Source organism: Comamonas sp. 14P8.1.4, from assembly GCF_057799285.1.
Map to the genome: position 1 here is coordinate 170206 of NZ_JBYOKN010000004.1, position 55151 is coordinate 225356.

Sequence of the window (55151 nt, forward strand, 5' to 3'; positions counted from 1 at the left end):
TTGCCCTATCGCAGTGTGCTGGTGGCCAGCACCAATGACCCGTATTGCCCCATTCGCCTGGCTGGTGCCTATGCACGGGCCTGGGGCAGTGAGTTTGTGCGCCTGCCCAATGCGGGCCACATCAATGCGGAGTCGGGCCACGGGCCCTGGCCTTTGGGTTGGGCGTTGCTGCAATCGCTGGTGCAAGACATGGCCTGGGGGGCTGGAAAACACGTGGAGGCTGCTTGAATTGAAAGGAAATTGGCTTCTAGTCCTTGCGCATCAAGCGCTGATTGCTCATGTTTTCTTTATTCCAAAAATGGATAAATTTAAAAAAATCTATTCTTTTGAGTTTTAAGAAGCCTGCTTCACAATGCGAAACATCTCATCCAAACACGCATTTGCGTAAGGCGACACACCATGACATCTTTGAAGCTCAAGACTTTGTTGGCAACGATTGCGCTGGCAGCCGGTGGCGTGGCCAGCGCGCAAGACCAGTTGCTCAACGTTTCGTATGACGTGGCCCGCGAGTTCTACAAGGACTACAACCAGGCATTCGTGGCCCACTACAAGAAAACCACGGGCAAAGACATCAAGATTGACCAGGCACACGGTGGCTCCAGCGCCCAGGCGCGTGCCGTCAATGACGGTCTGCCTGCGGATGTGGTGACTTTCAACACCACCACCGACATCGAATTCCTGGCCAACAACGGTGTGGTGGCCAAAGACTGGGCCAAGCAGTTCCCCAACGATGCATCGCCCACCACTTCCACTATGCTGTTCCTGGTGCGCCACGGCAATCCCAAGAACATCAAGGACTGGAAGGACTTGACCCGCCCCGACGTGAAGGTTGTGGTGGTCAACCCCAAGACCGGTGGCAATGGCCGCTACGCCTACTTGGCTGCATGGGGTTCCGTGCGTGAAGCCGGTGGCACCGATGCACAGGCCCAGGATTTTGTGAAGCAGCTGTACAAGAATGTGCCTGTGCTGGGCAAGGGTGGCCGTGATGCCACCGCCATCTTCTTGCAGCGCAACATGGGTGACGTGCTGATCACGTTCGAGTCGGAAGTGATCTCGGTGGACCGCGAATTTGGCAAGGGCAAGGTTGAGGCCGTGTACCCCTCCAGCTCCATCGTGGCGGAGAACCCTGTTGCCGTGGTGCAGCGCACCGCGCAGAAGAAGGGCTCTGGCGCACTGGCCAAGGCGTACCTGGATTATCTGTACACCGATGAAGCGCAAGAAATTGCCGCCAACCATGCGCTGCGCCCCCGCTCGGAAGCAGTGCTGAAAAAGCACGCCGATGTCTTCAAGCCACTGAAGCAATTCACCGTGGGCAAGTACTTCGGCTCGCTGGGTGAAGCCCAGAAGGTGCACTTCAACGACGGTGGCAAGTTCGACGAGATCTACACCCCCGGCAAGTAATTAGCCACGGTTGACGCACTCACTTACCTAACCACTTTCTCAGGCTGTCAGGGACATCATGGCTTCTGCATCCCCCGTCAGCCCAAGTCTGAGCCCTACTGCCCCGGTTCGCCGTGGGCGTGGCGCTCAGCGCGTTCTGCCCGGCTTCGGGCTGACCTTGGGCTACACACTGTTTTATCTCAGCATCATTGTGCTGATCCCCCTGTCTGCGCTGATCTTCAAAACGTTTGAGCTGACTTGGGAGCAGTTCTGGGACGCCGTCAGCGCACCGCGCGTGGTGGCTTCGTACAAGCTGACCTTTGGTGCCTCGTTCATTGCCGCACTGGTGAATCTGGTGTTTGGCCTGCTGATTGCCTGGGTGTTGGTGCGCTACAAGTTTCCCGGCAAAAAGATTCTGGATGCACTGGTGGATCTGCCGTTTGCACTGCCCACAGCCGTGGCCGGTATTTCACTGACCGCCTTGCTGGCAGGCAATGGCTGGGTGGGGCAGTACCTGGAGCCGCTGGGCATTCAGCTGGCCTTCAACCCGAACGGGATTGTGGTGGCGCTGATTTTTATCGGTCTGCCCTTTGTGGTGCGCACCGTTCAGCCGGTGCTGGAAGACTCGGAAAAAGAACTGGAAGAGGCGGCCACCAGCCTGGGGGCTTCGCGCTGGCAGATTTTCTACAAGGTGATTCTGCCCAGCATCACACCCGCCTTGATGACGGGTTTTGCCATGGCGTTTGCACGGGCGGTGGGCGAGTACGGCTCAGTCATCTTTATCGCCGGCAACATGCCCATGGTCTCTGAGATCACGCCGCTGATCATCATCAGCAAGCTCGAGCAGTATGACTACGCAGGCGCCACGGCCGTGGCGGTCGTGATGCTGCTGATTTCCTTTGTGCTGCTGCTGGTCATCAATGTGCTGCAGGCCTGGCAGCGTCGCCATTCGGGAGCTGCGGCATGAATCTGAATTTCACCGAACAGCATTACTTCCTGTTCAAAGTGCTGGGTGTCATCTTGGCCATCGTGTTGATGGCTTACAAGCTGACCGCCCCGAAAAAAGGTAGCAAGCCCGAGAAGCTGACCACCACCGAGCCGCGTGCCGTGCGCTGGGTGCTGATTGGCCTTGCTGTGTCGTTTATCGCGCTGTTTTTGCTGTTGCCGCTGGCGGCGGTGTTCACTGAAGCGCTGCGCAAAGGCTGGGATGCCTATGTGGCGGGCTTGCAAGAGCCCGATGCCTGGTCGGCCATCAAGCTGACGCTGCTGACGGCCTTGATTGCGGTGCCGCTGAACCTGGTGTTTGGCGTGGCTGCGGCCTGGTGCATTGCCAAGTACGAGTTCAAGGGCAAGGCCTTTTTGACCACCCTGATTGATCTGCCATTTTCCATCTCACCGGTGGTAGCGGGCTTGATGTACGTGCTGGTCTTTGGTGCCAATGGCTGGTTCGGCAGCTGGCTGTCTGCGCATGACATCAAGATCATTTTTGCCGTGCCCGGGATTGTGCTGGCTACTGTCTTTGTCACCTTCCCATTCATTGCCCGCGAGCTGATTCCGCTGATGCAGGCACAGGGCAATGACGAAGAGCAGGCCGCCATCGTGCTGGGCGCCAGCGGTTGGCAGACTTTCTGGTATGTGACGCTGCCCAACATCAAGTGGGGCCTGCTGTATGGCGTGATTCTGTGTAACGCACGTGCCATGGGTGAGTTTGGGGCTGTGTCTGTGGTGTCCGGCCACATCCGCGGCCAGACCAACACCATTCCGCTGCATGTTGAAATTCTCTACAACGAATACCAATCCGTTGCGGCGTTTGCGGCGGCCTCGCTGCTGGCGTTGCTGGCCCTGGTGACGCTGGTCATCAAGACCTATGCCGAATGGAAGCATGAACAACAAGTGCAGGCGGCGGCGAATATGCCACCTGAGCGTCACACCCCCCTCGAGCAATCTTGAGCGCGCGACGCATTTGAAAGAGACAGACCATGAGCATTGAAATTCGCAATGTCAGCAAGCAGTTTGGCGACTTCCAGGCCCTGCGTGACGTGAGTTTAGACATCAAGTCCGGAGAGTTGATTGCCCTGCTGGGCCCCTCGGGCTGCGGCAAGACCACGCTGCTGCGCATCATCGCTGGCCTGGAAACGGCCGACGTGGGCAGCATTCACTTCAGCGGTGAAGACACCACCGATGTGCACGTGCGTGAGCGCAACGTGGGCTTTGTGTTCCAGCACTACGCGCTGTTCCGCCATATGACCGTGTTTGAGAACGTGGCGTTTGGCCTGCGTGTGAAGCCGCGCAAGGAGCGCCCCAGCGAAGCGCAGATTAAAGAGAAGGTGATGAGCCTGCTCAAGCTGGTGCAACTGGACTGGGTGGCAGATCGCTTCCCGTCGCAGCTGTCTGGTGGCCAGCGCCAGCGCATTGCCTTGGCACGTGCCTTGGCGGTGGAGCCCAAGGTGCTGCTGCTGGACGAGCCTTTTGGCGCATTGGATGCCAAGGTGCGCAAGGAGCTGCGCCGCTGGCTGCGCCGTCTGCACGACGAGCTGCATGTGACCTCCATATTTGTGACGCACGATCAGGAAGAAGCGCTGGAAGTGGCGGACCGCGTGGTCGTGATCAACAAGGGCAAGATCGAGCAGGAAGGAACACCCCAAGAAGTGTGGGAAAACCCTGCCAGCCCCTTTGTTTATGGTTTCTTGGGCGATGTGAATTTGTTCAAGGGCCGGGCCAAGGATGGCCAGGTCTTTCTGGAAGAAGGCATGCAGCTGGAGAGCGACGAAGCCCAAGGTGCGGTGGACAAGAGCGCCTTTGCCTATGTACGCCCGCATGAGCTGGATGTGGCTCGCTATTCGCCCGGTCAAAATACCGATGGCAATGGCCGCACCACAGGTCTGGTGGTGCAGCTCAGCCGCGCGATTGTGGTGGGACCCATCGCGCGACTGGAACTTATTGCCGCAGATGACACCCAAGCAGCAGACAATGCGGCATCCGAGCACTTGATCGAGGCACAGATTCCCGCCGAGCAGTTCCGAGCGATGGGCCTGCGCGAAGGTGAGACTTTGGTGGTGACACCCCGCCGTGCCAAGGTATTCTTGGACGAAGCTGCAGGCATCTAACTGACGCTGTTTCTTGCATGGTGCAGGGGCGGCAGATGTCGCCCCTTATTTTTTGTGAGAAAAGCATGCAGGTTTTGAACTGGATCACCACCGCCCCGCGCCGTACCTTGGCGCTGATTGCGCTCGCTTGTGTGGCTTTGCTGGCCTTTGGCATGTATTTGCAGCATGTGCAGGGTCTGGAGCCATGCCCCATGTGCATTGTGCAGCGCTATGCTTTGATATTGGTAGCTGTATGCACAGGCTTGGCAAGCACTAGAGGCCAAAAAGGTTGGTGGAAATCTTTCGCGGTGCTGGGGCTGCTTGCCTGCGGCTTCGGGGCTTTTGTGGCGGCGCGTCAAAGCTGGCTGCAGTGGTATCCGCCTGAGTTCGCCAGCTGCGGCCGCGATTTCTACGGCATGATCGAAAACTACCCAGTCAGCCGCGCCATTCCCATGATCTTCCGTGGCTCGGGCGATTGCACGGCCATTGACTGGACGTTCCTGGGTGGCTCGATTGCCAACTGGTCGTTCCTGTGCTTTGTCGGCTTTGCCATCGTGCTGCTGGTGCTGCTGTGCAAAGGCCGCTCGCGCAGCTAAAGCCAACCGTCTGCAATCACCACTCCACAAGCCCCGCCATGCACTGCATGCCGGGGCGTTGGCTTTGATCGACAATCACAGCCTTTGCGAATTCTTGGTTTCGGCATGCCCCAGTACATCCTCTTTCACAAGCCCTACGGCGTTTTGTCCCAATTCACGCCCGAGGATGGTGCGCGCTCCCTGGCCGAATTCGACCTGCCCAAGGGCGTGTACCCAGCAGGGCGGCTGGACAAAGACTCCGAAGGCTTGCTGCTGCTGACCGATGATGGTCCGTTGATTGAGCAGCTGCTCAACCCCCGCAACCAAAAGCCCAAAACCTATTGGGTGCTGGTGGAGCGTGTGCCCGATGAAGCCAGCTTGCAGCGATTGCGCGAGGGGCTGCGCATTGAGGATTACACCACCCAGCCTTGTCAGGCGCAGGTACTTGATCCACAGCCTGAAGTTGCACCCCGTGACCCACCTGTGCGCGTGCGCAAGAGCGTGCAGGACGTGTGGGTGGCGATTACCTTGGTGGAGGGGAAAAACCGGCAGGTGCGCAAGATGACCGCCGCCATTGGCCACCCGACGCTGCGCTTGATTCGGCAAAGCATTGCCAATCTGGAACTGGGCGATCTGCCGCGGGGCCAGTGGCGTGCCATTGCGCGGGAAGACATCCAGTGGGGCAGTGGCGCTGCATTGCCTGCCACGGTGGTGGACGGTTCCGTGGCTGTGCGCTATGGCCGCAGCAGCGCAGGGCCAAGCCGTGCAGGGCGTAGCACCGTGGTGGGCGTGCGCCGCCCTGGTGCGTGGTTCAATAAAAAATCCTGACATGGTGCGCAGCAAATAGCGCATTCGCAGCGTGCGGTGGGCCTTGCAGGTGGCACGTGTGCCCGTGGATACCGCGCGCAAGGTGCCAGCCCAGGGCACGTGATATGAGCGACGTTAAGCCTCTGGACGGCGTGCAGGTGGGCGATGAAGCCGCTGTCAGCCAGACCATCACCGAAGCGGGCGGTGTGCGCTCCATCGCAGCGAGCGGTAATTTCGGTCCCGCCCATGTGGACGCACCGCTGTGTGCAGACGACACAGTTGGGTCGTCGCTTGGCACCATCCGCTGCTGTGACGTTACATGCATGCAGTGATTGGGTGGTGGTCAACCGCAGTGATGGCCAGACGCACGCTCTGCCAGCGTGCTGGCTGCAGATGCCTTACGAAATGCCTCTATTGGTGTGCGAAGCGGTGCTTGGGTGGCATGCCCCTAAAAAATAAAGCTCCCTGTAGGGAGCTTTATTTTTTGAAGCACCTAGCGCTTATGCAGCAAGGGCTAGAAGCTAAAAACACCTTCAAACATCAGGCGGATTGAATGCTGTCTGTGCTGAAAGTTGGGCCGGTTGTGCCGGGCATCCAGCCTGGGTAGGTTTCCATCACTTCCGCAAACAGCGCGGAATCAATCCAGCGCTGCAGCCAGTCTTGCAGGTGGGGCCAGGGTTGCTCGGCCCATTGCGCTTCATCGATGCGGGCGAACTGGCGCACAAAGGGGCGCAGCGCCATGTCGGCCAGGCTGGGGTTCAGGCCAAAAAGATAGCCGGTGTCGGCCAGTTGCTCATCCAGGGAGACCAGCCAGGTGATGGCATCGGTCTGCGCCTGGTTGACTTCTTCTGCGGTATAGCGCTCAGGGTATTTGCAGCGATCCAGCGCCTGTTTGAAACGGCTGTCGTTGCCGCGGATCAGTCCCAGCATGTCTTCCAGCGAGCCCTGTGTGGGCGCCAGCCAGCCATCAGGGTCGTTGCCTTGCAAGGCATGCAGCATGATGTCCAGGCTTTGTTCAATTACCTCGCCGTGGGGCAGCACCAGCACAGGCACAGTGCCTTTGGAGGATGCATCCAGCAATGCCTGGGGCTTGTTGCGCAAGTTGATTTCACGCAGCTCGCACGCCAACCCGGCATGGGCCAAAGCCAAACGTGCGCGCATGGCGTAAGGGCAGCGACGGAAAGAATACAAAACGGGCAAGGCTGGAGCGGTCATTCAATCAGAAGGCGGGTGAAAGGGGACGCATGGGCGCAGGATGCGCATCACGTGAAGTGGGGCACTGTACTCGCTTGTTTGAAGATGTGTTGTGATGGGGGTGAAGCCGTATGGCACACGCGCTGTGGGGCGTTGGTTGGCAGCGACACCTCTGCTGCCAACCCGTACCTGCAGGCGTGGGCAGAGGTTGGCAGAGATGTGGGTGGCGTTAGGCTGGGCCTGTGGCGCTCAATGCGGCGCGGCAGACCTGACCTGGGCTGCTTGCGGCGCAGTGACCGGGCTGGCCTGATTGCCCCAGGCAGAGCGTACAAAACTGGCAAGCGCGGCCACTTCCTCGTCGTTCAGGCGATCGGCATAGCCTTGCATGACCAGCTGCATGGGGCGACGGTCTGTGGTTATGGATGAAGAACCATTGAGGATGACCGAGAGCAGTGGTTGCGGCGCTTTGGCGAGCACCATGGCATTGCCTTGCAGTTCCGGGAAGATCTCCGCAGCCCCTTTGCCGCTGACGAAGTGACACGCCGCACAGTTGTCCAGGTACAGCCGGGCACCCAGCGGCATATCGAGCGAGGCTTTGGTGAGCATCTGCACCGTGGCCTGGCCTGCATCGTTGGCCGCTGCTGCGGGTGTGGCGCGTGGGCCTGGGGGAGCTATCGGTGCTGGTGCATCTGGTGAGGCCTGTCCGTTGATGCTCTTGAGAAATGCGGTCATGGCATGTATGTCCTGATCATTCAGGTACTGCAAAGAATGCTTGACGACCAGTGACATCTCCCCATTGGCCACAGCGTGGGCGTTGCGCCCCGTGGCCAGGTAAGCGGCCAGCTCGGCGCTAGACCACTGCGCAAGGCGAGAGCCTGCGCCACGCAGTGCAGCAACGTTCCAGCCATCCAGTGTTCCACCTGTTAGAAATGCGCTGTCATCAAGGCGTGTGCCGTCTTGGGCCATGAAGTTGGTGCGCGGGCTGTGGCAGGCTGCGCAATGCCCAGCACCTTCCACGAGGTATTGCCCACGGCGAATGACTTCATTGCTGCTTGTGGGCTGAGCGTCTGTGCTGCCCTTGAGAGCTAACCAGTTCCAAGCGCGGATGCCAAAGCGCAGATTGAACGGAAACCCCAGCTGTGTTGTTTGTACGGCATGGTTGACAGGCTTTACCTCGCGCATCAGGTAGTCATACAAAGCGCGCAGGTCACTTTCGCTCATGAAACGATAGTTTTCATACGGCATGGCAGGGTAGAGGTGCGTGCCATTGGCTGCGACACCATCCACCATGGCGGCACGAAATTGATCCAATGTCCAGTTGCCAATGCCCGTATTTTTGTCTGGCGTGATGTTGGAGGCCCAGATGGTGCCCATGGGGCTGTCGATGCCGCGTCCTCCTGCCAAAGGCGCACCGCCATCGCTGGTGTGGCAAGCCATGCAATCGCCCGCACGCATGACATATTCGCCGCGGCCTGGTTCCGGTTTCCAGTCGGCAGGCAGAGATTCGTTGGGTGGCGTCAGTTGCGGCGGGACATACCTCAACGCCAGCGCGGCGAGGATGCCGAGGATGACCAACACGCCGAGGATGCGCAGTGCAATTTTCATGGTCAGCTCCTCAAACCAGTGGGCCTGGGTTGCGCAGATATTTCGTACGGATGGCGTGCACCGTCCAATAGGCGAGGCCACCTACCAGGCCGGTAGGGTTGTATTGGGTGTTCTGTACAAAGTTGCCAGCACCCATGACAAAAACATTGTGCTTGTCCCAAGCCTGGCAGTAACGGTTGACGACACCTTCTTGCGGGTTGCTGGACATGATGTGGCCGCCGGTGTTGTGGGTAGTCTGGTAGGGGCGGACATCGTATTGCGCACCCGCACCTCTGAAGCCCAGCTGCATGAGATCGGGCTGCATGGCTTTGCCGACTTCTTCGGCTTTGAGCTTCATGTACTGGTTCATCTTCAGGTCGTTGTCCTGCCAGTTGAAGGTCATGCGCATCAGTGGGCGCCCGTGTGGGTCTTTGTAGGTAGGGTCCAGATCCAGGTGGTTGGCGCGGTAGGACATGTGCGAGCCGTGGGTGCCGATGGACATGGAGTGCCCATACCATTCGCCAATCGCTTGCTTCCAGCCAGCTCCCCAACTGGGTGTCCCGGAGGGCAGGCTCATGGAGCGGATGGGTTGGCCGTTGAAAGTGCCCGCGCGCCAGTAGGCGCCACCAATGAATCCCAGTGCCCCGAAGTCATTCTGGTTGATGCCAAAGTCATCGATGCAAATGCCGTTGGAGCCGTGCCCTATGAAGGGGTTGAAGCTATCGTTTTTGTAAAACATGGTCACGCCACCGTTCATCTGGTAGGCGTAGTTTTTGCCGGTGACGCCTGTATTGGTTGCTGGGTCGTAGGGTGCACCAATGCCAGAAACGAGCAGGAGATGCACGTTGTTCAACTGGTAGGCCGACAGGATGACCAAGTCGGCGGGCTGAAAGACTTCCTCTTTTTTGGCCGCATCGAAGTAGGTGACCCCTGTGGCGGTTTTGCCATCTGCTGAACTTTCAATGCGCAGGACTTCGGCGTGGGTGCGGTAGCTGAAGTTGGGTTTGCGCTTGAGGGCGTCAAGAATGGCTGTCTGTGGTGAGGCTTTGGAGTATTGGTAGCAGCCATAGCGCTCGCAAAATCCACAGAAGTTGCAGGGCGCCATTTGCATGCCATATGGGTTGACATAGGCTGTGGATGCAATCCCGGCGGGAGCAGGGAAAGGGTGGTAGCCCAGTGCTTTGGCAGTGGTTTCGAATTTGGAGGCGTCGTAGGTGGTGGGCAGTGGCGGCATAGGGTAGTCGCTTGAGCGCCAGCCCTCAAATGGATTGCCGCCCGCCTGGATTTGGCCTTTGAGGTTGCCAGCTTTGCCAGAGATGCCTGCGACCTCATCAAAACGCGTGAAATAGGGCTCCAGCTCGTCATAGGTGACCGGGTAGTCCATGAGGTTCATGCCAGCCGGAATGATGGACTCTCCCCATTTTTCTTTGACGTAGCTGCGCAGCTGCATCTCCTGGGGCTGCGGGCGCCACAGCAGACCATTCCAGTGGGTGCCTGCACCCCCAACACCGTTGGCAGGCAAGAAGGAGCCCATGGAGCGGTAGGGCAACGCGGTCTCCCCATCGTGGCGGCGGATGGTGACAGTCTGCTGGCTGGGGTGCTGCATGTTTTTGAGGCGCACACCGTAAGTCAGCTCATCAATCTGGTTGGGATACTTGAACTCAGGCACGGTGTTTTGGTCGCGGCCGCGCTCCAGAGCCACGATCTCAAGCCCTTCGGCTGCCAGTTCAATGCCAGCAATGGCACCAGTCCAGCCCAGGCCCACAATGACCACATCTTTCTTTTTTTCAGTGCGTGCCATGGCTTATGCCCTTTCGCCTTTGATAGATACGGGCCCCAATGGGTATTTCACATTGTGCTGACCCACCCATTCGGCATAGCTGGCCCGCGCGCCGGGAAAGCCGATGTAGCTCCAGGACTGCATGCGATAGTTCCCGCCGTGTACCGGGTCTGCGAAGTAGCCTTCTTTGGTGTTGGCAAGCAGGGTGCTGAAAAAGACGCTGAGTTCGGGCTTCAAAGCCGCCTCGCCTTTTTGTAAAGCAGTCAATGCCTCATCCTGCTGTGCCGGAGACAAGTTTTGAAAATTCTTGTCCCAGCGTGTTTTGCACCAAGCATCAATGGCTGGAATGGCCTCGCGGTACAGCTGGGCAGGATTGAGCGGTGTTTGCCAGCCACGTTCAGGTGCAGCAGCAGGGTCATGGGGGCCGGTCATATACCAATCACTGGCGCTGCCGTATTCGCCACTGAGCTGCCGGTCAATAAAAATTGGGACATGGGTTTCTAGCGCGCCCGGGCCTGCACCTTTGGAAGGGATCAACCGTGCAGTGGCAGCGAGTACAAAGGCCCACTCTTGCGGATTGAGGTAGGTGGGTTTGTATTGCTCAAGGGTAATGGGCGCATCTTTGGCACGCGCCTGAAACGTCACCGCAATACCTGTCAGTGCCATGCCGGCACCGGAAGCCAGCAAGAACTCTCTGCGGCTTGGTGGGGAAAAATCGGACATCGTGGGCTCTCCTGTTGTGCAGAGCATGCGCCCCTTGGATGGGAGCCCATGTCTTGTTTTTACCGAGTATCTGGAGTTCTTTTGTTTGGAAGGATGCGGCGGTATATGGTGGTCTGCGTAGGAGAAAAACGGTAGATGGGTGGCGCCAGAAGCGAGAGCTCCTACACGGACCTTTCGCGCTGGTTGCAGCAAGGCTTCGGCGCGGGAATGGCTATTTTTCAAAAAAAGGCCAATTTGTTGATGGCAACTCGAAAAGCAAGTTAGAATCTCAGCTTCTGGAGAGGTGGATGAGTGGTTTAAGTCGCACGCCTGGAAAGCGTGTGTGGGTTAATAGCCCACCGCGGGTTCGAATCCCGCCTTCTCCGCCAGATACAGCTTTTGATGCGCAAGCCCTCCACGCTTGATTGAGCACCACAAGCACACCAAAACGTAAAGCCTCGGTACAGCAATGTATCGAGGATTTTCTGTTTCTGGCGCTGGATTTCAAGCTCACCTGCTTGGGCTCTTCCGGCGCAGTCTCAGTGAGTGTGTGACGGTGGGCGCTGCACGGGGTAGCGCTTTCAGGCCTGGAGAGTGGGTGGGAACGATTAAGCCTGAGGCTTTTGGGACAGCGTGTGCTGCTTGGCGTCGGGAGAGAATGGGTGTGGCAACTGTACGCCAGACAGGTCTATCCGTTCCACACGGTTGCGCCCTGCGGCTTTTCCCCGGTAGAGCGCTCCATCTGCTTGCTGCATGGCCTGTTCAAGCCATGGTGTGCTGATAAAACCGTGCGAAACGCCAATGGTGACGGTGCATCGAATGGTGCCCTGTGCAGGCACTGTGGCTACTTCGCTTTGCGCGATGGCTGCACGGATGCGCTCTGCGAGTTGCATGGCACCTGGCTCATCCGTATCAAGGCAAACAATCACAAATTCTTCGCCGCCAAGGCGGCATACCAGGTCACCCTGGCGGGTGCTGTGTTGAAGGATTTTGGCAACGTGGCACAACACCTGGTCTCCCGTCTTGTGGCCGAAGGTGTCATTGATTTGTTTGAAATGATCAATGTCAACCATGAGCAACCGCGCTGCGCGGGCATTCCTGGTGCGAAAGTGCGTATCAAGTCCATTGGAGAGCCCGCGCCGATTCAGCAGCTGGGTGAGTGGGTCGCGTGCAGCCATGGTGCGCAGTTCATCGGTTAAGCGGCGAAACACCAGCCATACGATGGTCGGGGGGAGCACGGTGCCCAGGAACGACATGTAGATATAGAACACCATCTGGAACTGTGTACTCATCTCCAGGGCTTCCAGGCCACCTCTGAGGATGATGACAAACTTGGCCGCATTCAGGCCGCAGATGCCAGCAATCAAGAGGGCAATTACATACATCTCGACTTTCAGATCTTTGGCAAAAGTGCGTGTCCCATACAGTGCGCCTCCCGCTATGACGAGGAAAACGATGGCGCAGGCTGCGGATAGCAAGGCGTGTCGCACGACAGGCCCCAGGGTGTACTGCACGAGGATCTGCAAGACGGTGTAGGCAGCAGCTAGCCCCAGCAGGGGTTTCCATAGCAAGGTGCTGCGATTAAAAAAGCGAAAAGCCCCCAGCACATAAGCGATAGGGGCGCACAGGGTGAGCGTATGGTTAATGGCGCTGATGGCGCTCCAGCCCGATGGACCGCCAAATAGCTGCAGGATGTATGCGCAGCCCAGCAGCAGATTGCCCAGTGCAAAAACCTCCATTCCCATTCTTTTCTCGTGCAGACGCGTGCTGATGAGATAGAACATCACGCAAAAGCAGAATAAATGCACGCAGAGCATGCTGAGAATGACGGTGGCAACCATGAATTCGCGCAACAGGTGAGAGGGGCGTCGGTGGGTGGAAGTACCCAAGTAGGTAAGGGCTTTGGCGCATAGGCAGCCATTGACGCTTCCCTTGCCGTTTCAATGCCTTAGCGCAGAGCGTTTTGCTGCACAGTGCGTACTTCGTAAATGATTGTAAACATTGATGACCCAAAGTGCACGTGTGGAAGACCTGGGGCAGATGTTGCTGGTGGATTTGGGGCTTGTATTGGCTCGGTGAATGCCTCTCAAAAAAGAGAGCGAATGGACCTGTTGGGCCATTCGCTCTCTTTTTTTTGCCTTCCCAAACACGCAGCTGGAGAGGCATTGCTCACTTGGGCTTAACTGGATTTGCTGCCTTGCTGCACCACCCGCATGGCGGAGGCAATCAGGCCAGAGACTTCCGAGATATTGCTGGGCACGATAAGGGTCGTGTTGGCATCCTTGGCAACTTTGCTATAGGCATCGACGGCACTCTCTGCCACTTTCAGCTGGACAGCTTGCGCACCGCCCGGCTGCTGGATGGCCTGGGCCACACGCTCCAGCGCCTGGGCTGTGGCTTCAGCCACGGTGGTGATGGCGGCTGCCTCGCCCTGGGCCTTGTTGATGGCCGCCTGCTTTTCGCCTTCGGAGCGGGCAATAAAGGCTTCGCGTTCACCGGTCGCGATATTGATTTGTTCCTGGCGGCGGCCTTCGGAGGCTGCAATCAGCGCACGCTTTTCGCGCTCGGCCGTGATCTGGGCCTGCATGGCGCGCAGGATTTCAGCGGGAGGGGTCAAGTCCTTGATTTCGTAGCGCAAGACCTTCACGCCCCAGTTCAAAGCGGCTTCGTCAATCGCATTAACCACCTGCGCGTTGATCATGTCGCGTTCTTCAAAGGTTTTGTCCAGCTCCAGCTTACCGATCACGCTGCGCAGCGAGGTCTGCGCCAGTTGCGTGACGGCCATGATGTAGTTGGATGAGCCGTAGCTGGCGCGCATGGGGTCGGTCACCTGAAAGTACAGGATGCCGTCCACTTGCAACTGCGTGTTGTCACGCGTAATACAGACTTGGCTGGGTACATCCAGTGGAATTTCTTTCAGGCTGTGCTTGTAGGCCACCTTTTCAATAAAAGGAATGATGATGCGCAGGCCTGGGCTGAGCGTGTCTGCGTACTTGCCGAAGCGCTCCTTGATCCAGGCGTGCTGCTGGGGAACGATCTTGACGGACATACTGATGAAGATGGCCGCAATAACAAACGCGACGATGGCAATTTCCATGGTCTAAACCTTTAAGAGCTAGAGAAGAAAACGAAAGCGGGATTTAGGCCTTGTCCACGATCAGGCGGTTGGCTTGGACTTCAATCACGCGGTACAGGCCCGCAGCGGGCATGCTGCCGGGGCGCAATACCACCGTCCATTGGCTGCCGCGATAGGGGATGCGTGCAGTGCCGTCGGCATTCCATTCCGGCACATGCAGTGTCTCGCCAATATCCAGATTGAGATCAGGGTTGGCGCTGGCGGGCAGCTCAGGCATACGGCGACCGCGCAAGCGGCGGCACACCAGTACGGCCAGCACCCCCACTAAGGCCGAGGCGCCAATCTGCCAGGGGGTATCCAGACCCAAATGGGCGGCAATGGCGCCGCAAGCCAGTCCCAAGGCGATCATCAGCAGGTAAATGCCGCCCGTCAGTAATTCGGCTGCAATGGTGATTCCCGTCAGAATCCACCACCAGGTACTTGCCTCCATGTCTCAACTCCCTATGTTTTGTGTACTGCAGTGCTGTGAAACAGCCTGTAAATTGAGGAAAAGCGGCTGTAATTTGCAGGATAGCGCACGATATTACTTACACTGCGCGGCTATCTGACTTTTTTGATCCCGATTACAAAGGGTTGCGCATGAAATTCCGTTTTCCCATCGTCATCATCGACGAGGATTACCGTTCCGACAATACGTCGGGTTTGGGCATTCGTGCCTTGGCCCAGGCGATTGAGACTGAAGGTTTTGAGGTACTGGGCGTCACCAGCTATGGTGACCTCAGCCAGTTTGCGCAGCAGCAAAGTCGCGCCAGCGCCTTTATTTTGTCGATCGACGACGAAGAGCTGACGGGCGACAACGATGACCCTATCATTCACAGCTTGCGCAGCTTCATCGGTGAAGTGCGGCGCAAGAATGAAGAGGTGCCGATCTACATCTATGGTGAGACTAAAACCAGCCGTCACCTGCCCAACGACATTCTGCGCGAGCTGCACGGCTTCATTCACATGTTCGAGGACACCCCCGAATTTGTGGCCAAGCACATCATTCGCGAAGCCAAGGCGTATCTGGAAAGCGTGCAGCCCCCATTTTTCAAGGCGCTGCTGGACTATGCGGAAGACGGCTCATACAGCTGGCACTGCCCCGGTCACTCGGGTGGCGTGGCTTTCCTGAAGACGCCTGTGGGCCAGATGTACCACCAGTTCTATGGTGAAAACATGCTGCGCGCCGACGTGTGCAATGCGGTGGAAGAGCTGGGCCAGCTGCTGGACCACAACGGCGCCATCGGCGAGTCCGAGCGCAATGCCGCGCGCATCTTCAATGCCGACCATTGCTACTTTGTGACCAACGGCACGTCGACCTCCAACAAGATTGTCTGGCACCACACCGTGGCGCCGGGTGATGTGGTGGTAGTGGACCGCAACTGCCACAAGTCCATCCTGCACTCCATCATCATGACGGGTGCGATTCCGGTGTTCTTGAAGCCCACGCGCAATCACTTCGGCATCATTGGCCCGATTCCGCAAAGCGAATTCAGCGTGGAATCCATCCAGTCCAAGATTGCTGCCAACCCCTTGCTCAAGGGCGTGAATGCCAAGACCGTCAAGCCCCGCGTGCTGACGCTGACGCAGTCCACCTATGACGGCGTGCTCTACAACACCGAAACCATCAAGACCATGCTGGACGGCTACGTGGCCAACCTGCACTTTGATGAGGCATGGTTGCCGCACGCGGCCTTCCATCCCTTCTATGGCACCTACCACGCCATGGGCAAGAAGCGCATTCGTCCAAAAGAGTCGGTGGTGTACGCCACCCAGTCCATCCACAAGCTGCTGGCCGGTATCAGCCAGGCTTCGCATGTGCTGGTGCAGGACTCGCAAAACGAGAAGCTGGATCACCACCTGTTCAACGAGGCGTACCTGATGCACACCTCGACCAGCCCCCAGTACTCCATCATTGCCAGCTGCGACGTGGCGGCGGCCATGATGGAGCCGCCCGGAGGCACGGCGCTGGTGGAAGAGTCGATTCTGGAAGCGCTGAACTTCCGCCGCGCCATGCGCAAGGTGGACGATGAGTTTGGTGACGACGACTGGTGGTTCCAGGTCTGGGGCCCCGAAAAGCTGGCCGAAGAAGGCGTGGGCCGTGCAGATGACTGGGTCATCCGTGGCAAAGACGCTGCCCCCAAGGTCAAGTCCAAGAAGAAGAACGGCAAAGAGTTCGACAACTGGCACGGCTTTGGCGATCTGGCTGATGGCTTCAACATGCTGGACCCGATCAAGTCCACCATCGTGACACCGGGCTTGGATCTGGATGGCGACTTTGCCGATACCGGCATTCCCGCGTCTATCGTGACCAAGTACCTCGCCGAGCACGGCGTGGTGGTGGAGAAGACGGGCTTGTACTCGTTCTTCATCATGTTCACCATCGGCATCACCAAGGGCCGCTGGAACACCATGCTGACGGCGCTGCAGCAGTTCAAGGACGACTACGACCGCAACCAGCCGCTGACGCGCATCCTGCCCGAGTTTGTGCAGCAGCACCGCCGTTACGAGCGCATGGGCCTGAAGGACCTGTGCCAGCACGTGCACGAGCTGTACGCCAAGTACGACATCGCCCGTTTGACCACGGAGATGTACCTGTCGGACCTGCAGCCTGCCATGAAGCCTTCAGACGCCTACGCCCACATTGCCCAGCGCAAGACCGAGCGTGTGGAGATCGACCACTTGGTGGGCCGCACCACCGTGGGTCTGGTCACACCGTACCCACCAGGCATCCCGCTCTTGATTCCCGGCGAAGTCTTCAACAAGAAGATCGTGGACTATCTGCTGTTTGCGCGTGAATTTGCCAAGGAGTGCCCGGGCTTTGAGACCGATATCCATGGTCTGGTGGAGATCGAGGACGAGAGCGGCAAAGTTCGCTACTACGCAGACTGCGTAGTGGAAGCCAAGCCCAAGGCCGTGGTCCAGCCACGCGCTGCTGCTGCCAAGGCCAAGCCTGCGGCCAAACCCGCCGTGAAAAAGGCACCGGCCAAGGCCGCAGTCAAGAAGAAGGCGTAAACGGCGCCAAGACGGCAGCGCCTACCGTGGGTGGGTAATGCTGTATAAAAAGAGAGCGACTAGCGCTTGTCTTTATTGCATTTCAGGTGTGAAACCGTCTGAAATCAAGGAGATGAGAGCGCTGGAAGCTCTCTTTTTTTATGGCGCAGCGGGTTCGCGCACCCGCCAGTAACGTGCAAAGCGCGGCAGCCCGCTGGGGTGCGTGCCGTTGTAGCGGTAGGTGATGGTGCTGCCAATGGCAGGTGGATGGGCGCGGTCGACATCGCTCAGGCCGCTGCCAATCTTGAAGCGCTGGCCGCTGGGCATCTCCACCAGCAGCGCGCCGGTCATGCCCAGGTATTTGCCTTGACCGGGCAGGTGTTGGACCACCACGGCTTCGGCATCGTCGGCCAGTTTCAGCTTGATCAAATCATCACTGCGGCCTGCACGGTACGGGCTGTCTGCGCGGCGCAGCATCAGGCCTTCGGCGCCGTCCTGGCTGAGGCTGCGCAGCTGCCGCATCAAGGCCGCATGGTTGGCCACTTGCCACTGCGGCACGGCCTGCAGCCATGGCTGCTGCACGCGGGCAACCAGCGCTTGCAAGGCTTGCTGGCGCTGGGCAAACAGCCCAGGATGCTGTGGCGCATCAAACACCATGTAGCGCAGTCGGCGCCAACCTGCTTCATCCTTGGCACCTTGCGCCACCGTGGCCTGCACAGCGGCGAACTGGCCGCGTCCGGCCCACAGCTCGCCATCCAGCGCCTGCGCAGGCCAGGTCTGCGTAAACCAGGGTGGTGCATCAATGACCAGGCCCTGGCGGCTGCGCAACTGCTGCCCATCCCAGTGGGCGCGAATGCCGTCGTATTTTTCGCTCACCCAATAGGCGTGCAGGTCCAGGTCGGCGCGATAGGTGTTGGCCAGCGTTAAACCCGGGGCGGGTTCGGCGGCATGGAGGGCTGGGCTGACATTGAGAACCGCCGCCAGCAGCACGGCGAGCAGGCGGCAGCGCCTGCAGATGGTGGTGAACATGAAACCTCCCTCCTTGGGCTGCCAAAAAGCCCGCGTGTGGCAGCCATATTGCACCAAAGGGTAGCAGGGGAGCCAATGCCGCAGGTCTGAAGCCTGCTTGCTGTGGGCTACTCCAGCGTGCGCTGCGTCACCCGGTTGCGTCCTTCGGCTTTGGCTTGGTAGAGCAGCTGGTCGGTCTGGGACAGCAGTTGCGCGGTCTCTGGCACCTGGCTGGGGCTGTACACCATGACCCCGGCACTGACAGTCAGCTGCCCCGCAGGGACACAGGCGTGTTCCATACCGAGGTTTTCGATGGCTTGCCGAAAGTTTTCCACCAGCCGCGGCAAGGCATCTTTTTGGCCCAGGCTGATGAAGGCGAACTCTTCGCCGCCGTAGCGTGCAGCCAGATCCCCCGCGCGCTGGGCATGCAGCTGCATGGTCTGGGCCACCGTGCGCAGGGCGTCATCGCCTTGCATATGGCCGTAGTGGTCGTTGTAAGGCTTGAAATGGTCGATATCGATCAGGGCCAGTCCCAAGTATTCACCCGAGCGCTGGCTGCGGCGTATGGCCAGTTGCAAGGCATTGTCGAAATGCCTGCGGTTGGCCAGGCCGGTGAGTCCATCGGCCCAGGCCAGGCGCTGCAACTCGCGTTTTTGCAGAAACAGATCCACCTGGTTTTTGACGCGCGCCTGCAAAACGGCAGGGCGGATGGGTTTGGAGACGTAATCGGCGGCCCCCAGGCGCAGGCCGTATTCCTCCGCCGCTTCATCGCTTTGGCCAGTGATGAAGATGACCGGGATATGCGCGGTGTCGGGGTTGGCCCGCAGCTGTTGCAGCACTTCATAGCCATTGAGCCCGGGCATGCTCACATCCAGCAAGAGTAGGGCCAGGTGCTGGCTTTCATGGCGCGCGATCTCCAGGGCGGTGCTGCCGTTCTTGGCCAGAAGCACCTGGTAGTGCGGCTGAAGCAGCTCGGCTAGTGTGGCACGATTAAGACGCTCATCATCAACGATCAAGACGGAAACCGCATCCTGCGGGGCAGTGGTGTGTAGAGCGAGCATGTACAAGGGTCAAGAGTGCGGTCAGTTCAGGCGCCGTTGCTGCGCAGCGCTTGCTGCAGTTGTTGCAGGCAGTCGCAGGCAGCATCGGCTTCCAGGTCTTCAGTCAGCGCCAGGGCACGCGCAGCCAGGCTATGCAACAAAGAGCCACGCAGCGCGGTTTCCACTTGCTCGAGCTTACGTATGCCTGCGTACTCACCGCGTCGGATAGCGGGCAAAGTCTGTGCAATCAGATGGAGGAGTTGCTGCACATCCAGCGAGGCGGCAGAAGGCACGGGCGTGGTCTCTTGCGGCACCAGCGCGCGCTGCACTTCTTGCAGCACCTCCTGCAGCTCGGTGCTGGCGCGTTCTACCAGCGCGGCATCCGCTTGGGCTTGTTCGCTGGCCCATTCCAGGGTTTCCATGGTCTGCACGGCTTGCGCCTGATCCAGGTAGCCCAATGAGCCTTTGAGGGTGTGGGCCAGCATGCCCAGAGCTGCCCAGTTTTGCGCGCTGTACAGCGACTGCAGCTGTGCTGGGGCCTGGGCGAAGTCGCGGATGAAAGCTCGCAGCAGGCGCTGCATGCGCTCGGTATGGCCCTGAAAGTGGCGTGCAAACCCGCTGGCACGCACATCTTGCGGGGGGGCAGCAGGCACGGAGGCCACAGGCGGCAGTGGCGCCAGTGCTTGTTCGAGCGTCTGAAGCAGCGCCTGGGCGTTGATAGGCTTGGTCAGCTGCCCGTCCATGCCGCTGCGGAGGACAGCCTGGCGATCCTGCAAGCGTGTCTGGGCCGTCAGCGCCCACAGAGGCAGGGCGTCCCAGTGTGGGTTCTGGCGAATGCGGCGTGCCACTTCCAGCCCGTCCATCTCGGGCATTTGTACGTCCAGCAAGACAGCATCAAAGTGGTGCTCATGCAATAAATTCAAGGCTTGGGGGCCACTGTGGGCGGTGGTGACCTGTACGCCGGCCAGCTCCAGAATGTCTTGGGCCACTTCCCGGTTCAGGGCGTTGTCATCGACGACAAGTACGCGGCGGCCGTGGAGAGCGCTGGGGATCTGCAGCGTGCTCGGGTGTGTCAGGTCGTGCAGATTCAGGCCATGCAGCGCTTGGGGCTGCAGCGCTTCTTGCATGCTGTTGAACAGCATCGACTCGGTGATGGGCTTGATCAGCAAGCCCTGCAGTGCCAGCTGTGACACGCGTTCCATGACTTCATCGCGGCAGTAGGCCGTCACCATGAGCATGGCAGGGGTGTGTGACAGCTGTGTGCTCTGGCGGATGTGTTCAGCCACTTGCAAGCCGTCCATCTCGGGCATTTGCCAGTCCAGCAGCACGAGCTGGAAGGGGCGCTGGTGGTGGCTGGCAGCTTGCAGGTGCTCCAGCGCCTCGGCGCCGCTGGCGGCCACTTCGCACTCCAGCCCAAAGCCGCGCACCATGCTGGAGAGGGTGTCGCGGGCCATGAGGTTGTCGTCGACCACCAGCACGCGGTAGGAAGCGCCCGTAAAGCCGCGGTAGGGCAAGGCATCGGCCTGGCCCTGCAGCTGTACGTCAAAGCTAAAGCAGCTGCCTTGCCCAGGCTGGCTTTGTACTTGAATTTGCCCGCCCATCAGCTGCACCAGTTTGTGGCTGATGGCCAGACCCAGCCCGGTGCCCCCAAAGCGGCGGCTGGTGTGGGCCTCCGCCTGCGTGAAAGGCTCAAAGAGCTGTGCCATGTGCTCGGGACGGATGCCGATGCCGGTGTCCTGGACCGAGACATGCAAGATGCAGCGCTGCGCGTCGTGGGGCAAAGGCTGGGCATGCATGCGAATGACCACTTCACCGCGCTCCGTGAACTTGACGGCATTGCCCACCAAGTTGGTGAGCACCTGGCTCAAGCGCTGTACATCACCGACCATCTGCCGGGGCACAGAGGGCGCGATGTGGTAGACCATTTCCACCCCTTTTTGCTCGGCCTGCAGCCCTGTCACGCTGGAGATGGCATCCAGCAGATCGTCCAGCAGGAAGGGCTCGGGTGCCAGGTGCAGCATCTCGGCTTCGAGCTTGGAGAAGTCCAGAATTTCGTTGATGATTTTGAGCAGCGCGCTGGTGGACAGCGCAACTTTCTCCAGATAGTTGCGCTGCTTGGCGGTCACGGGCGTTTGCAGCAGCAACTGCGTCATGCCGATGACGGTATTCATGGGGGTGCGAATTTCGTGGCTCATCGTGGCCAGAAACTCGGACTTGGTGCGCTCTGCGGCCTCGGCCGCTTCTTTGGCCTGGCGAAGGCTCTCCTGCACTTCGTATTCCGCCGTGATGTCCAGCAAAATGCCTTCCCACAGCACGCCCTGGTGCGAGGCGCGGGGCACCGCACGGGCACGCATCCAGCGCAGCTGGTTCTGGCTGTTATAGACACGGCTAACCAGGTCAAACGGGGTGTGGTGCCGCAGGCTGTGCAGCACGGCATCCACAAAAGCGGGCTTGTCCTGCTCAAAAATGCGTGTGGTGAAGGTGGTTTGCTGGGCCACAAATGTGGTCGCTGAGATACCCAGCAAACGCTGTATGCCGGCACTGACATAGCGCAGATAGAGCTTGTGATCCGGCGTTTGCTCGCAGCGAAAAATGGCGCCATTGGGCAGGTTGTCGGCCAGATTTTGCAGGCGCTGCTCAGCCTCTACCGATTCGCTGAGGTCTTGCAGCGTGCCGTGCAGCATGGTGATATGGCCCGCGGCATCGCGGAAGGCCTGGCCCCGGATGCGTGCCGGGAAGTGCCCGCCGCCCGGGCGACGGTGCTGCACGTCCACCGTGTAGGGGGTGCCGTCCTGAATGCATTTGCCAATGGCGGCGCTGAGCGCGGCATGCTCCTCCGGCGGGATCATGGCTGCCAGCGACTGCGGGGTCAGCGGTGGATCGTCGGGCTGCAGGCCGTTCATCTCGGTGAGCATTTCCGAGGCGCTGAATGTGTTGCTCGCCAGGTCCAGCGTCCAGCTGCCGATTTTGGCCACACGCTCGGCCTGGCACAGCATGGCGTAGTTGTGGGCCATCTGCTCCTGGGCCAGGCGCATCTCGGTGATGTCGCGGGTCATGCCCAGCAGGCCTTGAATTTCCCCTTGTGCATCGCGGTAGGGCATTTTCATGACGTTGAATACCAGCGTGCTGGCGCCAACAGGCAAGCGCTCTTCATACAGCACGGGCTTGTCGGCCTGCATGACTTCGTGGTCGGCATCGGCATATTGCTGGGCGATGCTGTCCGGGAAAATTTCGGCATCGGTGCGGCCCAGGACCTCGCTCAGGGTGCGGCCGGAGCGCTGCAGCAGTGCTGGGTTGACGTACTGGTAACGACCCGCGCGGTCTTTGATGAACACCCCGTCCGGGGTCTGCTCCATGAATGCATCCAGCATGCGTGTGCTCTCGCGCCACTGGCGGGTGCGCTCTTGCACCAGCGCCTCGAGCTGGGCGTTGAGCTGCAGAATCTGAGCTTCCGTGGTGTGCCGCTGCTCGGCGCGTCGGCCTAGGCCCATGAAGTATTTGCTCCCGTCAATGGCCAGACAGGTGATGTGCACATCCAGCTGGTAGTAGCTGCCGTCCTTGCGGCGGTGCTGGTTGGCCGACATCACATTGCTGCCAGGCTCCTGGCGGGCCCAGATCTGCTCGAGCACCGCGCGGTCCAGCTCGGAGATCTGGTCCACGTGCATATCCAGCAACTCCTGCCGGGTGTAGCCTAGGTTGTCGCAGGCGGTCTGGTTGACGTCGACAAAGCGCCCCAGGTCATCGTGCACATACATTTCATCGACATAGGTTTCGAGAAATTGGCGGGTGATGCCGTGGCGAAAGGCTTCGGTCACACCGGTGTGCGTGTCATGGGGCATGGTTTCTCCAGGGACGGCAGAGCGTGCTGCAGCATAGCAACGGTTGGCGCTGGGCGGTGACACCTGTGTGCAACGGTAACAATCCAAGGCATGCGCTGCCCGCTTGGTGTGAATAAAACCATAGCTTCTAGCGCTTGTGTTGACTTGGTCTTAGCCGCTTTTGATTGAAATTGGCAGGCAGGATGCAGGAACCAGGGCCCCGCACCTGTGGCTATATCGCGGGGCCTTGGCGGGCTAAATCACGATCTGGCTGCCCAGTTCCACCACGTTGCGGTTGGGCAGGTGCAGAAAATCGGCTGCAGAGCTGGCGTTGCGGTACATCTGGGCAAACAGCTTTTCGCGCCACAGCGCCATGCCGTGGCCATGCTGCGCGACGATGATGTCGCGCGACAGGAAATAGCTGGTTTCCATGACCGAGGCGCTGGGCAATGCACCATCGAGTGACAGCACGGTGAGCGCGTTGGGCACATGGGGGTCGTCCTTGAAGCCAAAGTGCAGCACGACCTGCCAGCAGTCATGGCCTAAATCGTGCGCAGTGGCGCGGTGGGCTGGGGGAATGTGGGCCAGCTCATGGTTGCGCACCGTCACAAAAACATTGCGCGCGTGCAGCACCTTGTTGTGCTTGAGGTTGTGCAGCAGGGCGCTGGGTACCGTACCCACCTGAGAAGACAGGAACACGGCGGTGCCTTCCACGCGGGTGACGTGGTCGTGGCGCAGCATGTCCAGAAACTCGCCCAGCGGCAATGCGTGTGGCTGCATGGCGCTGAGCACCAACTCACGCCCTTTGTGCCAGGTGCGCATCAGCACAAACATGGCGCCCCCAATGGCCAGGGGGAACCAGCCACCGTCGGCCAGCTTCAGTACGTTGGAGGCAAAAAAGCTCACGTCAACGGCCAGAAAGAACAAGGTGGCGGCCGCCACGGGCAGCAAGGGGTACTTCCAGCCCCAGCGCACGACAAAGAAAGTCAGCACGGTGGTGATCAGCATGTCCAGCGTGACGGCAATCCCGTAGGCCGCGGCCAGTGCGCCCGACGACTGAAAGAAGATGACAGCCAGCGCAATGCCCGCGCACAGACCCCAGTTCACCAGGGGCAGGTAGATTTGCCCGGTGTCGGTTTCACTGGTGTGCAGCACCTGCAGCCGGGGCAGATAGCCCAGCTGAATCACCTGTTTGGTGACGCTGAATGCCCCGGTAATCAGCGCTTGCGAGGCGATGACCGTAGCAGCTGTGGCCAGTATCACCATGGGCAGCAGCATGGAACGCGGCGCCATGGCAAAGAAAGGGTTGCTGACTGCATCAGGCTGCTGCAGCAGCAAGGCACCCTGGCCCAGGTAGTTGATCAGCAGCGCTGGCATAGCCACCCCAAACCAGGCGTGGCGGATGGGCCGCTTGCCAAAGTGGCCCAGGTCGGCGTACAGCGCCTCGCCGCCGGTCACACACAGCACGACGGCGCCGAGCAGCAAAAAAGCCACACCGGGCTCTTGCGCGATGAAAAGGAGGGCGTAGTGGGGGCTGAGCGCCCACAAAATGCCAGGCTGCTGGGCAATGTGCCACATGCCCAGCGTTGCTAGGCTGATGAACCACAGCAGCATGATGGGGCCAAACCAGCGCCCAATGCCCGCCGTGCCGCGTTTTTGCACGGCAAACAGCACCAGCAAAATCCCCAGAGTCAGCGGCACCACCGCCGAGGACAGCTGGGGGGAGAGCACGGCCAGGCCTTCCACGGCAGAGAGCACGGAGATTGCGGGCGTAATCACCCCATCGCCGTAGAACAGGCAGGTACCAAAAATACCAATGGCCATCAGCCAGCGGCGCAGTTGCGGGTGGCCTTCGACCGCATGGGCCGCCAGGGCCAGCATGGCAACCAGCCCGCCTTCGCCGCGGTTGTCGGCGCGCAGCACCAGAGTGACGTACTTGATGGAGACAATGACGGTCACCGTCCACACGACCAGGGAGAGCACGCCGTAGATGTGTGGGGTGGTGAGTGTGACGTGGCCGGAGTTGAAGACTTCCTTGAGCGCATACAGCACGCTGGTGCCTATATCGCCATAGACCACACCCAGGGCGCCCAGCGTGAGGGCTGCCAACGATGATTTTTCAGATTGCACAAAAAACGCGGGAAGCTGGAATGCCACCGATTGTGCGAGCTTGCCTTTGGGCCGTCGATGGGGTTTCAAGCCGGGGTTGCAGACAGGGGATTGGGCTTGACGGCGGTAAAAGACAGAAAATAAATAAAAAACATAGCTTCCAGCCCTGATGTATCAAGCGCTGGAAGCCTTAAATACTCAAAGTTTATGGGCGCTGGAGCACTGCACAGGCCAGGCGCGCACCGGCGTTGCCGCTGGGCTGGCTTTGGTAATCATCGGGGTCGGCGTGCACGATCAGGCTGCGGCCCAGCACATTGTTGTTGCCGTTGCCCAGGCTGATGCTTGCCGTCTCGAAATGCACCACAGCCATGCCGTGGGCGTTGGCCCGCAGGGTGGGCAGGTCGCCTACGTGGTGTGGGCCCTTGTCATGCTGGCCGTGGGGCTGGCTGCCAGGGTTGTAGTGGCCGCCCGCGCTGCTGCCGTCGGCACTGCTGCAGTCGCCATTTTCATGGATGTGAAAACCGTGTTCAGAGTTGGGCTTGAGCCCACTGACCTGGCCCGAGACCTTCACCATGCCGTGCATGTGCTGGCTGAATAAGACTTTGCCGGTGACTGTGCTGCCGCTGGTCGGCTTTAACTCGGCCACGGCGTTGTTTTCGGCGTAGTAGCTGGCGCAGCCGGTCAGAACGGCGGCTCCCAGCAAGGTGGTCAGCAGGGTAAGACGGTGGCGCATGGCATCTCCTTACAGGTTGAAAGTTCCAAGAAACTATGACGGTGCAGGGGCTGGATGGTGCGTACGGAAAGTCTGAGTCTGGCGTCGTACCTCGCCTTACAAGGCGGTATCCATGATCATCATCAGCACAAAACCCAGCATCAGGCCGCCGGTCGCGAAGGTTTCGTGACCTTTGCGGTGCGATTCGGGAATGATTTCGTGGCTGATCACAAACAGCATCGCGCCTGCGGCAAAACCCAGACCCCAGGGCAGGATGGCTGCGGAAGTGCTGACAATGGCAGCGCCGATCACTGCGCCCACTGGCTCGACCAGACCGCTGAGCATGCCCAGCAGCACCGACAGCTTGCGGCTGTAGCCCGCACCCATCAAGGCCATGGAGACCACCAGCCCCTCCGGAACGTCTTGGATCGCAATGCCCGTGGCCAGTGCATTGCCGGCCATGCCACCACTGGCATAGCCCACGCCAATGGCCAGGCCCTCGGGCAGGTTGTGCAGGGTGATGGCAAACACAAACAGCCAGGTGCGCTGCAGGCGGCGTGCGGCATCGATGCCCATGCCTTCGCGGCCTTTGATGAAGTGTTCGTGGGGCAGCAAGCGGTCCATCAGCAGCATGGCCGCCGCTCCCAGCAAGATGGCAGAGCCCAGGATACCGGCTGCCGCGCCGTCGGAGCCGCCAAAGATACCTTGGACGCGCACAGCTTCCATACCCGGCAGGATGAGCGAAAAAGCGCAGGCCGCCAGCATCACCCCGGCGCCGAAGCCGAACAACGTGTCCTGCGTGCGCTCGCTCATGCTCTGCGAGAACATGACGGGCAATGTGCCCAGCGCGGTGGCAAAAGCCGCCACCATGCCCCCGCCCAAGGCTTGCAGCACCACAGGTTGCTGCTGGGCGTAGGTCCAGAACTGGCTGAACAGGGCCCAGATGCCCACCATCGAGATGGCGAATCCAATCCACAGGCGCAGGCTGTGCTTGGCGCCAGGGATTCCTAGCAGCGAAGGTGGGTGGACATCAGATGCAGCAGTTTTTTTCATGGATGCAGTCGAGAGGGTGAACACAGCGTGATGGCAGCAGCAATACTGTGGTGTCAGTCAATGGCTGAATGTTAATGAATAAGAATTATTCTCGTTTATTTGATGCAGATAAATATAGGAGAATCCAGGTTTTTTTGTGCGTGTGTTTGGCGTGAATGGCGTCGTTTCCATGCATGTCGACGCAAAAAGCCCTGCAGGCTGGTGTGCCTGCAGGGCTTTTGGGGTGTTGTTGTGCGGTGACTTAGACCTGATCGGCCGACAGACCTGCTGTCTGGCTGAAGCCGCCGTCCACATAGGTGATCTCGGCGGTCACACCCGACGCCAGATCGGACATCAGGAAGGCGGCGACATTGCCCACGTCTTCGATGGTCACGTTGCGGCGCAGGGGGGATGCATCAGCCACACGGCCCAGCAGTTTGCCGAAGTCCTTGATGCCGGAAGCGGCCAAGGTCTTGATGGGGCCAGCAGAAATGCCGTTGGCGCGGATGGCACGGCCATCTTCAGTGCGACCCACGGCTTCAGCCAGGTAGCGCACGGAAGCTTCCAGCGAGGCCTTGGCCAGACCCATGGTGTTGTAGTTTGGGATGGAGCGCAGCGCACCCAAGTACGACAGGGTCAGCAGCGAAGACTTGTCGTTCAGGTAGGGCAGTGCAGCCTTGGCCATGGCGGGGAAGCTGTAGGCGCTGATGTCGTGCGCGATCTTGAAGGATTCGCGGCTCAGGCCATCCAGGAAGTTGCCGGCAATCGCTTCGCGTGGCGCAAAACCGATGGAGTGCACAAAGCCGTCGAAAGTGCCCCAGGCGTCGCCCAGGCCCTTGAACATGGCTTCAATCTGCGCGTCATCAGCCACGTCGCAGTCAAAAATCATGGTGGAATTGAATTCCGCTGCAAATTCGGTGATGCGGTCCTTGAAGCGCTCACCCACATAGCTGAACGCCAGCTCGGCGCCTTGCTCGTGGCAGGCCTTGGCAATGCCGTAGGCGATGGAGCGATTGGACAGCACGCCCGTGATCAGCAGCTTCTTGCCGGTCAGAAAACCCATTGTTCTTCTCCTTGAGGAAATTCAGTGATGGCCGGCCGTCCGGTTTTGCATGCTGCAAAAAACCGCGGGGCGGCGGGCCGCTGTGGTGCAGAATTGTCGCATGCGCTTTTGGAAGTTTTGTTTCTTGCTCGCAGGAGCCACTACGGTTGCCCCGACTTGGGCTGACCATGCCTATGCTTTATGGGGCCAGCCGAAGTACGCGCAAGACTTTGCGCACTTTGGGTATGTGAACCCCCAGGCCCCCAAGGGCGGGGAGCTGCGCTTGGTCAGCAACCTGCGCAACTCGACGTTTGACAAATACAACCCATTCACGATCAAGGGCACGGCGCCTGCGTATCTGTCCAATCTGATGTTCGACACCTTGCTGACCGGCAGCATGGACGAAACCGCAACGGGTTATGGCTTGCTGGCGGAAGACGTCAGCGTGGCTGCCGATGGCCTGTCTGCCACCTTCCGGCTGCGCGGCAATGCCCGTTTCCATGATGGCAGCCCAGTGCGGGCCCAGGACGTCAAGCACAGTTTTGACACCCTGGTCGGTCCGCACACCTCACCGGGCTACAAGACCATGTTGGCCGAGGTGCAGGCCTGCGAAGTGCTGGATGCTCGCACGGTGCGCTTTCGCTTTAAGGCCGCCAACCGCGAGCTGCCGCTGACCGTGGGGGGGCTACCGATCTTCAGCCGCACCTGGGGGGCGGGCAAGCCGTTCAACGAGGTGGTCATGGACATCCCGGTGGGCAGCGGGCCCTACAAGATGGGCCCGGTGAGCTTTGGCAAAGACATCGTTTATGTGCGCGATGCGCATTACTGGGCGAAAGACTTGCCGGTGCGCCGTGGCACGGCCAATTTCGATCGCATCAGCGTCAAAATTTACAAGGACAACACCGCCAAGCTGGAAGCTTTGAAGGCGGGCGAGTTCGATCTGATGCGTTTTTTCAGCGCGGGAGACTGGGCGCGCCGCGTCGACGGGCGCAAGTTCCGCACGGGCGAGTTGGTCAAGGGCGAGTTTGCACACACCCTGCCCACGGGCTTTCAAAGCTATGTGCTCAACACCCGGCGGCCTTTCCTGCGCGATGTGCGGGTGCGCGAAGCGCTGGGCCTGGCGGTGGACTATGAATGGATGAACCGCCAGATGTTCTACAGCGCCTACCAGCGCGTGCAGGGCATTTTTGGCAACACGGCCTGCCAGACCACAGGCATGCCCAGCGCGGCAGAGCTGGCGCTGATGCAGCCTTGGGGCGATGTGCTGCCACCGGCGGCTTTGGGCCCCATGGCCATCCCGCCGCGCACCGATGGTGACAGCAGCCTGCGCGCCAATCTGCGCAAGGCCCAGGGCCTGCTGGCTGCTGCCGGTTGGACCGTGCAGGGCGGTGTGCTGCGCAACAGCGACGGCCAGGCCATGGTGCTGGAGTATTTGGACAGTGGCGATGGTGGTCAGCGCACTGTGGCCCCCTGGCAGCGCAACCTGCAAAAGCTGGGGGTGCAGCTGAACTTCCGGGCGGTGGACTTTGCGCTCTACCAGCAGCGCCTGCAGAAATTTGACTTTGACATCACTTCCATCGCCTACCAGGGCACGAACAACCCCGGTCAGGAGTTTGCCGATCTGTTTGGCAGTGCTGCGGCTGAGCAGGAAGACTCAGGCAACTTCCCCGGGGTGCAAAGCCCTGCGGTGGACGCCTTCATCAAGGCCATGGTGTCTGCCAAGTCCGAGGCGCAGCTGCTGCCCGCCTGCCATGCGCTGGAGCGCGCCATTGCCCACGGGCACTATCTGATTCCCCAGTGGTCGGCCAACACGCACCGCATGGCCTATAACCAGTGGCGCCTAGCGCACCCGGCGGTGATCCCGCCGTACTCCAGCGGTGAAGGTTGGGTGATGGACACCTGGTGGGCCCGCGTGCCGCCGCTGACGGCGGACACTGCGCCTGCCGTCCTTTCTGAGAAGGCGCCGTAAGCCATGCTGGCCTATATCCTCAAACGTGTTTTATTGATGGTTCCCACGCTGTTTGGCGTGCTGCTGCTCACTTTCTTGGTGATCCAGTTTGTGCCCGGTGGCCCGGTGGAGCAGTACCTGGCCGAGGCCAAGGCGGGCATGGGCACCGGCGCTGAAGGTGGCATGGCCTACCGCGGTGCGCAAGGGGTGGACCCGCAGCGCATTGAGCAGATCAAGGCGCTGTACGGCTTTGACAAGCCCGCCCCCGAGCGCTTTTGGCAGATGCTGGGCCAGTTTGCCCGGTTTGACCTGGGCACCAGCTTTTTCCAGAACAAGCCGGTGTGGACGCTGATTGCCGAAAAGCTGCCGGTCTCCATCAGCCTGGGGCTGTGGACGTTTTTCATCAGCTACCTAGTGGCCGTGCCGCTGGGTGTGGCCAAGGCCGTGCGCGCTGGCTCGCGCTTTGACCTGGTGAGCACCCTGTTGATTTTGATTGGCTACGCGATTCCCGGTTTTGTGCTGGGTGTGGCGCTGCTGGTGATTTTTGGCGGTCAGCTGCAGTGGTTTCCGCTGCGCGGGCTGACATCGGGCAACTGGGACGAGTTGACGCTGATGGGCAAGGTGGTGGACTACCTGTGGCACATCGCGCTGCCGGTGACGGCCATGGTCGCGGGCAGCTTTGCGGTGACGGCCATGCTGACCAAGAACGCCTTTCTGGAAGAAATCCGCAAGCAATATGTGCTGACGGCCCGCGCCAAGGGCTTGAGCGAAAAGCAGGTGCTGTACAAGCACGTGTTTCGCAATGCGCTGATCCCCATCATCACCGGCTTTCCGGCGGCATTCATCGGCGCGTTCTTTGCGGGTTCGCTGCTGATTGAAACCCTGTTTTCGCTCGACGGGCTGGGTCTGCTCAGCTATGAAAGCGTGATCCGGCGCGACTATCCGGTGGTGCTGGGTTCGCTCTACCTCTTCACCTTGATTGGGCTGGTCACCAAGCTCATCAGCGACCTGTGCTATGTCTGGGTCGATCCGCGTGTGAAATTTGATTGAAATATGGCTCTAACGCAAGCACAGTCTGCGCAAGCAGCTATATCTATTGAAGCGTCCACCACCTTGCTGCCGCGCTCGGTGTCGCCCAGCCGCCGCGCGTGGCAACGCTTCAAACGCAACAAGCTGGGCTTTGTCAGTCTGGTGCTGTTTGTGGTGCTGGTGGTGCTGAGCCTGTGCGCCGAGGTGGTCAGCAATGACAAACCGCTGATCGTGCGCTACGAAGGGCAAAGCTACTTTCCGCTGCTCAAGGACTACCCGGAAACCGTGTTTGGCGGTGACTTTGCCACGCCCACCGACTACCTGGACCCCTTTATCCAGCAGCAGTTGCAGCAAGGAAGCAACTGGGCGCTGTTTCCGCTCAATCGCTATGGGGCGAACACCATCAACTACTTTGCCGAGGCACCCAACCCCGCGCCACCTTCGGGTGCTAACTGGCTGGGTACCGATGATCGCGGGCGCGATCTGCTGGCACAGCTGCTCTACGGCTTTCGCGTGAGCGTGCTGTTTGCGCTGGCGCTGACGGTCATTGGTGTGGCGCTGGGTGTGCTGACAGGAGCTATTCAGGGCTTTTTTGGTGGCAAGACCGATCTGGCCTTTCAACGTTTCATTGAAATCTGGGGCTCCATGCCGGAGCTGTATCTGCTCATCATCTTCAGTGCGGTGCTGGCGCCCAGCATCAGCTTGCTGCTGGTGCTGCTGAGTCTCTTTGGTTGGATGGGCTTGTCCGACTATGTGCGTGCCGAGTTTTTGCGCAACCGCCAGCTGGACTATGTGAAAGCCGCGCGCGCTTTAGGGGTGCCCAATGGGCAGATCATCTGGCGCCACATCCTGCCCAACAGCCTGACGCCCGTGGTCACGTTTTTGCCGTTTCGCATGAGTGCAGCCATTCTGGCGCTGACCTCGCTGGACTTTCTGGGCCTGGGCGTGCCGCCGGGTACACCCAGCCTGGGGGAGTTGCTCAGCCAGGGCAAGAACAGCATCGATGCGTGGTGGATTTCGCTGGGCACTTTCGCGGTGCTGGTCACCACCTTGCTGCTGCTGACTTTTATGGGCGATGCGCTGCGCGATGCGCTCGATCCGCGCAAGGCCCAGATCAGTGACGTGAAGGAGGGCGCGTAATGTCGGTCACGCCACACAGCCAGTCGGCATCTGCGACAGCGCCGCTGCTCGAAGTCAGCGACCTGAAGGTACGTTTTGGCAACAAAAAAGTCGTGCAGGGGGTGAACCTGGTGCTGCACGCCGGGGAAAAACTGGCCCTGGTCGGTGAGTCGGGCTCGGGCAAGACGATCACGGCACTGAGTTTGCTGCGCCTGGCGGGTGATGCCCATATCAGCGGCAACGTCATGCTGGACGGGCGCAACCTGCTCTCCTTGTCAGAGCGTGATATGCGCACCGTGCGTGGCGGTGATGTCGCCATGATCTTCCAGGAACCCATGACCGCGCTGAACCCGCTGATGACGGTGGGCGCTCAGGTGGCCGAAGTGCTGCAGCTCAAAGAAGCATTGAGCCCGTCGCAGGCCTGGAAGCAGGCGGTGGCGCTGCTGGCCACCACCGGCATTCCAGAGCCTGAGCGCCGCGCGCGCAGCTATCCGCACCAGCTCAGCGGTGGCCAGCGCCAGCGCGCCATGATTGCCATGGCGCTGGCCTCCAAGCCCAAGCTGCTGCTGGCGGATGAGCCCACCACGGCGCTCGATGTCACGCTGCGCATGCAAATTCTGGAGCTGCTCAGCGATTTGCAGCGCCAGACGGGCATGGCCATTTTGCTCATCACCCACGATCTGCACCTGGTGCGCCGCTTTGCCGATCGCGCGGCGGTGATGGAGCATGGTGTGCTGGTAGAGCAGGGCCCGGTGGCTGAGCTGTTTGCGCACCCGCAGCACCCCTATACCCACAAGCTGCTGCACAGCCAGCCCGCACGCGAGGTGCTGCAGCCCTATGCCCAGGCCAAGCCCATGGTGCAGGCCAGCCAGCTGCGCGTGAGCTACCCCGTGCCTGTGCCGGGTGTGCGCGGCTGGTTCCGCAAAGGAGAGTTCGTGGCGGTGCAGGGCGCGGATGTGTGCCTGCGTGAAGGGCAGACGCTGGGCATTGTGGGCGAGTCGGGCTCGGGCAAGTCCACCTTGGCCCAGGCCCTGCTGGGGCTGTTGCCCAGCCAGGGTGCATTGACCATCACCGGCAAAAGCTGGCAGCAACCGGCCATGCGCAACACGCGTGCAAATCAGGCGTTGCGCCGCCAGGTGCAGGTGGTGTTTCAGGACCCGTTTTCTTCGCTGTCGCCGCGCATGACGGTGGAAGAAATCGTGGGCGAGGGGCTGCGGGTGCATGCGCCAGACATCAGCGAGGCCGGGCGCCGTGAGCAGGTGCTGTCGGTGCTGCTGAGCGTGGGGCTGAGCGAGCAGCAGTTCCCAGGCTTGCTGCAGCGCTATCCGCATGAGTTCTCGGGCGGTCAGCGCCAGCGCTTGGCCGTGGCACGTGCGCTGATTTTGCGGCCCAAGATTCTGGTGCTGGACGAACCGACCAGTGCGCTGGACGTGACCATCCAAAAGCAGGTGCTAGGCCTGTTGCAGCGCCTGCAGCGTGAATTGGGGCTGAGCTATGTGCTGATCACGCATGACATGGAAGTGATTCGTGCCATGGCCCATGAGGTGATGGTGATGAAGGCCGGTGAGGTGGTGGAACAAGGCCCGGTGGACGCTGTGCTGGGCCAGCCCCAGCATCCGTACACGCAGCAACTGGTGCGCGCGACCTTGTAGGCAGATACCAATTTTTGCGCCATCTTTACAAATGCTTGAATAGCGCTTTGCATCTCAGCCTTAGCATAGAACCCATGACAACCACCCACGAAAGGGCGTCTTTATGAACAAGAAATACATTGCGGCAGCCGTTGCTGCCATCGTGCTGGGTACTTCCTCACTGAGCGCTTTGGCGCAACCCGGCCCACGTGGCTCGCAGCAAGGACAGCAAGGACAGCAGGGCCACCAAGGTGACCAGGGCAATCGCGGCAAGGAATACCGCTCGGCCCCCAAGGGGCCTCAGGCGCACCAGCCGCAGCAGCATGCGCCGGCGTATCGCCCCGGCCCTGGTGCACAGCCACAGCACCCCGGTCATCCCCATGGTATGCCTCCCGGGCAAGCCAAGCGCATGGGCGCAGGCCCTGAGCACAACTGGGTGCAGGGCGGGCATGTACCCCGTCAGTACCGCTCAAACCAGTACGTGGTGAACGACTGGCGCGGTCATGGCCTCAAGAGCCCTCCACGGGGCTACCACTGGGTGCAGTACGGTGGCGACTACCTGCTGGTGGCCATTGCGACCGGTGTGATCTCGCAGCTGATCCTGGGCTATTGAGTCTCAGTGCCAGTCGGTGCAATTTGTCGTCCTTCGAAGGACGGCTTCACCATCAAAAAAAGCTCCCTTGGGAGCTTTTTTTGATGGCAGTCTGAGCTATTTTGATAGCGGGTAGCGCTGGTGATTCCTTGTTTTTATTGTGATTTTTTTTGGGATAGCAGAGATCAGCAGCGCATGCTGCTTCACTATTTGTAGCTGCCCGTGGGGTTGACGCCATCTTGGTGAACCCAGAGCACTTGCTGTGTATCCACGCCCAGCAACTGGGCCTGGCGCAGCAAACGCTCTTCCACGCCGTCTGGCAGCGAGGGGCTGCGCGAAAGAATCCAGAAGTAATTCAGGCTGGAGCCAATCACCATCGCCCATTGGTAGTCATCGTCCAGGGCCACCACGTTGTAGCCGCCGTAAAACGGGCCAAAAAATGAGACCTTCAGTGCCGCAATATCGGGCGCGATGGTGGGTAGGGCCTTGCCGTGCGAGATTTTCCATTCGCCGCGCTGGGGGTGGTAGCCACGGTTGGTGACGTGAATGCTGCCATTGGGGTTCAGGGTGTACTCAGCCTGGGTGCGCTGCAGGCCTTTTTCAAAGCGATGGTCAATGCGCGCCAGTTCATACCATTTACCCAGATAGCGCTCAAGGTCAAAGTGCTCAACCGGGTGCACGCCTTTAGGCACCCGTGGGTTGCGTGAGGCATACAGGGCGGCGCCAGCCAGCGCTGCCAGCCCGACCGTGCACACCGCCGCGCTGCTGAGCGCGCGCGTGCGGCTGCTGGATGGGGGCTCCGGGGGGGACTGCTGCAGGGTGGACTTCAGGCTTTGCAAGGTCTCGTGCAGGCTGTCCTGGGCGGCACAGCGCGGGCAGCTGGAGGTGATGTCGGTCTTGCAAGAGCGGTGAAAGAAAGACATGGGCAAGGTCCTGTGGCAAAAAAAGCGGGGCACCTGGGCGGTGCGCTGATCAAGCACACAGTATTTGTAGCAGAAGAGCCGCTGCGATGTAGGTCACGCACGTGAAAGCGTGTCCTGAAGCGTTGTGGCTGTGGTGCGCATGCCCAAAAAGGCGTGAAAAAGAGCGGAATGCCAAGATGTGAGACAATTTTTTGAATCCCGCCGTCACGTTGCCTTGCAGTGTGTGGAAAAATACCGGGTTTACTGAAACCTCAACTGGAGAGATTGCCATGGGCAATAAGATCGTTACTGAAGCTGATCGCAAGCGCACCCCCCGTCCTGTTGCTCCTAACGGCGTGACTCTGTTGGCCCAAGGCCGTGGCCAGCGCATCAGCCTGGAGCGTGGTTCGCACACTCGCAGCAAGAAGAACCCTGGCAAGCGCGCTCACGCGGGCTAATCCACGGTGCATATTTGGGTAACTTGTTGCTCAAATTTGCTGAAACAAGCCTCAGGCCTGGTCTGGGGCTTTTTTGTTTGTGGGTCAGTCATTGCTCGACGGTTCAGCTTTTGTATGCGTTGGTTGGCAAAGGCTTGCTACGGGTTGTGGTTACGATGCAAGGTTTTGATGTGGGAATGCGGGCAATGCGCGGTGTGAGAGAAGGTCAATCATGAGTCGGGAGACGCCATTGGCGGTGCAGGGCGCCGCGTGGAGTGTGGTGTGCCTGTGTGCGGCTTGGTGCGGTGTGTGTCGGCAGTACGCGCCAGAGTTTGAGGCGCTGCAGGCCAAGTTTCCCCAGGTGCGCTTTGCCTGGGTGGATGTGGAAGAGTGCGAAGACTTGGTGGGGGAGGTGGATGTGGAGACCTTTCCCACGCTGCTGATTGGTCATGATGCGCAAGCGATGTTCCTGGGGCCTTTGCTGCCGCAAATCAAGGTGCTGGAGCGTTTGCTGGCATCGTTGATGGAGGCGCCGAGCCCAACTGCCGCCTTGCCAGAAGAAGCGGCTGCACTTTGGCAGCGTGTGGCGGCCCAATGGCAATGAGCCCTGCAGGAAATCCTGTGGCTTGACATTGCGAATCAACGCTTTGCGGATACAATAGGACCTTCACGACCAAACGGGCGGATACCAACCGCCCTTTTTTTTTGGTCGCTTGCATTTGGAGCTCGAAGCCGCCAGCAAGCTAATTGCAGGATGGTTATCGGGTTTTTTGTACTTCCGGGATAGAACTTAGCACGTGGCACTACAGCAAATTGTTGAACAAACCGTAACGGGTCTGGGCTATGACCTGGTGGAGATTGAACGTACAGGCGGTGGCCTGCTGCGCATCACCATCGACTTGCCTTGGCAGGCGCCTGAAGAGGGTGTAGATCCTTTGCCAGAGGCTTTCGTGACGGTGGAAGACTGCGAAAAAGTGACGCGTCAACTGCAATTTGCGCTGGAAGTCGATGGTGTCGACTATGCCCGCCTGGAAGTGTCATCGCCTGGCATTGATCGCCCTTTGCGCCATGAGCAAGACTTTGTGCGTTTTGCGGGCGCTGAAATTGACATCACGCTCAAGGAAGCCATTGGCTCGGCAGGCGGTGGTGTGGTGAATGCAAATCGTAAGAAATTCCGTGGCACGCTCGAGCGTGCTGAATCGGGCGGCTGGCAGATCGTCTGGAGTGACGAGCCAGCGCGCAAGCCCGGTGCGAAAGTGAGCAAAAAGCGTGAACCGGCGCCGCTGCAGGCAATGGGTTTTGCGCTGGATGAGCTGCGAGAGGCACGTTTGGCTCCCGTGGTGAACTTCAAGGGGCGTGGCGCTAAGCCCGCCTGAGATCAACGCCATAGCTAAACAGGCGCCTGTGGCAGGTGCCACGCTTGAAAGAATTGAAATTAGGAGAGTCATCGCATGAACCGCGAACTGTTGATGTTGGTTGAGGCCATTTCGCGCGAAAAGAACGTAGAACGCGATGTGGTGTTTGGTGCCGTTGAGCTGGCTTTGGCACAAGCTACCAAGAAGCTGTACGAAGGCGAAGTGGACATTCGCGTTGCGATCGACCGCGAAAGCGGCGATTACGACACTTTCCGCCGCTGGGTGGTGGTGTCCGATGATGCCGGTCTGCAAAACCCTGAAGCCGAAGAAATGCTGATGGACGCAGAAGACCGCGTCCCCGGTATTCAGGTGGGTGAGTTCATCGAAGAGCAAATCGAATCGCTGCCGATTGGCCGTATCGGTGCGATGACTGCCAAGCAAGTGATCCTGCAAAAGATCCGTGACGCTGAGCGCGAAATGCTGCTCAACGAGTTCATGGCACGTGGTGAGAAGATTTTCACTGGCACCGTCAAGCGCATGGACAAGGGCGACATCATTGTCGAATCCGGTCGTGTGGAAGGCCGCCTGCGTCGCAGCGAGATGATCCCCAAGGAAAATCTGCGCAATGGTGACCGTGTGCGCGCCATGATCATGGAAGTGGACCTGACCCTGCGTGGCGCACCGATCGTGCTGTCGCGCTCGGCCCCTGAGTTCATGATTGAGCTGTTCCGCAACGAAGTGCCAGAAATCGAGCAAGGTCTACTGGAAATCAAGAGCTGCGCACGCGATCCTGGCAGCCGTGCCAAGATTGCAGTGATTTCGCATGACAAGCGTGTGGACCCCATCGGTACCTGCGTCGGTGTGCGTGGCACCCGCGTGAATGCCGTGACCACCGAGTTGGCCGGCGAACGAGTGGATATCGTGCTGTGGTCGGAAGACCCCGCACAATTCGTGATCGGTGCACTGGCGCCAGCGAATGTCTCCTCTATCGTTGTGGATGAAGAAAAGCACGCCATGGATGTGGTGGTGGACGAGGAGAATCTCGCCATCGCTATCGGCCGTGGCGGTCAGAACGTGCGTTTGGCATCGGATCTGACAGGTTGGAAGATCAACATCATGGATGCCGCAGAATCTGCGCAAAAGCAAGCGGAAGAGACAGACTCTGCACGCAAGCTGTTCATTGAAAAGCTGGATGTGGACGAAGAACTCGCCGGCATCCTGGTTGAAGAAGGCTTCAGCAGCCTGGAAGAAGTGGCTTATGTGCCGCTGTCCGAAATGCTGGAAATCGAAGCTTTCGATGAGGAAACCGTGACTGAGTTGCGTGCCCGTGCCAAGGATGCGCTGCTGACCATGGAAATCGCTCAGGAAGAAAGCGTAAGCGGTGTCTCGCAGGAATTGCGTGACCTGGAAGGTCTGACACCTGAGCTGGTCACCAAGTTGGCGGCCGGTGGTGTGTTGACTCGTGATGACTTGGCCGATTTGGCCATCGATGAACTGACCGAGTTGACCGGTCAAACCGAAGACGAAGCCAAGGCTTTGATCATGAAGGCGCGTGAACACTGGTTCACCGACGGTCAGGAATAAGGGTCAGGGAGGATCGAACGGAGTATGTCTTTGAACACTGTTGCCGAGTTCGCTAGCGAACTTAAAAAATCCCCTGAGACCTTGTTGGAACAACTCAAAGCCGCTGGTGTGGCCAAGAGTTCCAGCACTGATGCCTTGACCGAAACGGACAAGCAAAAACTGTTGTCGTACCTCAAAGCCAGCCATGGCTCTGAGGACGGCAAAAAGAAGATCACGCTGACGAAAAAGTCGACCAGCGAGATCAAGCAGGCCGATGCCACTGGCAAGGCCCGCACCATTCAAGTGGAAGTGCGCAAAAAGCGTACTTTCATCAAACGTGACGATGCCCCCGAGGTGGTTGCAGAGGCTGCAGCCCGTTCTGCGCAAGCTGCGCAAGCTTCTCAAGAGCTGGCACGCCGCGAGGAAGAAGCACGCAAGCAAGCAGAGATGATTAGCCAACAAGAAGTGGAACTGGCGCAGTCGCGCCAAGAACGAGAAGAGCGCGAAGAGCGCGCACGCAAAGAGCGTGAAGCGGAAGAGCGCGCTGCTGCTTATGCAGCTGCCGAAGCTGCCAAGGCACGTCAAGCCAAGGAAGCGCAAAAGGAAGCTGCCGCTGGCAATGCTGCTTTTGCTGAAGCACGTGCCAAGGCACAAGCTGACGCCCGCAACAAGGCGGAGGAAGAGTCCCGCCAGCGCCAGGCTGAAGAAGCTGCACGCGCCAAGGATCTGGACGACCGTCGTCGCAAGGCGTTGGCTGAGGCTGAAGCGATTCGCGCCATGATGTCTGCACCCAAGAAGGTGCTGGTCGCCAAGAAGCCTGAAGAGCCCAAGAAGCCTGCTGCACCTGCTGCTGCAGATGCCAAGAAGGCTGTGGGCGCCAAGGATGCCAAGGGTGCAACGACCACGACGGCAGCCAAGGATGGCAATGCTGCGGGCGCCAATCGCGGTGGCAAGGATAAGGAAGTCAAGTCTTCCAAGCTGTCTTCGAGCTGGGGCAATGACGCCAACGGCAAGAAGAAGGAAATCAAGACCCGTGGCGACAGCTCGGGTGGCGTTGGCCGCTCGAACTGGCGCGGTGGTCCTCGCGGCGGTCGCCGTGGTGATCGCAACGACAATCAACACCACCAACAGCAGCAAGAGTTCCGTGCACTGGAGATTTCCGTGCCCGAGACCATCACTGTGGCCGAACTGGCCCACAAGATGGCTGTGAAGGCGTCGGAGCTGATCAAGGTGCTGATGAAGATGGGCCAGATGGTCACCATCAACCAGCCTCTGGATCAGGACACCGCCATGATCGTGGTGGAAGAAATGGGCCACACCGCCAAGGTGGCGGCACTGGATTCCCCAGAAGCGTTCAGCGAAGAAGACGCATCCAAGTACACCGGCGAATTGCTGCCACGTGCGCCAGTCGTGACTGTGATGGGTCACGTGGACCACGGTAAGACATCGCTGCTGGACTACATCCGTCGCTCGCGTGTGGCCTCTGGCGAAGCCGGCGGCATTACACAGCACATCGGTGCGTACCACGTGGAAACACCGCGCGGTATCGTGACGTTCCTGGACACCCCTGGTCACGAGGCGTTTACTGCCATGCGTGCCCGTGGTGCACAGTCCACCGACATCGTGATTCTGGTGTGCGCGGCCGATGACGGCGTGATGCCTCAGACCAAGGAAGCGATCAAGCACGCCAAGGCGGCTGGCGTTCCTATCGTGGTGGCTATCACCAAGGCCGACAAGCCCGATGCCAATCCTGAAAAGGTCAAGCAAGAGCTGGTCGTTGAAGAAGTGGTGCCCGAAGAATACGGTGGCGATTCGCCATTCATCGCAGTGTCTTCCAAGACCGGCGTGGGTGTGGATGCGCTGCTGGAGCAGGTGCTGCTGCAGGCCGAAGTGATGGAACTCAAGGCACCGGTGGATGCATCCGCCAAGGGTCTGGTGATCGAAGCGCAACTGGACAAGGGTCGCGGTACCGTGGCTACGGTGCTGGTGCAGTCCGGTACTTTGAAGGTTGGCGACGTGGTGCTGGCTGGTCAGACTTATGGCCGCGTGCGTGCCATGGTCGACGAAGACGGCAAGAACGCCAAGGAAGCGGGTCCTTCGATTCCTGTGGAAATTCAAGGCCTCAACGAAGTGCCCCAAGCCGGTGACGACTTCATGGTCATGGCTGACGAGCGCCGTGCCCGTGAAATTGCGACCTACCGTGCCGGTAAGTTCCGCAACACCAAGCTGGCTAAGCAGCAAGCTGCGAAGCTGGAGAACATGTTCTCCGACATGACGGCTGGCAACGTGCAGACCCTGCCTTTGATCATCAAGGCCGACGTGCAAGGCTCGCAAGAAGCCCTGGCGACTTCCTTGCTCAAGCTGTCGACCGACGAAGTCAAGGTACAGATCGTGTACTCCGGCGTGGGTGGTATTTCCGAATCCGACGTCAATTTGGCGCTGGCTTCCAAGGCCATCATCATCGGCTTCAATGTGCGTGCTGACGCCCAAGCCCGTAAGACGGCCGAAGGCAACGACGTGGATCTGCGCTACTACAACATCATTTACGATGCGGTAGACGAAGTGAAGTCCGCCATGTCCGGCATGCTGGCCCCCGAAAAGCGTGAAGAAATCATCGGTATGGCCGAGATTCGCACCGTGTTCGTGGCCTCCAAGATCGGTACGGTGGCTGGTTCCTACATCACCCAGGGTCACGTTACCCGCAACGCACACTTCCGTTTGCTGCGCGACAACGTGGTTATCTACACGGGTGAGATCGAATCGCTGCGCCGCATGAAGGACGATGTCAAGGAAGTCAAGGAAGGCTTCGAGTGCGGTATCAAGCTGCGCAACTACAACGACATCCGCGAAAACGACATGCTGGAAGTGTTCGAAATCAAGGAAATCGCGCGTACGCTGTAAACCATAGCTGCCAGCGCTGATGAATAAAGGGTTTGAAGGTCGAAAGGCTTTCAAACCCTTCTCTGACTAGCGCTACAAGCTCCTAATTTTTAATGCCACCTAAACGTAAATCTGCTGCACCCAATCGCAGCTATAAAGTGAACGACCAGATCCAACGTGATCTGGCGGAGCTGATCGCCCGCGAGTTGAAGGACCCGCGGGTCGGCATGGTCACCTTGCAGGCTGTGGAAGTCACGCCCGACTATGCGCACGCCAAAGTGTTTTTCAGCCTGCTGATCGGGGATCCGGATGAGTCGCAAAAGGCGCTGAACCAAGCTGCAGGCTTCCTGCGCAACGGCTTGTTCAAGCGTTTGCACATCCACACCGTACCTACTTTGCACTTCATCTACGACCGCACCTCTGAGCGCGCATCGGACATGAACGCCTTGATCGCCAAGGCTGTGGCGTCGCGCGGACCGGAAGAGGCCCAATAAGCTATGAACGCCACGCGCACACGGGTGCAGCGGCGCCCTGTGCATGGGGTGGTGCTGCTCGATAAACCCATTGGTCTGTCCAGTAATGACGCTTTGCAAAAAGTGAAGTGGTTGCTGCGCGCAGAAAAAGCCGGGCATACCGGAACGCTGGACCCTCTGGCCACGGGTGTTTTGCCCTTGTGCTTTGGGGCTGCCACCAAGTTCAGCCAGCTGCAGCTGGAAGCGCCTAAAACCTATATCGCTGTGGCCCGCTTGGGCCAAGTCACCACCACGGCCGATGCCGAAGGTGAGGTGTTGCGCGAGCGCCCGGTTGATATGGCAGCTTACACCGCTGAGCGTTTGGCGCAGGTGCAGGCCCAGTTCACCGGCCCCATCCAGCAAGTGCCGCCCATGTACAGTGCCCTCAAGAAAGATGGCAAAGCCCTGTACGAGTACGCGCGCGCTGGCATAGAAATTGAACGCCCTGCACGGGACGTGACCATTCATGCACTGGACATCGTTTTGTGCAAGGATGCGGACGGAATGGATGCCCTGCAGCTGACGGTGACGTGCAGCAAGGGCACTTATATACGTACGTTGGCAGAGGATGTGGGGGAGGCGCTCGGTTGTGGCGCCCATCTGCGTTTGCTGCGCCGTACCGATACGGGCGGCATTGGTGTCGATCATTGCATCACTTTGGATGCTTTGATCGCCATGCCCGAGGAAGAGCGCATGCGCTATGTGCAGCCAGCAGACTGTCTGCTGCATGCCCATACGCGCGTGCTGCTGGATGCGCGTGAAAGCGGCCGGTTTCTGACCGGTCTGCGTCGCCGTGGTGATTGGCCCGATGCCGAGGCCGTTGCCGTATATGGAGATGAACCGCGCGCCTTGCTGGGTGTGGGGCACATCACAAGTGGGGAGCTGATACCCGATCGCCTGCTCAGCCCCCTAGAAATTCAACAAATTTTAGAAGGCACGCCGCGCGCATAAGTGTCGTGGCATTTTGGAAACAGTATGAGCAAAGAAATCCGCAACATCGCCATCATTGCGCACGTTGACCATGGTAAGACCACCATGGTGGACCAGTTGCTGCGCCAATCCGGTACTTTCGCCGAACACGAAAAAGTCGTGGACACGGTGATGGACAACCACGCCATCGAACGTGAGCGTGGCATTACCATCCTGGCCAAGAACTGCGCCGTGTCTTGGAAAGACACCCACATCAACATTCTCGACACACCCGGCCACGCGGACTTCGGTGGTGAAGTGGAACGCGCGCTGTCCATGGTGGACGGTGTGGTGTTGTTGATCGATGCGCAAGAAGGCCCTATGCCTCAGACCCGCTTCGTGACCAAGAAGGCACTGGCTCTGGGCCTGCGTCCTATCGTGGTGGTGAACAAGGTGGACAAGCCCGGTGCCAACCCCGACAAGGTGGTGAACGCTGCGTTTGACCTGTTCGACAAGCTGGGTGCTACGGACGAGCAGCTGGACTTCCCCGTGGTGTACGCATCCGGTATCAACGGCTGGTCTTCCAAGGAAGAGGGCGAGCCCGGCGCCAAGTGGGGCGAAGACATGTCGGCCCTGTTCGACACCATCCTGGAGCACGTGCCTTCCGTGAAGGGTGATGCTTCGGCGCCTTTGCAGCTGCAAATCTCTGCGCTGGACTACTCCACCTTCGTGGGCCGTATTGGCGTGGGCCGTATCACCCAAGGTACGATCAAGCCCGGTCAGCAAGTGACTGTGATGGCTGGCCTGGATGGCAAGCCTTACACCGGCAAGATCAACCAAGTGCACACCTTCCAAGGTATTGATCGCGTGCAAGCGACCGAAGCTGGTCCTTCCGAGATCGTGCTGGTCAGCGGTATCGAAAACATCGGTATCGGCGAAACCGTGACCGACACTGCCAATCCTCAGCCTATGCCTATGCTGAAGATTGACGAGCCTACCCTGACCATGAACTTCTGCGTGAACACCTCGCCCCTGGCAGGTCGTGAAGGCAAGTACGTGACCAGCCGTCAAATCTGGGACCGCCTGCAAAAGGAACTGCGCTCGAACGTGGCTCTGCGCGTCAAAGAAACCGACGAAGACGGTATCTTTGAAGTGTCTGGCCGTGGTGAACTGCACCTGACCATTCTGCTGGAAGAAATGCGCCGCGAAGGCTATGAGCTGGCCGTGTCCAAGCCCCGCGTGGTGATGCAGATGATCGACGGCGTGAAGTGCGAGCCTATCGAGCTGGTGACTGCCGACATCGAAGAAGGCCACCAAGGCGGCGTGATGCAAGCCCTGGGCGAGCGCAAGGGCGAGCTGGTGAACATGGAACCCGATGGACGCGGTCGCGTGCGTCTGGAATACCGTATTCCTGCCCGTGGTCTGATCGGTTTCACCAACGAGTTCTTGAACTTGACACGTGGTTCCGGCCTGATCGCCAACATTTTCGACAGCTACGAACCCCATAAGGGTGACATCGGTGGCCGCAAGAACGGCGTGCTGATCTCCATGGACGACGGTGAAATCTTCACTTACGCCCTGGGCAAGCTGGACGACCGTGGCCGTATGTTCGTCAAGCCTAACGACCCTGTGTACGAAGGCATGATTGTGGGTATCCACAGCCGTGACAACGACCTGATCGTGAATGCTACGCGTACCAAGCAGCTGACCAACTTCCGCGTATCCGGCAAGGAAGACGCGATCAAGATCACGCCTCCTATCGATCTGTCGCTGGAATACGGTGTGGAATTCATCGAAGACGACGAGCTGCTGGAAATCACGCCTACCAGCCTGCGCGTTCGCAAGCGCTTCCTGAAAGAGCACGACCGCAAGCGTGCTTCGCGCGAAAACGCATAAGCCAGTGGCTGCTTAGGCAGCGCTGTGCACCAAAGGCCGCCTTGTGCGGCCTTTTTTTATGCCTGCACGCACGGCGTGCGACCTATGGTTTGTCCTAGGAGTGCAGTTTGGGTGACAAAGTCACAGGCGTGTCTGCGCTATGGTGTGGGCTTCTTTGAAGACACGTGGAGCATCCTCAAAAATGTCCGAGACAACCGTAGACGTACTGGCCGAAGTCAAAGGCCGTGTGGGCTTTCTTACGCTGAACCGCCCCAAAGCCATCAATGCCCTGTCTCTGGGCATGGTGCGCACGCTGCTGGCGCAGCTGCTGGCCTGGAAGGACGATCCGCAGGTGCTGGCCGTGGCCATTCGCGGCAGCCACAAGGAAGGGGTGTTTGGGCACTTCTGCGCCGGTGGTGATATTCGCTTTTTGCACCAGGCGGGCAGCACGGGCAATCCGGAGCTGGAAGATTTCTTCACGGAAGAGTACGCACTCAATCACCTGATCTTCAGCTACCCCAAGCCCTATATCGCCTTCATGGATGGGATTGTGATGGGTGGCGGCATGGGCATCAGCCAGGGTGCCAGCGTGCGCATCGTGACCGAAAAAACCAAGATGGCGATGCCTGAGACCATCATCGGCCTGTTCCCCGATGTGGGCGGTGGCTACTTCCTCTCGCGCTGCCCCGGTGCCGTGGGTGAATGGCTGGCACTGACGGGGGACACCATCCTGGCTGCCGATGCCCTGGCATTCAACCTGGCAGACGCTTACCTGCCGGCGGCGCAGCAAGCCAGCTTGTGGGATGCGCTGGCGGCGCAGGCCTTTGCAGATGGTGCAGCGGTGCAGGCTTTTGTGCAGGCGCACACGCAGCCTGCTGCACCCCAGACCGCGCGCGATGTGGCGGAGATTGACCACGTGTTCAGCCAGCCGAGCGTGCCCGCCATCATGCAGGCGTTGCAGTCCAGTGGCAGTGAGTGGGCGCAAACCACAGCAGCGGCTTTGCGCAAGCGCTCTCCGCTGATGCTGTTTGTGGTGCTGGAGCAAATTCGCCGTGCGCGTGGCATGGATGTGGCCACCGACTTGCGCATGGAGCGCGACATGGTGCGCCACTGCTTTTATCTGCGCCCGGGCCAGAGTGAGACCGTGGAAGGTATCCGCGCGCTGGCGGTAGACAAGGACCACAGCCCGCAGTGGAACCCGGCCAGTATCGAAGAGGTGCCCGAGGCGCTGTGGCGTGCCTTCTTTGCCAGCCCATGGCCTGCGCATTCCCACCCCTTGGTGGCGTTGAAGGACTAGCACTAGGCCACCAGGCCGGGTGCTCCCTGTGCCTGTGTGCCCTTGGCGCTACCGTGATGGCGATGGGTGAGGGGGCAGGCGCTGCGAGTGCACCATGCAAAAAGCCACCGCGGTATGGGCGGCGGCTTTTTCTATAAAGAGAGCGGCTAGCGCTGATTTTGTTTGGTTTTCAAATAGAAAACTATCTGAAGACCAATCAAACCAAGCGCAAGCTACTCCTTTTATTTAAGCAATCAAGGCGCGTTGCGGCTTGCGCGTGAAACCCTGTGGCACGGCAGCATGGGACATGCTGGAGAGCTTGAACTTGCTCACGGTCTCACGCAGCTGCGAGGCCTGGGCATGCAGGTGGGCGGCAGCAGCGCTGGATTCTTCAACCAGTGCAGCGTTTTGCTGGGTCATCTGGTCGATGGTGGCAATGCTCTGGTTGAGTTGTGTGGCGCCCAGGCTTTGCTCGTTGGTGGAGGCGTTGACCTCCGAGACGATGTCTTGCACGCGGGTAACGTTGTCCAGAATGCTCTGCATGGACTGGCTGGATTGCTGCACCAGCTCGGTGCCCGCGCTGACGCTTTGCAAGTTGGAGTCGATCAGCTGGCGGATCTCCTTGGCGGCTTCGGCGCTGCGGCCCGCCAGGGTGCGCACTTCACCGGCCACCACCGCAAAGCCACGGCCTTGTTCACCGGCGCGGGCCGCTTCTACGGCGGCGTTCAGCGCCAGGATGTTGGTCTGGAAAGCGATGCCATCAATCACGCCAATGATGTCGCCAATCTTCTGGCTGCTTTGCTGAATCTCTTGCATGGTGCGCTGTACATGCTGCGATTGCTCAAAGCCTTGCTGCGTGGCCTGGGAAGAGCTGCGCGTGAGCAGCTCTGCCTGGCGCGTGGCTTCGGTGCATTGCTGGGCGTTGGTGCTCAGTTGCTCCACGGCGCTGGCGCTTTCTTCCAGATTGGCAGCGGTGCTCTCGGTGCGGCTGCTCAAATCGTTGCTGCCGCTGGCCACTTGCTCGCTGGCGGTCGAGATGCTTTGCGATGCCTGCAGCACCTGGGTCATGGTGGTGTGCAGCACCGTGCGCATTTCATCCATGGAGCGCAGCAGCTGGCCGGTCTCGTCTTGGTGATAGCGACCTTGGGCGCTGCCGCCGAGGTCCAGGCTGGCGATGGCGCTGGCCGTATGCATCACCGTGCGCAGTGGGCGGGTGATGCTGCGGCTGACCAAAATAGCCAGCGCAATGCCCACGACCAGTGCGACCAAGGTAAAGGCGGCAATCTTCCAGATGCTGTCTACACGGGCTTTTTCATTGGCCTGGTTGAGGCTGTCCAGCGTGGCGCGCTGCATGTAAAGCAGCTCATCGGCAGCGCCCATGTAGGCATTGATGCTGGGCAAAAACTTTTCTTCGTAGATGCGGTCAGCCCCGACGTGATCGCCTTGCGCGCGCAGGTCATACACGGCCTGGCGGGTGTTCATGTACTGGGGGCGAATTTCGTTTTGGATCTTCGCGTACAGCGCGGTCTGTGCCGGGGTTTTTTCACCGTCGGTGATGTACTTCAAAATTTTGCCGTTGATGGCCGCTTCGGCCTTGGCAAATTGCTCAAAGTGCTTGGCCAGATTGGGATCGTCCGAGCGGGCGAGGGCAGCGCTGCGCTGTGCACCGGCACGAATGTGTGCAGACCAGTCCTTGATGGCGCGCTCGACCACCAGCACTTCTTCCATCATGTGTGCCTGGGCTGCGCTTTGCTGCACAAATTGATAGATCGCCAAGCCACTGCTGGCGATGAACAAAACCAAAATGCTGACCACGACGGCAGCGAGCTTGCGGCCTATCGACCAATTTGCCAAAAACATCTGTGCATCCTTCAGTGATCGCGTAGCACCTGTGGCACGAGGTGGGTTGACGATCGTCAAAATAATGCATGAAGTCTAACTGTGAATTTATGTAACGCAACGGGTGATGAAAGCTTGTTTTTCTACTGAATTGCAAGTATCTAAAGGCTTTTGTGCTAGTTTTTATGCTGAATGCGTGGAAGAGATTGGCATGTAAATACGGGTTAACGCGCATATAAAAATACACAATATTCAGGAGAGAGCTTTGCCAGCGCTTGTCCGGCGTGGCTGGTCTGCGAAGTGGGTACGGACCGACGGTGCTGCTGTTTGCGCCAGGAGATAAAGGGCGTTGGTGCTGGTTGGGGTGTGGCATGTCGCGCACGGCAGGCGCATAAAAAAAGAGCTGCCCGCGCAGGCAGCTCTTGGGTTTGTGGCCAAAATGATGCACATGCCAGCGCTGTTGGTAGCGCTGGCAGGGTTAAGGGGTCAGCGGTTGCGGCTTTTCATGGCGCGCTCCACCTCGCGCTTGCCTTCGCGGTCGCGGATCACATCGCGCTTGTCGTGCTCGCCCTTGCCCTTGGCCAGGGCCACTTCGCACTTCACCAGACCATTCTTCCAGTGCAGATTGATGGGCACCAGGGTGTAGCCTTTTTGCTCGACCTTGCCAATCAGGCGCTTGATTTCGTCCTTCTTCATCAGCAGCTTCTTGATGCGCGCTGAATCAGGGCTGACGTGGGTGGAGGCCGTCTTGAGTGGCTGAATCTGGCAACCAATCAAATACAGCTCGCCTTCCTTGATGATGACGTAGCCTTCGCTGATCTGTGCCTTGCCGCTGCGCAGGGCTTTGACTTCCCAGCCATGCAGCACAATGCCAGCCTCGTGGCGTTCTTCAAAGAAATAGTTGAACGCCGCTTTCTTGTTGTCCGCAATGCGGGAGTTGGTTTCTGGTGTTTTTGCCATGGGTCTTTCTGGGCGGGTGACCCGCAGATGCCGGGCTCTACCTACAATGGGCGTTTCTCCCGCTTAAGCAGCAATTCTAGTTTCTCCAGCCCAGCGTGATCACCAAGGTGTGCAATGCCCCAAGGTTCGACTGCGTGGGTTTTGTGTTTGCATGAAAAACGTTAACAAGTCCGTCCTCATCTGGTATAGCCCCGAAGAAATGTTCGCCCTGGTGGCGGATGTGGCGCGCTATCCTGAGTTTTTGCCATGGTGTTCGCACACCAAGGTGCTGGAGCAGGACGCGCAGAGCATGACGGCAGAGGTCGGCATGTCCATGGGGGCGCTGCGCAAATCGTTTGTGACGCGCAATGTGCACGAAGGCCAGCGCAAGATCAGCATGCGCCTGGTCAAAGGGCCTTTTTCACGCCTGGAAGGCCACTGGATTTTCCACCCTGTGGGAGATGGATCGCAGCGCGCCTGCAAGGTGGAACTGCAGCTGGACTACGGTTTTGACAGCGTGGCGATTGCAGCCCTGATTGGCCCCATTTTTGACCGTATCGCCAACTCCATGGTGGATGCCTTCATCAAGCGCGCTGAAAAAGTGTATGGCTGAGGCGCAGGTACTGGCCGTTACCGTGACCTGGGTGGATGCCCAGGGCGCGGTGCAGGAGCAGGAAACGGTGTTGCAGGCCGGTGCATGCTTGCAAGAGGCGCTGGCTGCCTGCAGCCTGACGCTGGGTGTGGACCAGGCATGCGGCGTGTGGGGGCGGGCTCAATCGCTGGGTCATGTGCTGCAGGCCGGTGATCGCGTAGAGTTGTATCAGCCACTCAAGGTGGACCCCAAGGTGGCGCGCCGTGAGCGCTTTGCCAAGCAGGGGGCGCGCAGCGCAGGCTTGTTTGCCAGTCGCCGCGCACACAGCAAAGCCGGCTATTAAGCCGGCTTTTTTGCAAGTACAGATCCTGTGACCGCGGTCGCTGGCCGCACTTATTTGCAGCTGTCTTTGATGATTTTCTGGGTGCGCTGCAAATCAGACTGGCGCTGCTCTTCGGTCATGAGGCCACGCTCGCCTTTTTCATTGACATGGGCGACCAGCCCGCCCGATTGCAGGGTGGCTTGGGTGGCACGGGCGCGCTGACAATTTTCCTGCCGCGCTTTGGCCTGCTGGGCCTCTTGCTTTTTGCGCTCCGCTTCTTCGGCCTTTTGCTTGGTTTCTTCTGCCGCTTTGTCGCGCGCGGCCGCTTGCTCTTCTTCCTTGGTCGGTGCAGCGGCTGGTGCGGGAGGGGCTGCTGGTGCAGGTGCCGCCGCAGGGGCGGGTGCTACAGCGGCCGGTGCCGTGTTTTCCGTGGTGGGATAGAGGATCTTTTCTTTGGCAGAGTGGGTGCCATGGGGTTGCTTCAAAATCTGTTTCTGCGATATCTGTGCTGGTGGTGGACGATCGCTAAAGACCTTGCGACCTGTTTCATCCACCCATTGCCATTGGGCGAAAACACTGCAACTACAAGCGCTTAAAGCGGCGGCGATCAAGAGTTTCTGGGTGTTCATAGGTGCCAGTTTAGCGCCCACTTGCAAGGTTTCTTGTTGCGCGCACGGCACGTGCTTTATCTGGGAAAGCTACAATCTTTCTTTTGGAGCCTTCACAATGCGCCTTCTCGGAAAAGCACTGACCTTTGACGACGTTCTGCTCGTTCCCGCCTACTCCGAAGTCCTGCCCAAGGACGTATCTCTTTCCACTCAGTTCACACGCAACATCACGTTGAACCTGCCTTTGGTCTCTGCGGCCATGGATACGGTTACGGAAGCGCGTCTGGCGATTGCCATTGCCCAAGAAGGCGGCATTGGGGTGATCCACAAGAACATGACGGCCGAGCAACAAGCGGCCGAAGTGTCCAAGGTCAAGCGCCATGAGTCTGGTGTGGTGCACGATCCCATCGTGATCACACCTGAGCACACCGTACTCCAAGTGCTGCAGCTGTCGGAAGAGCGTGGTATTTCCGGCTTCCCCGTGTGCGATGGCGGCAAGGTGGTCGGTATCGTGACCAGCCGTGACGTGCGCTTTGAGACACGCTACGACGTCAAGGTGCGCGAGATCATGACGCCCCGCGAAAAGCTGATCACCGTCAACGAAAAAGACGGCACCACCCCCGCGCAAGCCAAGGTGCTGCTGAACAAGCACAAGCTTGAACGTATCTTGGTGGTGAACGATGCCTTTGAACTCAAGGGCCTGATTACCGTCAAGGACATCAACAAGCAAACCAATTTCCCCAATGCTGCACGTGACTCCGCAGGTCGTTTGCGCGTGGCTGCTGCCGTGGGTGTGGGTGCTGGTACCGAAGAGCGCGTGGAGCTGCTGGCCAAGGCAGGAGTGGACGCCATCGTGGTGGACACCGCGCACGGTCACTCCAAGGGCGTGATCGACCGCGTGCGTTGGGTCAAGAAAAACTACCCACAAATCGAAGTGATTGGCGGCAACATCGCCACGGGCGCTGCTGCGCTGGCGCTGGTGGAAGCGGGCGCAGATGCCGTGAAGGTTGGTATCGGCCCTGGCTCCATTTGCACCACACGTATCGTGGCCGGTGTGGGTGTGCCCCAGATCATGGCTATCTCGAACGTGGCGCAGGCCTTGAAGGGCACGGGCGTGCCTTTGATTGGTGACGGTGGTATTCGTTTCTCGGGTGATATCTCCAAGGCGCTGGCTGCTGGTGCATCCACCATCATGATGGGCGGCATGTTTGCCGGTACCGAAGAAGCGCCTGGCGAAGTGATTCTGTACCAAGGCCGCTCTTACAAGAGCTACCGCGGCATGGGCTCCATCGGTGCCATGCAACAAGGTTCTGCCGACCGTTATTTCCAAGAATCTTCGACCGGCAACCCCACTGCGGACAAGCTGGTGCCCGAAGGTATTGAAGGTCGCGTGCCTTACAAGGGCTCGATGGTTTCCATCGTGTACCAAATGGCTGGCGGTATCCGCGCTTCTATGGGCTATTGCGGTTGTGCCACCATCCAGGAAATGGGCGAGAAGGCTGAGTTTGTGGAAATCACGGCAGCTGGTATCCGTGAGTCGCACGTGCACGACGTGCAGATCACCAAGGAAGCGCCGAACTACCGCGCGGACTAATAGATCTCCCCCTGAGCCTTCTTTGGCGAAAGCTGGTGTGAAGGTCATAGGGGGGATTATTTAGACCAGAACTGCAAAGTTCTGGTCAGAATGCTAAAATCTGGTCAGAACTTCTGGTTTGGCCAGATTTTTTTATTTCTACCTCCATGCAATCTGTCGGTATCTACGAAGCCAAAACCCGCTTTTCCGCTTTGATTGAATTGGTCGAAGCGGGCGAGGAAGTGCGCATAACCCGCCACGGCAAAGAAGTGGTGCGTATGCTGCCCGTGCGCCGTCGCCCCGTGATTACCGATGAGCAGATTGCCAGAGAGTTAGAGCAAATTCAGGCCCTGCAGCAGACGGTGCAAGCGCCAGAAGCTATGAAAAGCGTAGTTGCTTTGCGCCAAGAAGGGCGGAGTAACGCATGACCGCTTTTGTGATGGACGCCTCAGTCACCGCCGCATGGTTGCTGCCCGATCAGGCCAGCAGCCACACCCAGCGCCTGTATGCTCGCATTCGCCGCCATGAGGTGGACCCGCAAGCCCCCAATGTCTGGCAGTGGGAATGCGGCAACCTGATAGCCTCGGGCGTCAACAACGGACGCATCCCGCACAGCTCTGTCGAAGGGCTGTGGGGCGTTTTGGAAGCCATTCGCCATCGTGTGGAACTGCACGACCTGGCACCTGCCCAGCACAAAGCTGTGCTGGATGTGGCGCTGGACACCGGCTTGCCGGTGTACGACGCAGCGTATTTGTGGCTGGCGCAGTCGTTAAAACTGCCGCTGGCTTCATTCGATCCTGCCCAAGTCGCTGCGGCGCAAAAGCGTGGAATCACGCTCTTGGCCGAAAGTGATTTTTGAAACGGATACCCCTTCCTCTTGCCTTTGGATCACACCATGCAACATGACAAGATTCTGATTCTTGACTTCGGATCGCAAGTCACCCAGCTGATCGCACGCCGCGTGCGCGAAGCCCATGTGTACTGCGAAGTTCACCCCTGCGACGTGAGCAGCGAATGGGTGCGCGAATTTGCCGCTGACGGCCGCCTCAAAGGCGTGATTCTGTCGGGCAGCCACGCTTCGGTCTACGAAGTGGACGACCGCGCCCCTGACGCCGTGTTTGAGCTGGGCATTCCCGTGCTGGGCATCTGCTACGGCATGCAGACCATGGCCACCCAATTGGGCGGCAAGGTCGAAGGCTCTGACAGCCGCGAATTCGGTTACGCCGAAGTGCGCGCCCACGGTCACACCAAGCTGTTCGAAGGCATCCAAGACTTCGTGACTGCTGAAGGCCACGGCATGCTCAAGGTCTGGATGAGCCACGGCGACAAGGTCACCCAGTTGCCCGAAGGCTTCAAGGTCATGGCATCGACCCCTTCGTGTCCTATCGCCGGTATGGCCGACGAAGTGCGTCGCTTCTATGCTGTGCAGTTCCACCCTGAAGTCACGCACACCGTGCAGGGCCAGGCCATGCTCAACCGCTTTGTGCTGGATATCTGCGGCACACAGGCGGACTGGATCATGGGCGACTACATCGAAGAAGCTGTTGCCAAGATTCGCGAACAAGTTGGTGACGAAGAAGTGATTCTGGGTCTGTCCGGCGGCGTGGATTCGTCCGTGGCGGCTGCCCTGATTCACCGTGCCATTGGTGACCAGCTGACCTGCGTGTTCGTCGATCACGGCCTGTTGCGCCTGAACGAAGGCGATATGGTCATGGACATGTTTGAAGGCAAGCTCAACGCGAAGGTCATTCGCGTGGACGCTTCCGACATGTTCTTGGGCGAGCTGGCAGGTGTGTCTGAGCCTGAGCAAAAGCGCAAGATCATTGGCCGTCTGTTTGTGGATGTGTTCAAGAGCGAAGCTTCCAAGCTCAAGGCTGCCAACGCAGGCTCCAAGGGTGCGACTTTCCTGGCCCAAGGCACGATCTACCCCGACGTGATCGAGTCGGGTGGTGCCAAGTCCAAGAAGGCTGTCACCATCAAGAGCCACCACAACGTGGGTGGCTTGCCTGAGCAACTGGGCCTGAAGCTGCTGGAGCCTCTGCGCGACCTGTTCAAGGATGAAGTGCGCGAACTGGGTGTGGCGCTGGGCTTGCCCCGCGGCATGGTCTATCGCCATCCATTCCCTGGCCCCGGTCTGGGTGTGCGCATCTTGGGTGAAGTGAAAAAGGAATACGCCGACCTGCTGCGCCGCGCCGATGCCATCTTCATCGAAGAGCTGAACAACTGGATCGACGAAGCGACTGGCAAGAGCTGGTACGACCTGACCAGCCAGGCCTTCACCGTGTTCTTGCCCGTCAAGAGCGTGGGCGTGATGGGCGACGGCCGCACTTACGACTACGTCGTGGCCCTGCGCGCCGTGGTGACGAGCGACTTCATGACTGCTGAATGGGCCGAGCTGCCTTACGGCCTACTCAAGAAGGTCTCTGGCCGCATCATCAACGAAGTGCGTGGTATCAACCGCGTGACTTATGACGTGAGCACCAAGCCACCAGCAACGATTGAGTGGGAATAATTTACAGTGATTCCGAGACGTCCAGCAGCGTCTTGGATTTCGCATACCTCTTTGAAATTCAACGAGTTAAGTGTTTTTTGCAATCCTATGCGGTGCAACGAGAACCACATATTTTTACGGCAAATTTGACGGTAAATCCGTGATTTCCTGAGGCGCTGCTTTTCTTTACCGACACGTGTTGTGACGGTAAAGTTTTTAAAGAAAGGCAGCTATGCTCACAGACACGGAACTGCGCAAACTGCGCCCTAAAGACAAGGCATTCAAAATTGCCGACCGAGACGGCATGTACGTCTCGGTCTCCCCTGCTGGAACCAAGTCGTTCCGATACGACTACCGTCTCAATGGCAGACGTGAAACGCTGACCATTGGCCGCTATGACGAGTCTCTCGGATCAAAGTCCTCCCGTGAGTCAAGCGAGCTTGAGTTCGGTCTATCCGTTTCCCTGGCAGAAGCACGGGCGCTACTTGCAATAGCTAGACGCAGCGTCGAAGCGGGTGAATCACCATCCAGAAGCAAGGTTGAAAAGCGACAAGAAGCAGCAGACGCGCTGACTTTCTCAAGCTGGGCTGAGCGCTATTTCGCTGACAAAGCGGACCCCAACAACAGTGCACGCTTGGCCGACTCGACCATCGCCATGCGGCGCTCTGTCTACAAGCGCTATCTGGAGGGCCCTTTTGGCAAGCTGAAGCTTGACGAAATCAAGCCAGCGCAGTTGATGAAGCACTGCGAAAGCATTCGTGAAAAAGGTGCTTCTGCACCA

At 59.3% G+C, this 55151-nt stretch carries 49 protein-coding genes and 1 tRNA gene (1 of these 50 running past the window's edge); 32 read left to right on the top strand and 18 right to left on the bottom strand.

Going from position 1 to position 55151, the window contains the following annotated elements; genetic code table 11:
- The 8 genes from AC27VO_RS10015 to AC27VO_RS10050 all read left to right on the top strand — a co-directional run.
- Positions 1-228 carry the 3' end of an RBBP9/YdeN family alpha/beta hydrolase gene (locus tag AC27VO_RS10015; protein WP_488666565.1) on the top strand. Its footprint begins 342 nt before the window's first position, so the window shows 228 of its 570 coding nt (coding positions 343-570); its start codon lies beyond the left edge, outside the window; it ends in the stop codon at positions 226-228.
- A gap of 171 nt (positions 229-399) precedes the next feature.
- The gene (locus tag AC27VO_RS10020; RefSeq protein WP_488666566.1) at positions 400-1401 is read left to right on the top strand and encodes a sulfate ABC transporter substrate-binding protein; all 1002 of its coding nucleotides are present in this window, start codon (positions 400-402) and stop codon (positions 1399-1401) included.
- Between the two features lie 58 nt (positions 1402-1459).
- The gene (cysT, locus tag AC27VO_RS10025) at positions 1460-2347 is read left to right on the top strand and encodes a sulfate ABC transporter permease subunit CysT (RefSeq protein WP_488666567.1); all 888 of its coding nucleotides are present in this window, start codon (positions 1460-1462) and stop codon (positions 2345-2347) included.
- Between the two features lie 68 nt (positions 2348-2415).
- Complete coding sequence (gene cysW, locus AC27VO_RS10030) at positions 2416-3330, top strand: sulfate ABC transporter permease subunit CysW (protein WP_488666620.1); 915 nt, start codon at positions 2416-2418, stop codon at positions 3328-3330.
- A 29-nt stretch (positions 3331-3359) separates the two neighbouring features.
- Complete coding sequence (locus AC27VO_RS10035) at positions 3360-4487, top strand: sulfate/molybdate ABC transporter ATP-binding protein (protein WP_488666568.1); 1128 nt, start codon at positions 3360-3362, stop codon at positions 4485-4487.
- A gap of 65 nt (positions 4488-4552) precedes the next feature.
- A complete protein-coding gene (locus tag AC27VO_RS10040) occupies positions 4553-5062 on the top strand; it encodes a disulfide bond formation protein B (RefSeq protein WP_488666569.1) in 510 nt (169 codons plus the stop codon).
- A gap of 105 nt (positions 5063-5167) precedes the next feature.
- Positions 5168-5869 (top strand): pseudouridine synthase, encoded by a 702-nt coding sequence (locus AC27VO_RS10045; RefSeq protein WP_488666570.1) that lies wholly within the window; start codon positions 5168-5170, stop codon positions 5867-5869.
- 104 nt (positions 5870-5973) lie between these two features.
- Positions 5974-6180, top strand: a complete 207-nt coding sequence (locus AC27VO_RS10050; RefSeq protein WP_488666571.1) for a hypothetical protein — start codon at positions 5974-5976, stop codon at positions 6178-6180.
- 208 nt (positions 6181-6388) lie between these two features.
- Here the strand turns inward: AC27VO_RS10050 and AC27VO_RS10055 are convergent, their stop codons facing one another.
- From AC27VO_RS10055 to AC27VO_RS10070, 4 genes are all read right to left on the bottom strand, one after another.
- Positions 6389-7063, bottom strand: a complete 675-nt coding sequence (locus tag AC27VO_RS10055; RefSeq protein WP_488666572.1) for a glutathione S-transferase — start codon at positions 7061-7063, stop codon at positions 6389-6391.
- A 228-nt stretch (positions 7064-7291) separates the two neighbouring features.
- Positions 7292-8647 carry a c-type cytochrome gene (locus AC27VO_RS10060; RefSeq protein ID WP_488666573.1) on the bottom strand — a complete coding sequence of 452 codons (1356 nt, stop codon included), beginning with the start codon at positions 8645-8647 and terminating at the stop codon, positions 7292-7294.
- Positions 8648-8657: 10 nt separating this feature from the next.
- Positions 8658-10427, bottom strand: a complete 1770-nt coding sequence (locus AC27VO_RS10065) for a GMC family oxidoreductase (protein WP_488666574.1) — start codon at positions 10425-10427, stop codon at positions 8658-8660.
- 3 nt (positions 10428-10430) lie between these two features.
- Positions 10431-11129: a gluconate 2-dehydrogenase subunit 3 family protein gene (locus AC27VO_RS10070; RefSeq protein ID WP_488666575.1), complete on the bottom strand. Its 699-nt coding sequence runs from the start codon at positions 11127-11129 to the stop codon at positions 10431-10433.
- Between the two features lie 277 nt (positions 11130-11406).
- On the opposite strand from AC27VO_RS10070, the gene AC27VO_RS10075 reads away from it, so the two are divergent.
- Positions 11407-11497 (top strand) — tRNA-Ser (locus tag AC27VO_RS10075).
- Between the two features lie 219 nt (positions 11498-11716).
- Here AC27VO_RS10075 and AC27VO_RS10080 read toward each other — a convergent pair.
- The 3 genes from AC27VO_RS10080 to AC27VO_RS10090 all read right to left on the bottom strand — a co-directional run bounded on the left by AC27VO_RS10080 (position 11717) and on the right by AC27VO_RS10090 (position 14674).
- Positions 11717-12949 (bottom strand): GGDEF domain-containing protein, encoded by a 1233-nt coding sequence (locus AC27VO_RS10080; RefSeq protein WP_488666576.1) that lies wholly within the window; start codon positions 12947-12949, stop codon positions 11717-11719.
- 338 nt (positions 12950-13287) lie between these two features.
- On the bottom strand, positions 13288-14205 hold the full coding sequence (locus AC27VO_RS10085; protein WP_488666577.1) for an SPFH domain-containing protein: 918 nt from the start codon (positions 14203-14205) through the stop codon (positions 13288-13290).
- Positions 14206-14248: 43 nt separating this feature from the next.
- Positions 14249-14674 carry an NfeD family protein gene (locus AC27VO_RS10090; protein WP_488666578.1) on the bottom strand — a complete coding sequence of 142 codons (426 nt, stop codon included), beginning with the start codon at positions 14672-14674 and terminating at the stop codon, positions 14249-14251.
- Between the two features lie 149 nt (positions 14675-14823).
- On the opposite strand from AC27VO_RS10090, the gene AC27VO_RS10095 reads away from it, so the two are divergent.
- Positions 14824-17238, top strand: coding sequence for an Orn/Lys/Arg family decarboxylase (locus AC27VO_RS10095; protein ID WP_488666579.1), 2415 nt, complete (start codon positions 14824-14826; stop codon positions 17236-17238).
- Positions 17239-17376: 138 nt separating this feature from the next.
- Here the strand turns inward: AC27VO_RS10095 and AC27VO_RS10100 are convergent, their stop codons facing one another.
- The 7 genes from AC27VO_RS10100 to fabI form a co-directional block, all read right to left on the bottom strand.
- Positions 17377-18246 (bottom strand): DNA ligase, encoded by an 870-nt coding sequence (locus AC27VO_RS10100; protein WP_488666580.1) that lies wholly within the window; start codon positions 18244-18246, stop codon positions 17377-17379.
- A 107-nt stretch (positions 18247-18353) separates the two neighbouring features.
- Positions 18354-19286 (bottom strand): diguanylate cyclase, encoded by a 933-nt coding sequence (locus tag AC27VO_RS10105; protein WP_488666581.1) that lies wholly within the window; start codon positions 19284-19286, stop codon positions 18354-18356.
- Between the two features lie 26 nt (positions 19287-19312).
- Entirely contained in the window at positions 19313-23104 is a 3792-nt protein-coding gene (locus AC27VO_RS10110; RefSeq protein WP_488666582.1) for a response regulator, read from the bottom strand.
- Between the two features lie 234 nt (positions 23105-23338).
- Positions 23339-25213: a potassium transporter Kup gene (locus AC27VO_RS10115; RefSeq protein WP_488666621.1), complete on the bottom strand. Its 1875-nt coding sequence runs from the start codon at positions 25211-25213 to the stop codon at positions 23339-23341.
- Positions 25214-25397: 184 nt separating this feature from the next.
- Positions 25398-25925 carry a superoxide dismutase family protein gene (locus tag AC27VO_RS10120; protein WP_488666583.1) on the bottom strand — a complete coding sequence of 176 codons (528 nt, stop codon included), beginning with the start codon at positions 25923-25925 and terminating at the stop codon, positions 25398-25400.
- Positions 25926-26021: 96 nt separating this feature from the next.
- Entirely contained in the window at positions 26022-26957 is a 936-nt protein-coding gene (locus AC27VO_RS10125; protein WP_488666584.1) for a ZIP family metal transporter, read from the bottom strand.
- Positions 26958-27198: 241 nt separating this feature from the next.
- On the bottom strand, positions 27199-27999 hold the full coding sequence (fabI, locus tag AC27VO_RS10130) for an enoyl-ACP reductase FabI (protein WP_488666585.1): 801 nt from the start codon (positions 27997-27999) through the stop codon (positions 27199-27201).
- A 100-nt stretch (positions 28000-28099) separates the two neighbouring features.
- Here fabI and AC27VO_RS10135 point away from each other — a divergent pair, with 100 nt between their 5' ends.
- From AC27VO_RS10135 to AC27VO_RS10155, 5 genes are all read left to right on the top strand, one after another.
- Positions 28100-29947, top strand: coding sequence for an extracellular solute-binding protein (locus AC27VO_RS10135; protein WP_488666586.1), 1848 nt, complete (start codon positions 28100-28102; stop codon positions 29945-29947).
- Between the two features lie 3 nt (positions 29948-29950).
- Positions 29951-30976 (top strand): microcin C ABC transporter permease YejB, encoded by a 1026-nt coding sequence (locus AC27VO_RS10140; protein WP_488666587.1) that lies wholly within the window; start codon positions 29951-29953, stop codon positions 30974-30976.
- Positions 30977-30979: 3 nt separating this feature from the next.
- The gene (locus AC27VO_RS10145) at positions 30980-32095 is read left to right on the top strand and encodes an ABC transporter permease (protein WP_488666588.1); all 1116 of its coding nucleotides are present in this window, start codon (positions 30980-30982) and stop codon (positions 32093-32095) included.
- Positions 32095-33726: an ABC transporter ATP-binding protein gene (locus AC27VO_RS10150; RefSeq protein WP_488666589.1), complete on the top strand. Its 1632-nt coding sequence runs from the start codon at positions 32095-32097 to the stop codon at positions 33724-33726. The genes AC27VO_RS10145 and AC27VO_RS10150 overlap by 1 nt, the downstream gene beginning before the upstream one ends.
- A 103-nt stretch (positions 33727-33829) precedes the next feature.
- Positions 33830-34318, top strand: coding sequence for an RcnB family protein (locus AC27VO_RS10155; protein WP_488666590.1), 489 nt, complete (start codon positions 33830-33832; stop codon positions 34316-34318).
- A gap of 185 nt (positions 34319-34503) precedes the next feature.
- On the opposite strand, the gene AC27VO_RS10160 is transcribed toward AC27VO_RS10155, so the two are convergent.
- The gene (locus AC27VO_RS10160; protein WP_488666591.1) at positions 34504-35220 is read right to left on the bottom strand and encodes a lipocalin family protein; all 717 of its coding nucleotides are present in this window, start codon (positions 35218-35220) and stop codon (positions 34504-34506) included.
- A 269-nt stretch (positions 35221-35489) separates the two neighbouring features.
- Between AC27VO_RS10160 and AC27VO_RS10165 the strand changes: the two genes are divergently transcribed.
- From AC27VO_RS10165 to AC27VO_RS10210, 10 genes are all read left to right on the top strand, one after another.
- Positions 35490-35657 carry a hypothetical protein gene (locus AC27VO_RS10165; protein WP_488666592.1) on the top strand — a complete coding sequence of 56 codons (168 nt, stop codon included), beginning with the start codon at positions 35490-35492 and terminating at the stop codon, positions 35655-35657.
- Between the two features lie 211 nt (positions 35658-35868).
- Entirely contained in the window at positions 35869-36240 is a 372-nt protein-coding gene (locus tag AC27VO_RS10170) for a thioredoxin family protein (RefSeq protein ID WP_488666593.1), read from the top strand.
- A gap of 193 nt (positions 36241-36433) precedes the next feature.
- Entirely contained in the window at positions 36434-37012 is a 579-nt protein-coding gene (gene rimP / locus AC27VO_RS10175; protein WP_488666594.1) for a ribosome maturation factor RimP, read from the top strand.
- Between the two features lie 75 nt (positions 37013-37087).
- Positions 37088-38575 (top strand): transcription termination factor NusA, encoded by a 1488-nt coding sequence (gene nusA, locus AC27VO_RS10180; protein ID WP_488666595.1) that lies wholly within the window; start codon positions 37088-37090, stop codon positions 38573-38575.
- A 24-nt stretch (positions 38576-38599) separates the two neighbouring features.
- A complete protein-coding gene (gene infB / locus AC27VO_RS10185; RefSeq protein WP_488666596.1) occupies positions 38600-41455 on the top strand; it encodes a translation initiation factor IF-2 in 2856 nt (951 codons plus the stop codon).
- Positions 41456-41547: 92 nt separating this feature from the next.
- Positions 41548-41928: a 30S ribosome-binding factor RbfA gene (gene rbfA / locus AC27VO_RS10190; RefSeq protein ID WP_488666597.1), complete on the top strand. Its 381-nt coding sequence runs from the start codon at positions 41548-41550 to the stop codon at positions 41926-41928.
- A gap of 3 nt (positions 41929-41931) precedes the next feature.
- Positions 41932-42897: a tRNA pseudouridine(55) synthase TruB gene (gene truB, locus AC27VO_RS10195; protein ID WP_488666598.1), complete on the top strand. Its 966-nt coding sequence runs from the start codon at positions 41932-41934 to the stop codon at positions 42895-42897.
- A 24-nt stretch (positions 42898-42921) separates the two neighbouring features.
- A complete protein-coding gene (gene typA / locus AC27VO_RS10200) occupies positions 42922-44751 on the top strand; it encodes a translational GTPase TypA (RefSeq protein ID WP_488666599.1) in 1830 nt (609 codons plus the stop codon).
- Positions 44752-44932: 181 nt separating this feature from the next.
- Complete coding sequence (locus AC27VO_RS10205; protein WP_488666600.1) at positions 44933-46027, top strand: enoyl-CoA hydratase/isomerase family protein; 1095 nt, start codon at positions 44933-44935, stop codon at positions 46025-46027.
- Positions 46028-46121: 94 nt separating this feature from the next.
- Complete coding sequence (locus AC27VO_RS10210) at positions 46122-46256, top strand: hypothetical protein (RefSeq protein ID WP_488666601.1); 135 nt, start codon at positions 46122-46124, stop codon at positions 46254-46256.
- Here the strand turns inward: AC27VO_RS10210 and AC27VO_RS10215 are convergent.
- Positions 46253-47866, bottom strand: a complete 1614-nt coding sequence (locus tag AC27VO_RS10215) for a methyl-accepting chemotaxis protein (protein WP_488666602.1) — start codon at positions 47864-47866, stop codon at positions 46253-46255. The genes AC27VO_RS10210 and AC27VO_RS10215 overlap by 4 nt on opposite strands.
- Positions 47867-48331: 465 nt before the next feature.
- Positions 48332-48805 carry an SsrA-binding protein SmpB gene (gene smpB / locus AC27VO_RS10220; RefSeq protein WP_488666603.1) on the bottom strand — a complete coding sequence of 158 codons (474 nt, stop codon included), beginning with the start codon at positions 48803-48805 and terminating at the stop codon, positions 48332-48334.
- Between the two features lie 151 nt (positions 48806-48956).
- Here smpB and AC27VO_RS10225 point away from each other — a divergent pair, with 151 nt between their 5' ends.
- Positions 48957-49397 carry a type II toxin-antitoxin system RatA family toxin gene (locus AC27VO_RS10225; RefSeq protein WP_488666604.1) on the top strand — a complete coding sequence of 147 codons (441 nt, stop codon included), beginning with the start codon at positions 48957-48959 and terminating at the stop codon, positions 49395-49397.
- On the top strand, positions 49390-49719 hold the full coding sequence (locus tag AC27VO_RS10230) for an RnfH family protein (RefSeq protein WP_488666605.1): 330 nt from the start codon (positions 49390-49392) through the stop codon (positions 49717-49719). Before AC27VO_RS10225 ends, AC27VO_RS10230 begins: the two co-directional genes overlap by 8 nt.
- A gap of 50 nt (positions 49720-49769) precedes the next feature.
- On the opposite strand, the gene AC27VO_RS10235 is transcribed toward AC27VO_RS10230, so the two are convergent.
- A complete protein-coding gene (locus AC27VO_RS10235) occupies positions 49770-50183 on the bottom strand; it encodes a hypothetical protein (protein WP_488666606.1) in 414 nt (137 codons plus the stop codon).
- A gap of 241 nt (positions 50184-50424) precedes the next feature.
- On the opposite strand from AC27VO_RS10235, the gene guaB reads away from it, so the two are divergent.
- The 5 genes from guaB to AC27VO_RS10260 all read left to right on the top strand — a co-directional run.
- Entirely contained in the window at positions 50425-51900 is a 1476-nt protein-coding gene (guaB, locus tag AC27VO_RS10240; protein WP_488666607.1) for an IMP dehydrogenase, read from the top strand.
- A gap of 146 nt (positions 51901-52046) precedes the next feature.
- A complete protein-coding gene (locus AC27VO_RS10245; protein WP_488666608.1) occupies positions 52047-52307 on the top strand; it encodes a type II toxin-antitoxin system Phd/YefM family antitoxin in 261 nt (86 codons plus the stop codon).
- Positions 52304-52738 (top strand): type II toxin-antitoxin system VapC family toxin, encoded by a 435-nt coding sequence (locus AC27VO_RS10250; protein WP_488666609.1) that lies wholly within the window; start codon positions 52304-52306, stop codon positions 52736-52738. The genes AC27VO_RS10245 and AC27VO_RS10250 overlap by 4 nt, the downstream gene beginning before the upstream one ends.
- A gap of 36 nt (positions 52739-52774) precedes the next feature.
- Positions 52775-54391: a glutamine-hydrolyzing GMP synthase gene (gene guaA / locus AC27VO_RS10255; RefSeq protein ID WP_488666610.1), complete on the top strand. Its 1617-nt coding sequence runs from the start codon at positions 52775-52777 to the stop codon at positions 54389-54391.
- Positions 54392-54602: 211 nt separating this feature from the next.
- On the top strand, positions 54603-55151 hold a 549-nt coding region (locus AC27VO_RS10260), incomplete at its 3' end, for an integrase arm-type DNA-binding domain-containing protein (protein WP_488666611.1).

Coding starts and splice junctions, on each gene's coding strand:
- AC27VO_RS10020 (WP_488666566.1), top strand. CDS start 400: ATGACATCTTTGAAGCTCAAGACTTTGTTGGCAACGATTGCGCTGGCA.
- cysT (WP_488666567.1), top strand. CDS start 1,460: ATGGCTTCTGCATCCCCCGTCAGCCCAAGTCTGAGCCCTACTGCCCCG.
- cysW (WP_488666620.1), top strand. CDS start 2,416: ATGGCTTACAAGCTGACCGCCCCGAAAAAAGGTAGCAAGCCCGAGAAG.
- AC27VO_RS10035 (WP_488666568.1), top strand. CDS start 3,360: ATGAGCATTGAAATTCGCAATGTCAGCAAGCAGTTTGGCGACTTCCAG.
- AC27VO_RS10040 (WP_488666569.1), top strand. CDS start 4,553: ATGCAGGTTTTGAACTGGATCACCACCGCCCCGCGCCGTACCTTGGCG.
- AC27VO_RS10045 (WP_488666570.1), top strand. CDS start 5,168: ATGCCCCAGTACATCCTCTTTCACAAGCCCTACGGCGTTTTGTCCCAA.
- AC27VO_RS10050 (WP_488666571.1), top strand. CDS start 5,974: ATGAGCGACGTTAAGCCTCTGGACGGCGTGCAGGTGGGCGATGAAGCC.
- AC27VO_RS10055 (WP_488666572.1), bottom strand. CDS start 7,063: ATGACCGCTCCAGCCTTGCCCGTTTTGTATTCTTTCCGTCGCTGCCCT.
- AC27VO_RS10060 (WP_488666573.1), bottom strand. CDS start 8,647: ATGAAAATTGCACTGCGCATCCTCGGCGTGTTGGTCATCCTCGGCATC.
- AC27VO_RS10065 (WP_488666574.1), bottom strand. CDS start 10,427: ATGGCACGCACTGAAAAAAAGAAAGATGTGGTCATTGTGGGCCTGGGC.
- AC27VO_RS10070 (WP_488666575.1), bottom strand. CDS start 11,129: ATGTCCGATTTTTCCCCACCAAGCCGCAGAGAGTTCTTGCTGGCTTCC.
- AC27VO_RS10080 (WP_488666576.1), bottom strand. CDS start 12,949: ATGGTTGCCACCGTCATTCTCAGCATGCTCTGCGTGCATTTATTCTGC.
- AC27VO_RS10085 (WP_488666577.1), bottom strand. CDS start 14,205: ATGGAAATTGCCATCGTCGCGTTTGTTATTGCGGCCATCTTCATCAGT.
- AC27VO_RS10090 (WP_488666578.1), bottom strand. CDS start 14,674: ATGGAGGCAAGTACCTGGTGGTGGATTCTGACGGGAATCACCATTGCA.
- AC27VO_RS10095 (WP_488666579.1), top strand. CDS start 14,824: ATGAAATTCCGTTTTCCCATCGTCATCATCGACGAGGATTACCGTTCC.
- AC27VO_RS10100 (WP_488666580.1), bottom strand. CDS start 18,246: ATGTTCACCACCATCTGCAGGCGCTGCCGCCTGCTCGCCGTGCTGCTG.
- AC27VO_RS10105 (WP_488666581.1), bottom strand. CDS start 19,286: ATGCTCGCTCTACACACCACTGCCCCGCAGGATGCGGTTTCCGTCTTG.
- AC27VO_RS10110 (WP_488666582.1), bottom strand. CDS start 23,104: ATGCCCCATGACACGCACACCGGTGTGACCGAAGCCTTTCGCCACGGC.
- AC27VO_RS10120 (WP_488666583.1), bottom strand. CDS start 25,925: ATGCGCCACCGTCTTACCCTGCTGACCACCTTGCTGGGAGCCGCCGTT.
- AC27VO_RS10125 (WP_488666584.1), bottom strand. CDS start 26,957: ATGAAAAAAACTGCTGCATCTGATGTCCACCCACCTTCGCTGCTAGGA.
- fabI (WP_488666585.1), bottom strand. CDS start 27,999: ATGGGTTTTCTGACCGGCAAGAAGCTGCTGATCACGGGCGTGCTGTCC.
- AC27VO_RS10135 (WP_488666586.1), top strand. CDS start 28,100: ATGCGCTTTTGGAAGTTTTGTTTCTTGCTCGCAGGAGCCACTACGGTT.
- AC27VO_RS10140 (WP_488666587.1), top strand. CDS start 29,951: ATGCTGGCCTATATCCTCAAACGTGTTTTATTGATGGTTCCCACGCTG.
- AC27VO_RS10145 (WP_488666588.1), top strand. CDS start 30,980: ATGGCTCTAACGCAAGCACAGTCTGCGCAAGCAGCTATATCTATTGAA.
- AC27VO_RS10150 (WP_488666589.1), top strand. CDS start 32,095: ATGTCGGTCACGCCACACAGCCAGTCGGCATCTGCGACAGCGCCGCTG.
- AC27VO_RS10155 (WP_488666590.1), top strand. CDS start 33,830: ATGAACAAGAAATACATTGCGGCAGCCGTTGCTGCCATCGTGCTGGGT.
- AC27VO_RS10160 (WP_488666591.1), bottom strand. CDS start 35,220: ATGTCTTTCTTTCACCGCTCTTGCAAGACCGACATCACCTCCAGCTGC.
- AC27VO_RS10165 (WP_488666592.1), top strand. CDS start 35,490: ATGGGCAATAAGATCGTTACTGAAGCTGATCGCAAGCGCACCCCCCGT.
- AC27VO_RS10170 (WP_488666593.1), top strand. CDS start 35,869: ATGAGTCGGGAGACGCCATTGGCGGTGCAGGGCGCCGCGTGGAGTGTG.
- nusA (WP_488666595.1), top strand. CDS start 37,088: ATGAACCGCGAACTGTTGATGTTGGTTGAGGCCATTTCGCGCGAAAAG.
- infB (WP_488666596.1), top strand. CDS start 38,600: ATGTCTTTGAACACTGTTGCCGAGTTCGCTAGCGAACTTAAAAAATCC.
- rbfA (WP_488666597.1), top strand. CDS start 41,548: ATGCCACCTAAACGTAAATCTGCTGCACCCAATCGCAGCTATAAAGTG.
- truB (WP_488666598.1), top strand. CDS start 41,932: ATGAACGCCACGCGCACACGGGTGCAGCGGCGCCCTGTGCATGGGGTG.
- typA (WP_488666599.1), top strand. CDS start 42,922: ATGAGCAAAGAAATCCGCAACATCGCCATCATTGCGCACGTTGACCAT.
- AC27VO_RS10205 (WP_488666600.1), top strand. CDS start 44,933: ATGTCCGAGACAACCGTAGACGTACTGGCCGAAGTCAAAGGCCGTGTG.
- AC27VO_RS10210 (WP_488666601.1), top strand. CDS start 46,122: ATGCAAAAAGCCACCGCGGTATGGGCGGCGGCTTTTTCTATAAAGAGA.
- AC27VO_RS10215 (WP_488666602.1), bottom strand. CDS start 47,866: ATGTTTTTGGCAAATTGGTCGATAGGCCGCAAGCTCGCTGCCGTCGTG.
- smpB (WP_488666603.1), bottom strand. CDS start 48,805: ATGGCAAAAACACCAGAAACCAACTCCCGCATTGCGGACAACAAGAAA.
- AC27VO_RS10225 (WP_488666604.1), top strand. CDS start 48,957: ATGAAAAACGTTAACAAGTCCGTCCTCATCTGGTATAGCCCCGAAGAA.
- AC27VO_RS10230 (WP_488666605.1), top strand. CDS start 49,390: ATGGCTGAGGCGCAGGTACTGGCCGTTACCGTGACCTGGGTGGATGCC.
- guaB (WP_488666607.1), top strand. CDS start 50,425: ATGCGCCTTCTCGGAAAAGCACTGACCTTTGACGACGTTCTGCTCGTT.
- AC27VO_RS10245 (WP_488666608.1), top strand. CDS start 52,047: ATGCAATCTGTCGGTATCTACGAAGCCAAAACCCGCTTTTCCGCTTTG.
- AC27VO_RS10250 (WP_488666609.1), top strand. CDS start 52,304: ATGACCGCTTTTGTGATGGACGCCTCAGTCACCGCCGCATGGTTGCTG.
- guaA (WP_488666610.1), top strand. CDS start 52,775: ATGCAACATGACAAGATTCTGATTCTTGACTTCGGATCGCAAGTCACC.